This window comes from Avibacterium sp. 21-594 (assembly GCF_026226815.1).
Taxonomy (GTDB): Bacteria; Pseudomonadota; Gammaproteobacteria; order Enterobacterales; family Pasteurellaceae; genus Avibacterium; species Avibacterium avium.
The window spans coordinates 2,281,825-2,337,010 of record NZ_JAKKOC010000001.1; the positions used below are offsets into that span (position 1 = coordinate 2,281,825).

Below are 55,186 nucleotides of genomic sequence, written 5' to 3' on the forward strand. Positions count from 1 at the left end.
CCTTATGCCAGCAATATTTATTAGCTTTCGCTTTCGTCCCCCCATTTATCCGCGCAATCTTACTCCCGAAATACAAACTTTCCGTTAAACAAGTCGGAATGGCAGAAATGGCAGTATCCTTGCTGTTTTTTGTGATGTTGGTGTGGGGGAGTTGGGCCTCTTAAGAAAGAGAAGAAATTAAAGAGCGGTGTTTTTTTTCAATTTTTTATCAATGGCATAGCAGGAATATTCCCGCTATGCCTTTATTTTTGACTGATTAACTCAACGCCGCACCACTGAGATCAATGAAGAATCCTGCGATAGTAGCGCTCATTAGGTTGGCGAGTGTGCCGGCGATGACGGCTTTTAAGCCGAGGCGTGCGATGTCGGAGCGGCGGGTTGGTGCCATACTGCCAATTCCGCCAATGAGTACGGCAATCGCGCTGAAGTTAGCGAAGCCACATAAAGCAAAAGTGATAATGGCTTTGGTTTTATCGCTAAGTTGTACAGCCGCGTCAGGTTGTAAATATTGGGCGAACTCTAAATAGCCGACAAATTCATTTACGGCTAATTTCATTCCGATCATTTGTCCTGCAATTTCAGCATCTTGCCAAGGCACGCCGATGATGAACGCGATAGGTTGGAATAAATAGCCGAGTAGGCTCTGTAAGGTGAGATCGCCATAGCCAAACCAGCCACCGATTCCGCCGATTAAGCCATTTAATAAGGCGATAGAGGCGATAAAGGCGATCAACATACCGCCCACATTGATGGCAAGCGTGACCCCTGACGCCGCACCGTTGGCGAGCGCTTCAACGATATTATTTGGTTTTTCGGTTTTGACGTTTTCTTCTAAGGTATCGCTGAATTTTTCTGTTTGTGGATACATCAATTTGGCGAACAATAAGCCTGCGGGAGCCGCCATAAATGACGCGGCGATTAAGTAGGTGAGTGGCACACCCATACCGGCATAGCCTGCTAATACAGAACCTGCGATGGAAGCCGTTCCACCTACCATTACAGTAAATAATTCAGATTCGGTCATTCGGCTAATAAAAGGCTTAACCACAAGTGGTGCTTCGGTTTGTCCAACAAAAATATTGGCAGCCGCAGACATTGATTCTGCCTTTGATGTACCTAGTGCTTTTTGCAAGCCTCCGCCGATAATTTTAATTACCCATTGCATTACGCCGATGTAATACAGCACGGAAATTAAGGCTGAGAAAAAGACGATAATTGGTAGGACTTTGAAAGCAAAAATAAAGCCTACATTGCTTGGATCGGCAAGGTTACCAAAAAGAAAGGCGATCCCTTCGTTACCATAATTTATCACTTTGCTTACGCCTTCAGCGGTGCTAAGCAGGGCATTTCTTCCCGCGGGTACATACAAAATCAGCGCAGCAAAGCCGATTTGAATGGCTAAGGCACCAAAAATAGTTCGGAAATTAATGGCTTTGCGGTTGTTGGAAAACAGCAAGCCAATGCCAAGCAGGACGAAAACCCCGACAATACTGATAATGAGATCCATAGTTACGCTCCTTGATGAATGAATTTAGGTAATTGTGGTAATTTTTTGTATTCCGCATTGTTTAGCAAATGCTGCCAGTGCCTGAGTTTCTTCCATAGTGGGAATAAAAGGGGTTAAACCCGTTTCATCTCTTGCCCCTTTGCTATGCACTCGAATAATTTTGAATAACACCTCGGGATAATCTCGTAGCAGTTGTGCCGCTTTTTCCACTAAGTGATAGGCGTCAAAAAAATCTTTGATAAAAACCAACCGCACTTCTTCAATCTTATTGTGCGGTAATAATTTAGCGAGATTCTGCCAATTTCGGGTGAGGTTTTCTGTTTTGATATGCTGCGTTGTGGGGATAATTTGAGTTGGCACTTTGCCTTGCTGATTGCGGCGTTCAAAACAGAGTGTCTGTAAGCCTAAGCCATCACCTTTGAGATCAAAGAGAAATTTATCGGTTACGGCAATTAAGGATTGCGTGCTGTCATAATCAAAAAATCCGCTGCTATCAAGATAACAAGTTAGACCCTGCTGACGAAGTGCGGTGAAAAGTGGTACTAATTTTTTATGATGAATGGTGGGTTCGCCGCCAGAAACGGTGATGCCGCGAATAAACGGCACGGCGTTCATTACCTGCTCATACAAATATTGCAAGCTGACCAATTTGGCTTCGCTATTTTTTCTTGGAATAGTTTCTGGGTTATGGCAATAAAGACAGTTTAGCTTACAACCTTGCAGAAAAATGCTGGTGCGGTTGCCTTGTCCCTCTACATTGGAAAAGGGAATAATCCGATGTAGAGGAACATAAATTTCAGAAAGCGGAGCTGGCTTAGTCATTATGAATTGGCGCTTACGTTTTCTTCATCGCGCAATTGGCGATCAAAGACATTGGCGCAATCGTCTGTGCCAGAGCCATACCAAGTGGTATCGCGTAATACCGCTTCGCCTTTGCGATAACGCTCAACCTCGCTTTTCTTCACTAAATAGCCTGTTACGCGAATGAGATCGGTATTTTTCAGGTAAGTTGTAATGTAGCGATAGCCTTGTGCAAAAGCGCCGTCAATAATATCCACTACCGCATCTAAATGATCAGTATAGGTTTGATCGAAAGCAAAGAGATCCCCTGTACCAGAAGGGAAGTATTTATGGAATGGGGCAGATTGTTTTAGATGCGCTAATAATGTCGGTTCTTCACCTACGCGAATACGGTGTGCTGGTGTATTCATCTTATCTTCTTCGTGGTTGCTCGCCCCCACTTGCGCGTGTAGTAAATAACGGTTATTGGTACGCTCCACATAAAGCCCTTTGTGCGCGTTATTGACTTCTTCCAATTTATCCATAATGAGTGTGGCGATCTCATCACCACGTTGACTTTGTCCGAAGGTTTCATTAATACCTTCTTGTTGTAAAAGATGATTTACCGCATCGGCTAATCCCACAATGGCGATCATACTGGTAAAGTTTTCACGTTTAATAAATTCTTCTTGCGCTAAGAAACTGCTTTCAAAGAAATTGCTTTCTTCGATCAAAAATTTATGCCGTTTATCCATTGTGGAAAGGGCGAGTTTTGCCACTTTAGGCAATAATTCATTCACCATTTCATCAACATTTGAGCAAGCACGTCCGATAGTACCTAATCTTAAGCGAGTGAGGGTATAAGCACCGCCACATTCGGGCAGCGCATTGTAACAACTGGCGATACCATATTGTTCTCCCAGATCTTCAATATAATAAGGATCATTGGCAAAAGACGGTTTTGACACCAATAAACAGGCTTTAGCAGCAAGTTCTGCAAATTCACGCGAGGTTTTTTGCTTATCATAGCGAATAGTCATATTTGGCGTGGTGTTTTCTAGCTCAATGACCGCCTGTAAAATTAAACGCCCAGCTTTAGTGTCATAAGGGCCAATATTGGCGTGACAGAAAGAATCTGCAATGGTTTTATCAATATGGTTTAAGAAACGTTTAATTTTGATGTAATCCTGCTTCTCGTCAGTAATGAAAGGATCGAGCAATTCATCTAAGCGTCCAATATAAACGGGATAAGTGGTAATGGACGGAACGTGGGAATAGAGAATGAGCAAGCCATCTAGCGCTTCATCAAGATCTTTTGGTGGTGGCAAGTCAAGGAATTTACAGCCTTTTTGAATATAAACATTATAGTCAGGCAAAATATAACGCGGACGATAAATGGCATAGCCTTCACATAAATCACAAATCATATGATTTTGAATGTATTCCCATTCTTCTTCGGTGTAACCTAATAAATCAATGGGGTTAAATAATCGCTCAGCAATATTGCCTAAGCTCATTAATTTTTGATGATAGGTTAGATTTTTTGCTTTAACCACATCGAGAATATCTTGTAGTGAGGCTTTCATTGTTTGCTCCTTTATTCATAAAAGATCGGTAAGAAGCCCAATCCTACCGAAGTTAGCTCGATCTTGCTGTGATTTAGATCACATTTTAGGCAAATTGAAACTATATTTATGGCCTTATTTTAAACCGCAATATACTCCAACTTCACTTCCCCTAAATAGCCTAATAATTCTTCGGCCATTTGTTTGTAGGAGAGTTTTACTGGGTGTTCTACCATCACTACGCGGGTGATGTTTTCTACTTCGTTACCGCTTAGTAGAAGATAATTGATGGCCACTTGTAGGGCGGGGAGGCTTGGGTTGAAGGCGGCGTTTTCGGCGTAGCTGCCTTGGAAAACTTGTTTATCTTGTAATTCTACCGCAACCCCACAGAAACTTTGGGTGTAAGGTGCGTGGGATTGGTTTGCGGCTTCAAGTGCGGTGTGAATTAATGGATCTTTTGTGGTTAATTGTAAACCATTGGTTTTTTCGTCAAATAAACGATAAGGAATGGCTAAATCTGCAGGGCCAAAAGCATCAGGCAAATAGCTATGTAGTAGATTGTTTTGGCTATGCGGCAGATGAATATGCAAGCTGTCTGCACTATTTAATTCGTTCATAAATTGACGACAATGGCCGCACGGGGTGTAATTCACCGTGATGTCGGTGAGCTTTTTCTCTTTGCGCATCCAAGCATGAGAAATGGCACTTTGTTCTGCGTGAATAGTTTGTTGAATATTGGTGGCGCAGAATTCTTGATTTCCGCCAAAGTAGAAATTGCCACTTTCGCCAATGGCCACCGCACCCACGTTAAATTGTGAGATGGTTGGATTGGCATAGGTTGCGCTCACGGGTAACAACAATAAAGAAAGGGTTTTAGGATCTAATTGATGTTTTTGGCATAAATGCTGTACGGCAAAGTGCGGTAGAAATCCTTGAAAATGTTGTTCGGCAAAAATATGCCAAAGATCTTGTGCCAAATTTTGATTTTCTAATTGGGCTAAGGCGTGTTGTAAACGGTGAGAAATATGTTGTTCAATACGGCTCATTTTATCCTCTCTACTCTCTATAATACGGAGATCATTTTTTTCATCATAAAGCAGAAAAAATAAAAAAGCTTGCGTTAAAGTTAAAATTTGTGAGCAATATCAAAAATTTAGCGAGAGAAAAGAGAAAAAATAGGCGAACCTGATGATTCGCCTATAAGCATATTTAGGTTTTATTGATTTGGCTCAATCACTTCAATTTCTGCGCCACTATGCAAGCCCCTTGGCAGCTGGCTGCCTTTGCGTCCACGTTCAGCACGGAAGCGTTGTAAATCTTCCGCTTTAAGGGTGATTTTGCGTTTGCCTGAATGGAATACCAAGTTCGCTTGTTCGGAAATCAACAATAAGCGAACCAATAATTCGCTGCGATCTTTCGCGTTCGCTGCGGGGATCGAAATGATTTTGTTGCCTTTTCCTTTGGATAATTCAGGCAAATCTTGCACTGGGAAAATCAACATTCTGCCCGCAGAAGTGAGTGCCACGAGCAAGTTTTTATTTTCTTGTAAACTTAATGGTGGCAAGACTTGGGCGTTTTCTGGTAGGGAAATCAAGGCCTTACCTGCTTTGTTACGCGCCACTAAATCGCTAAATTGGCAAATAAATCCATAGCCTGCGTCCGATGCCATTAATAATTTTTGCTCATCATTTTCCATTAACACTTGGGAAACCGTAGCCCCTGCTGGTAAGGAAAGTTTGCCAGTGAGTGGTTCGCCTTGTGAGCGTGCGGAAGGCAAGGATAGCGGTTCTACCGCATAGCTGCGTCCTGTGCTATCAAGGAATACCACAGGCTGATTGCTTTTTCCGCAGGCGTGCGCCAGATAGCCATCACCTGCTTTGTAGCTTAGCCCTTGCGGATCAATGTCGTGGCCTTTGGCACAACGCACCCAGCCCATTTGCGATAAAATCACGGTAACAGGTTCTGCTGGGATCATTTCGTTTTCAGCCATTGCTTTGGCTTCCGCACGCTCTACGATTGGTGAAAGGCGAGGGCTAGCAAAGGTTTTCGCATCTTGCTGAATTTCTTTTTTGATGAGCGTATTTAAACGGCGCTCAGATCCCAAAATTTGCTCTAAATTCAACCGCTCTTGTTCTAATTTATCTTGCTCCGCTTGCAGTTCGTGCTCTTCCAATTTGGCTAATTGGCGTAAGCGCAAGTTTAAAATGGCCTCGGCTTGTTCCTCACTTAAATTAAAGCGTGCCATTAATTCCTGCTTTGGTTTGTCTTCGTTACGAATAATGGCGATCACTTCATCAATATTTAGAAATGCAATCATCAAACCTTGCAAAATATGCAGTCGGTTCAGCACTTTATCTAAGCGATGTTGTAAGCGTCTGGTTACCGTGGTGCGACGGAAAGTCAGCCATTCGGTGAGAATTTGCAGCAGATTTTTTACCGCTGGCTTGTTGTCCAAGCCAATCATATTCATATTCACACGATAGCTTTTTTCTAAATCCGTGGTAGCAAATAAATGTGCCATTAGGGCATCGGTATCCACGCGGTTGGAACGTGGCACTAGCACGATACGGATTGGGTTATTGTGATCCGCTTCGTCACGAATATCTTCTACCATCGGCAGTTTTTTCGCATTCATTTGTTCCGCGATTTGGCTGATGATTTTTGATGGCGAGGCTTGGTGGGGCAGTGCGCTAATGATGATTTCGCCATCTTCTTTTTTCCATACCGCACGCATTTTGATTGAGCCACGCCCTTGCTCGTAAATTTTACGAATATCTTCTTTGCTCGAAATAATTTCTGCTTCCGTTGGATAATCAGGCCCTTGCAGCACACTCATTACATCATCTAAATTGGCTTTTGGGTTATCCAACAGCATTACCGCCGCATCGGCTACTTCATTGAGATTGTGCGGGGGAATATCTGTTGCCATTCCCACGGCAATCCCCGTTGTGCCATTAAGTAAAATATGCGGTAGGCGGGCAGGTAAATATTCTGGCTCTTCTAGTGTGCCGTCAAAATTGGGCTGAAATTCCACCGTGCCTTGCCCAAGCTCACTGAGCAAAATTTCTGAAATTTTGGCTAAACGCGATTCCGTATAACGCATTGCCGCAAAGGATTTCGGATCATCAGGCGCCCCCCAGTTTCCTTGTCCATCAATAAGCGGATAACGATAAGAGAAAGGTTGCGCCATTAGCACCATAGCTTCGTAACAAGCAGTATCTCCGTGCGGGTGGAATTTACCTAATACGTCCCCCACGGTACGCGCCGATTTTTTATATTTCGCCGTGGCATTGAGCCCTAATTCCGACATTGCATAGACGATACGGCGCTGCACGGGTTTTAATCCATCACCAATAAAGGGCAATGCACGATCCATAATCACATACATTGAATAATTCAAATAGGCACTTTCGGTGAAGTTTTGCAGTGGCATTTGCTCAATGCCTTCGTAATTAATTTCTGCCATAAATTTGTTTTTCTCTTATATTCGTTAAAATTAAAGTGCGGTGGTTTTTTACGCGATTTTTAATGTTGAAACCCTGTGGACACGTCCGCATCAGGATTGCGCTTGGTGTAAGGCTCATCTTTTAATTTTCCACTGAAAATCTGTGGATTTTCCTCCCCACTTACCATTAACACGCCTTTCGCGCCTTTTTCGGTACGGAAAATGGAATGATCCACGAAAGGATAAGGGCCGGGTACAGGAATGGTGGTTTCAGCCATCATCGCGCCGCCAGCAGGAATTAAAGTGGTTTGTACATTGTGATTTTGCAATGAACCACCTTCCACATACACTGTATCAAAAGGCTTGCCGATCAAATGGAAAGAGGACACCTTATTTGGCCCTGCATTGCCGACATAAAAACGTAATTTCTCGCCCACTTTGGCTTTTAAGGAATTATCACCGAGCATTGAGCCATAATGGCCGTTAAAGACCACATAGTCAGGCAATTCATAGCTCGCTTTTTGCATACTAAAAACTTGCAAGCCTGCTTCGCCAAATTCCCCTTGGGTATAAAATTCGTTCTGTACAATATAAAATTCTTTATCCACTGGCGGTAAGCCTTCTTTTGGCTCAACCAACATTAAACCGAACATTCCCTTGCCGATGTGAGTCGGCGCACCAGGCATTGCGGCGCAGTGATAAAGATAAAGCCCCGGTGATAGCACTTTGAACTGATAGATACTGGTATGCCCTGGTGCGGTGTTGCTCGCCAGTGCCGTGCCTTCAGGGGCGGCGGAAGAGTGGAAATCAATGCTGTGCGGCAGTTTGGAATTGATTGGGTTGGATAAATGCACTTCCACCGTATCCCCCTCGCGCACACGAATAAACGGCGCAGGGGTTGAACCGTTGTATGTCCAATATTTGAATTGCACTTTTGGCATAATTTCCATAATTTTTTCCAGCGCTTCCAGTTTTACCACTACACGAGCAGGATAATCGCGCGTAATGGGCGCTGGCACATTTGGCGCGGTGGTGAGTTCTGCTTCAATCACGGGAAGATCAGAAATTTTCACATTTTGCACCGCACTTTTATTTTCAGACAAATTGGTATTTTCAGTTACATTAGTATTTTCCGCCGTATTCGTATTTTCAACCGCGTTGGACTTGGTTGAATGTTGTTCTGTGGCGATAACATTGCCGCTTAAAAGTGCGGTGAAAATTAAGGCTAAAAAGGTCTTTTTCATTGGTGTTTCCTTGCTTATTTGGTGGTGAGCTTATACGCTCAAATCCACTTGGTCGCCTTTGGCTTGTAACCACATTTTGCGATCTTCAGAACGTTTTTTCGCCAACAGCATATCCATTAATTCAAAGGTTTCTGTTTCACTTTGTTCATTTTCTTGATCAAAGGTGAGCTGCACCAAACGGCGCGTATTGGGATCCATTGTGGTTTCACGCAACTGGCTTGGGTTCATTTCGCCTAACCCTTTGAAGCGCTGCACATTGATTTTGCCTTTTTTATTTTTTAGGCGATCTAAAATGCCTTCTTTTTCCCCTTCATCAAGGGCGTAATAGACTTCATTGCCAATGTCGATACGATAAAGCGGCGGCATTGCCACATAAACGTGTCCTTCCGCCACCAGTTTTGGGAAGTGGCGTAAGAATAGGGCGCAGAGTAGGGTGGCAATGTGCAAACCGTCAGAATCCGCATCAGCAAGAATACAAACCTTGCCGTAACGCAACTGGGAAAGATCGCTATTGTCAGGATCGATCCCCAATGCCACAGCAATGTCGTGGACTTCTTGCGAGCCAAGCACCTGATCGGCGGACACTTCCCAAGTATTTAGAATTTTTCCGCGCAATGGCAAAATGGCTTGATATTCACGGTCGCGCGCTTGTTTGGCCGATCCCCCTGCGGAATCCCCTTCGACTAAGAATAATTCGGTCAGTGCTAAATCTTGTGAGCTGCAATCGGCAAGTTTCCCCGGCAGGGCAGGGCCGCTCACTTGTTTTTTACGCACGATTTTTTTCGCCGCACGCAAACGGCGTTCTGCTGAGCTAATCGCCATTTTCGCCAGTTCTTCGGCTTCTTGCACGTTTTGGTTGAGCCATAAGCTAAAGGCATCTTTCACCACGCCGCTGACGAACACCGCGCTTTGGCGGGAAGATAAACGCTCTTTGGTTTGCCCAGCAAATTGTGGATCTTGCATTTTGATCGAAAGTACATAAGCACAGCGATCCCAAATATCATCGGCGGTAAGTTTCACGCCGCGCGGTAGTAAATTGCGGAATTCGCAAAACTCACGCATTGCATCGAGCAAGCCTTGGCGTAAGCCATTAACGTGCGTTCCCCCTTGGATAGTGGGAATTAAATTCACATAGCTTTCGCCGAGCAAATCGCCCCCTTCAGGCAACCAAATTAATGCCCAGCTGGCGGTTTCTTTTTCGGTTTCAAAATTGCCCACAAAAGGGGAGGCTGGCAAGGTGGTGTAGCCCTCCACGCTTTCTGTTAAGTAATCAGATAAGCCGTCTTGATAGAGCCAAACATCTTCTGTGCTGTTGATTTTATCAATAAAACGAATTTCTAAGCCTGAACACAGCACCGCTTTGGCACGCAATAAATGGCGTAAACGGCTGACGGAAAAATTAGGGCTGTCGAAATATTTCGGGTTTGGTTTGAAATGCACGGTTGTGCCAGTAGTACGGCGGCCGCAAGTGCCGATGACTTCCAATTCTTGCACTTTCGCCCCATTTTCAAAGGCGATTTTATACACTTGTCCGTTACGCTTAATTTGAATATCCACGCGTTCAGAGAGCGCATTCACCACAGAAATCCCCACGCCGTGCAAACCGCCAGAGAACGTATAGTTTTTATTGGAGAATTTTCCCCCTGCGTGCAATTTGGTAAGAATCACTTCCACCCCTGAAATGCCCTCGGTGGGGTGAATATCCACCGGCATTCCTCGTCCGTTATCAATCACTTCAAGGGATTGATCTTTATGCAGAATGACTTCAATTTTGGTGGCGTGGCCAGCTAGCGCTTCGTCCACGCTGTTATCGATCACTTCTTGCCCTAAATGGTTTGGACGAGTGGTATCGGTGTACATACCGGGGCGCAGCTGAACTGGCTCAAGATCTTTTAAAACGGTAATTTCATTGGCGGAATAATTTGTTGTCATTGGGAAAACCTAATTTCAAATCAAAAATTGGCGAAAGTGTAGCAAAAAAACGACCTGTATAAAATACCAGTGGGTGAAATTAAAGTGCGGTCGTTTTTTTGTAAATTTTATTCGTTACCTAAAATGCCTAAATTCCAGTTTATGGCTTCTTTAGGGCGTTTGTCTTGCAACAAGAAACGCTGGTTGGCTTTTGCTTGCGGTTGCACCACCGAGCCAGACGGCGTTGAGAAGGCGATGCCGCCTTTTAACAGTTGCTGCATTGATCCTGTGTTAATGGATAAACCAGTGAAGCCAAGCTCCATTCCATAACCTGATGAGATCCAGAATTCTGAATTTTGGCGCACAAGGGCTTTGTGTTTATTGGCAATCACAATATGCACTAACACGCGGTCGCCAAGGCTGTTAAGCTCTAAATTGCGAATTGTCCCCACTTCAACACCACGGTACAACACAGGTGATCCCACTGTGATATTCATTGCGTTTTTGGTTTCTAAAATGAGTGGGAAACCATCGCCATATTTGTTGGTGGTTGGCACAGATTGCGCAAGGCGGAATTGACTGCGCGCTTTGCCACTGCCAGCTTCCACATCAATATAAGGTTGTAAAAGGCTATCTAAATTCTCAATACCACCTGCGGAAATTTGCGGTGAAATCAGGCGGAATTTGCTGTTTTCTTTGGCAATGATTGCCATATATTTTGGGTTAATTAACGCCGTGGCGATAATTTTGCGATCGGCGGAAAGTTCAATGCTATCCACTTCGCCAATATTTAAGCCCATATAACGCAATGGCATTCCTTTACTTAAATTGGTAGCATCTGCGGCGGTGAGCTTAATCACTTGTCCTGCAGATTTGGCTCGCATTTCATTTGGGTAAAGAATTTTGTTACCTGAGCCACTGTTATCAAAACTAATTGCGCCTTTTAAGGTGCGAGCAATAGGTGCGGCTTGAATGCTAATGCCTTTCGGTGTGATGTCCACCTGTGCGGCACTTTCCACCCAGAACAGACTTTTGCTGGTGAGCAAATCGCGATGTTTCGGATAGATAAATACGTCCACGTCAAAATGATCTTTTTTCGGGCGGATAGCCAGAATTTTGCCCACTTCATATTGGCGATAAAGTACCAGAGAACCTTTATCAATGCTTGGTAGCTGTGAAGTGGTTAAGGTGATGGTTGGGGTGAGATTATTACTCACGATCCCTGCTTCAGCATTACTGAGATCACTGTATAACGGGAAGCTTTCAGGCAATTTACCCGATTGATGACCCGCCACAATGCGAATGCCACCTTGTAGCCATTTTTCAGGGCTTGCCGCTTGCATTTTCACGCCGTCAGTGCCGATGCTCACTTCAAAGTTTGACGCAGCAATAAAGAGTGTATCAGGGTGAATTAAATGACGATATTGCCCAGCAATCGCCACTTTAAAACGCACAGATTCTTGTTCGATCCGCTGATTTACAATTTCACCAATAGGGAAATTATTGTAGTAAATTTGCTGCCCTTCGCTGATGTTATAAGTTTCAGGCGCGGTTAAGGTTAAAACTAAGGTATCAGGCTGTTTGAGCAACAGTTCATTTTCTTTAATTACGCTAAATTCAGTTTGTTTTTCGCCCGCGCCGCTGATGACATCAAAATATTCGCCACGCAATAATTTTTGCGTGTCGCTCAGTTCGCTCAAATTAAATTTTGTGTTGCGTAGCACGATTTCAGTGTTGGTTTTAAACAGATTTTCAGCGCTTGGATCAATGAGTAATTTGCCTTGCAAAATTTCTTCATTATTTTCTACCGCACTTAATTCTGAAAGCAAACCAATTTGTGCATCTTGTGAATACACCGCAGTTTTGCCTGCGCGTAATCCCGCAATATTCGGCACGGTAACATTGATTTCAATACCGCGTTTGGCCGCCTGTAAATTAGCATATAAACGATAGCGTTCGTTGCTTTCCGCCTTTGGACTATTTTGCGGTGAATCAAATGCCACAGCGCCTTGTACCACGGAATTTAGGCTATCCATTTGCACATTAATACCAGAAAGCCCAACACTGGCGTTAATACCGCTAATGTTCCAGAAATGGCTGTCTTTTTTTACGAATTGGGTATAAGGCTTATCGATCACCACATCAATTTCAATTTTCTTCTGATCTTTGGTGAAGCGGTAATCATAAATTTTCCCAACAGGCATTTTTTTGAAATAGACAGACGCGCCGATAGAGATCGAACCTAGATCATCGGCAAGTAAATGAATGAGCAAATCACCTTCAGTAACTTGAGCAATTGGGCCTTCATCTTCTGCAATAAATTCATCTTGCGACTCACCATCCCCTGGTTGCAGGGTGATGTAGTTGCCCGAAACCAGCGCATCAATGCCAGAAATCCCTGCTAGTGAAGCACTTGGACGAACGAGCCAAAACTTGGTGTTTTCACGCAACACGGTTTTGGCTTCAGGATAAATACTGGCTTCCACTTCCACTTTTTTCAGGTCGTCAGTGAAATTTACTTTTTTCACCACACCAATTTGCAAGCCTTGGTAACGAATTTGCGTTTTCCCTGCCACTAAACCATCACCATTATCAAAGGTGATTTTAATGCTAATGCCTTGTTCTTGCACAATTTGAAAGAACAAAATCGCACCAATACATAAGGCAACAAAGGGTAACAACCAAAATGGTGAAATCCGTTTGTTTTTATGAATAGCGGCTTTTACCGCGTTGTAATTATCCTGAATGGACGGCGTTTTGTTGTTGTCTGTCATAAATTTTCCAAAGTAAACGACTGTCGAATTGCGAAGCTGAAATCATAGTTAAGAACACTGCAGCCCCAAAATAAAAGGCAGCAGGGCCTACGGAAAAATTGATGATTTGTCCGCGTGCAACCAAGGACATCATCAATGCGAGTACGAACAAATCTAACATCGACCAACGACCGACAAAATGCACAATATGGAATAAGCGCATTTGCCATTTTATGGATTGGCGAAGGTTGAAATGTACACAAATTAATAAATAAAGCAAAATAAAAATTTTGCTAATAGGAATAAAAATACTGGCGGTAAATACCACAAATGCCACGAAATAACTGCCCATTTCAACAAAGGTAATCACGCCAGACATCAGGGTATCGGCGCTCGGCGCGCCATTGACATAAACCACCGACATCGGTAGTAAATTAGCAGGGAAAAGCATAATAATGCCCGCAATCAAGGTTGCCCAAGTGCGTTGTAGTTTAATGTTTACTCGCACTTCTAAGAGCGTTAAACAGCGTGGACAACGCGTTCGATGTTTGCTGTCTTGATAAGGCTCGGTAAACGTGTAATGGCACTCCAAACAGACACAAGGCGGTTCATCAGGCATTTCAGCCAAAAGTCTATCTTGTGGATAAAAATCATTCCACAGCGCATTCAGATTGAGCTTAATAAATAGAAGCGTGGTTAAAAGTGCGGTGAAAATAAAGGCAATTAAATAAACATCAAGGCTAAGGGTGGCGTATTCTCGCACCTTAAACATTGTTACGCCCAGTGCGACCAAATACACATCAAACATTACCCAAGGTTTAATATACCCCAGCGCGAGCAAGATATTACGCGGTTTAATGCCAAGCAGTTGTGAAAGACGGAGTAAAATCACCAAAATTGCAAAGGAAATAGGCATAAACACAGCACAGAGAAAAATGAGAAATGCCGTATAAGGATAGCCTTCCGTTGCCATTTTCCACACCCCTTGCCAAACCGAAGCGTCCACCCGCGTGCCCAATAAGTCAATGCTTAATAAAGGATAATTCAAGGCAAAAGGCATCAAAATTAAAATGGATAGGGCTATCATCGCGCAGCGATGTAAACTCCAACGGCTGCCTGAACACAGCACCTCATCACAGCGAGGACATTCCGCGTATTGGTTCGCCTCCAACGTTGGCACAGACACCGTGGCATCGCAATGGGTGCAACGGGCAATATGCTGTTTGGCGTAATGTGTCGTTTTTAACGGTGTTGTCATCGCGTAAAGTTCTGCTAATTTTTCTCTAAAAGAAATTCAAAAGCGCTATTTTATATGGATTTGCGTGCTTTTCAAAGTGCGGTGGTTTTTTACGGAAAATTTATCACAAAAAGTACCGCACTTTGTTTGATTGACAAAATTTGTGGTGGACATTAACCTGACAACATTGCTATTACGATAAAATGCCTAAATACACTTTTACTTAGCGGAGCGATCTATCTCTTTTTAGTTGGTGGGCGTTTGTTCAGAGAAAAAGCAAAGGGAGAAAAATAATGGAAATGACATTTGGACTTGTTGTTTTTGCCTTAATTGGTTTAGTTGTCGCCTTAACTGCAACTTATTTAACAAAACACTAATTTAACAAAACACAAAGTTTTATTTTTTAAAGCCTGCGATGCAGGCTTTTTCATTATAAGTTATTCTATCGAATGCTGATTTATACAGATTTTCACATATCTCAACAGTAACTCCCGTATAAACCCGATCAAAAAATTGCCATTTCTTGCCAATTTAAGCTAAAATGTGCAACGTTTTTCTATTTAAAATTAATGGTATGTGAGATTACACAATGACAGAAGTTCAGAAATTAACCAATAATAAAGAAATTATCGCTTATTTAGCGGAAAAGTTTCCGCGCTGTTTTTTCCTTGAGGGTGAGGCAAAACCGTTAAAAGTCGGGATTTTCCAAGATTTAGCCGAAGCCCTTGCAGATGATGAAAAAGTAAGTAAAACCCAATTGCGTCAAGCTCTGCGATTATATACAGCAGGCTGGCGTTATTTATACGCTTGTAAAGAAGGGGCTGAGCGCGTTGATTTACAAGGCAATCCAGCAGGCGTATTAGAGAAAGAACACGCAGAGCACGCTGCACAGAAATTAGCTGAAAGCAAAGCGAAAGTGGCAGAAAAACGTGCAGCAGAGCGTGCGGCAAACCCGAAAGTGAATAAAAAGCCTGCGCGTCCAAATGCGAAGAAATTTGTAGCGAAAAAACCACAAAATAAACCTAATCTTGTTGCTGTTGATTTAGCAACATTACAAGCTGGAACAAAAGTTAAGGTAAAAGCAGGCAATAGTGCAAAAACTGCTGTTGTGCTTGAAGTAGTAAAAGACAATGTGCGTGTTCAGTTAGAAAATGGTTTAACCATTGCGGTAACTGCTGACCGTTTATTTGTTTAGTTTTACACGCCAGTTTTGCTTTAATTAGGAAAGTTGAATGAAATTTTATCAAAGCAAGAGCAAGTTAGCCTTAGTGCTTGGCGCTTTATTTTTATCTAGTCAGCTAAGTTTGGCCGTTGCGCCGACACTGAAAAGTGCTGATATTGTATTGCCCTCATACAATGAAAACCATCAGTTAGCGACTAAGCGTGTAACGGCACGTTTAACTAATTCTCACTATCAGAAATTTCAACTGGATAATGAATTTTCGCAAAAAATCTTTGATCGTTATCTAAGAAGTTTAGATTATTCTCGTAATACCTTTTTGGCTTCAGATGTTGCACAAATGCGCGAAAAGTATGCAAGTAAAATTGGTGAAGAGCTCAATGAAGGCAAGTTAGATATTGCTTTTGATATGTATGATGAAATGATGAAAAGACGTTATGAACGTTATAAATATGCACTTTCATTATTAGATAAAGAGCCGAATTTAAGCCAAGATGATCAAATTGAGATTGACCGTGAAAAAGCGCCTTGGCCTAAAACTGAAGCCGAACTCAATAAGTTGTGGGAACAACGCGTTAAGAACGATGTGATCGGTTTGAAGTTAAAAGATAAAAAATGGCCAGAAATTAAAAAAACGTTAATTAAGCGTTATAACTTAGCTATTCGCCGCTTAACTCAAACTAAAGCAGAAGATGTGACTCAGGCTTATCTTAATGCACTTGCGCGTGAAATTGATCCGCATACCAGCTACCTTGCGCCAAGAACAGCGAAAAGTTTCAATGAGAGTATGAACCTTTCCTTAGAAGGCATTGGGGCGACATTACAATCAGAAGAAACTGGTGAAACGGTGGTTAAGTCTTTGGTAAAAGGCGCACCAGCAGATCGTAGTAAACGCATTAAAGCGGGTGATAAAATCGTTGGTGTTGGTCAAGCGAAAGGCCCGATTGTTGATGTGGTCGGTTGGCGTTTAGATGACGTTATTGACAAGATCAAAGGCAAAAAAGGTACAAAAGTGCGGTTAGAAATTGAGCCAGAAAAAGGCGGTAAAAATCGCATTGTTACCTTAATTCGAGATCGTGTTCGCTTAGAAGATCAGGCGGCTAAACTTACCGTAGAAAAAGTGGACGGCAAACAAATTGCAGTGATCAAAATTCCTAGCTTTTACATTGGCTTAACAGATGATGTAAGAAAACTCTTGAAAGAAATGGAAAGTAAAAAAGCACAGGGGGTGATTATTGATTTGCGTGAAAATGGCGGTGGCGCATTAGGCGAGGCTGTTGAGCTAAGTGGCTTATTTATTAGTGATGGTCCTGTTGTTCAAGTGCGCGATGCCTATCAGCGCATTCGTATCCACGAAGATCCTGATATGGAACAAGTTTATAAAGGCCCATTATTGGTGATGATTGACCGATTCAGTGCTTCTGCTTCTGAAATTTTTGCCGCAGCGGTTCAGGATTACAATCGAGGAATTGTGATTGGGCAAAATAGCTTTGGTAAAGGTACGGTTCAGCGTAGTAATTCACTGAATTTTGTGTACGATCTCAGTGATAATCCGCTTGGCTTGATTCAATATACTATTCAGAAGTTTTATCGTATTAATGGCGGAAGCACTCAGTTAAAAGGGGTTAAGCCAGATATTACTTTTCCTTCTTTAATTGATATGAAAGAATATGGTGAAGAAAAAGAAGACAATGCTTTACCTTGGGATAAAATTCCCCCTGCAAGTTATTCTGAGCAAGGAAAAGCAAGGGAAGCGGTTGCCAAACTAGAACCTGCACATATTGCTAGAATGGCGAAAGATCCTGAGTTCATCGTATTAAATGAGAATCTGAAAACCCTTGAAGAGCGCCGTGAGCGTAAATTCTTATCATTGAATTATGAAAAGCGAAAAGCAGAAAATGATAAAGATGATGCTAAACGGTTAAAAGATCTCAATGAACGTTTTAAACGTGAAGGTAAAAAGCCAATCAAAAATTTAGATGATTTGCCGAAAGATTACGAAGCACCTGATTTTGCTTTGAAAGAAGCGGAGTATATGGCTGCTGATCTTGTTTCTTTCTATGCTGAAAAGGCAAATGGTGACGCGGCAAAAAGGGTAGAAAAACCGTAAAAAATTTTACCGCACTTTGATGTCATTAAGCATAAAAGTGCGGTTATATTATTGTTAGGATTGAATTTTATTGCCTAATATTCAGCGTGGTATGATTGCCACATAAGTTTAGCTAATTACAATAATAAACTTTCAATTTAAGGACTCAAATATGTTAAAAACGACTTCATTTAAGTTAGCCAAAGTAGCAACTTTATTGACGTCTTATGCTTATGTTGGAACGGTGCTTGCGGCACAAACACAAGCAGCGCCAGTGGTTTCTGCAACACCAATGACACAATCCAGTGTCGTTAAAAAGGTGAAATTAACCAATGAACAATTGCTTCTTGAAAAACAAGCCATTGCGGATAAATTAGTTGCTGAGCGTAAAGCAGAAGATGAGCGTCTTAACGCAGAGCAACAAGAGCGTTCTGAACAACGTTTGACAGATATTATTGGCACACAGCCGTTACAGTTTAAGTCTGCCGTAGCGAAAATTTATACGCAAAATGATTATGTTTTATTATGGGAAGATAAAAAGGCAGAAAAGCAGTTTTTGCGTGATTATGCAGCATTAGTGGCAAGTGGTGTTTCACGTCAATCAGCACAGAATTTAGATCGTATTTATAAAAGTGAGAACCAAGATCCTTTAGTGCATGATATTTTATTAACTGACGCTTTCTTAGATTACCTTTTTTACAGTAAAAATGCGTTAAATTTTGCACAGCGCTGGTTTTATAGCTCAAATAGTTATAAAGCAAGTGAACCGAAAGAACAAGATATCCAAGCTTGGTTAAGTGCGGTGAAAAATAATCAAAATTCTGCTTTTATTAGCCAACTTTCTGGCAAAAACCATCTATATCGCCAAACCTTACATCAATTAGAAGCGTTAATAGTATCAGGTAATGCTGATCGGAAGCAGATTTATAAATTAGCCATTAATACACAGCGATTGAGAATTTTGCCTGAATTTACTAATGGTATTTTCGTAAATATCCCAAGTTATCAGCTTAATTATTATCGCGATGGCAAGGTGGTATTAAATTCTAGGGTTATTGTTGGTAAACAAGCACGTAAAACCCCTGTGATGTATAGCAAATTGAGTAATGTTGTAATTAACCCACCTTGGACACCGACAACACGTTTAATTAATGAAGATTTAGTGCCGAAAATTAAACGTGATCCAGGCTATGTTGCACGTCATGGTTATACCATTACCGATGGTTCAGGACGCACGATTGATCCACATTCCATTAACTGGGCAGCGATTGGAAGTAAATTCCCTTATCGTATCCGTCAAGCGCCAGGGGATAGTGCATTAGGGAATTATAAATTTAATATGCCAAGTAGTGATGCAATTTATTTGCACGATACACCAAACCACAGCTTATTTGGCAAAAAAGATCGTGCGTTAAGTTCTGGTTGTATTCGTGTACAACAATCTGATCAGTTAGCGACAATTTTATTGAAAGAGGCAGGTTGGTCAGAAGACAGAAAACGTAAAGTATTAAGTAGTAAGAAAACGACTTCAGCCAATATTCGTTCAAGTAATCCAGTTTATTTATATTATGTAACGGCTTGGATTGATGGCGGTAAAACTTATACGTTGCCTGATATTTATGGCTATGATTCCATGCCAAATCTTAGCTATATAAACTGGAATGCAGTAAGAAAATATATTATGTAAGGGGAATTTCATCTTTTGACTAAATTTTATTGAACTAATTCAATATTATTTAGTCAGAATAAAAGATGATAAATTTAAAGTAAGTAATGTGTATGACTGGAATTGATAAAAATCGTAGAAAATGGCTATCTTTAGGTGGAATTGCCTTAGGGGTTTCACTTTTACCGAATGCCGTCTTAGCTGCACTTTCAACGCCAAAGCCAGGTCTTTTGCGTTTTAGAAATATTAACACTGGCGATACATTTAGTGGCGAATTTAACATTGCACGCGGATTTTCGGCCAGCAACTTAAAGAAGTTGGATTATTTATTACGCGATAAACGTAATAATAAAGTGCATAAAATGGATCCAAGACTTTTCCATAAATTTTATCAAATTCAAAAAAATTTAGGTTTACGCAATACTGAAATTCAAATTATCTGTGGTTACCGCTCCCCGACAAGCAATGCGGCAATGCATCGTAAAAGTCGTGGTGTAGCGAGTAACAGCTACCATATGCGTGGTCAAGCCATTGATTTCCGTATTGATGGCGTACCCCTTGCTAGAGTAAAACGTGCTGCTGAAAGTTTAAATAACGGTGGTGTGGGTTATTATCCAAGAAGTAATTTTATTCATATTGATACAGGCCCAGTGCGTACTTGGCGTGGTAGCTAATCATTATTCTAATCATCATAAAACCGCAAGTGATTGCGGTTTTATTGTTTTAAACAGCATATATAAAAGGAAATAAAATGAATATTGAAATTATCCCTGTTACCCCTTTTCAACAAAATTGCTCATTAATTTGGGATAATGAGAAAAATGCAGCAATTATTGATCCGGGTGGTGAAGCAGAGAAATTAATTAAGCGCATTGAAGAGCTAGGCTTAAATTTAAAGTTAATTTTACTTACCCACGGACATTTGGATCATATTGGGGCCGCGGAAAAATTAAAGCATCATTTTGGTGTTGAGATTTTGGGCGCACAGGAAGCGGATAAATATTGGTTTGAAGGGCTTCCGCAGCAGGCAGAGCGCTTTGGATTGCTATTTGAATTAAAGGCATTTTTACCTGATCGTTGGCTTAATGAAGGTGATGTGATTGAAGTGGGTGATTTTACCTTTGATGTGTTACATCTTCCAGGACATAGCCCAGGCCATATTGGTTTTATTGAAAAGACTAAAAATGTAGCCTTTACTGGTGATGTATTGTTCCAAAATTCAGTAGGAAGAACAGATTTACCGGGTGGCGATCATCAAACATTATTAGATACGATTAAACAGAAATTATATCCACTTCCCGATGAAATGGTGATTATCCCAGGACACGGTGCTTATACTACCATTGGACAGGAAAAGAAAAGCAATCCTTTCTTAGCCAATTTATAAGGGGAAAATAAAAACGAGCTGGTAAAGATTCCAGCTTGTTTTTTAGTTAAAAAATCACGGAAAATAGACCGCACTTATTTTCTTTATTCCCCTTCATTTGGAAACATAAACGGATTTAAACCACTGCGCGCAAGGCCTTTTTCTTCCATTTCAATATCAAGATAGATGCTTGCCAGATCATCGGCAATGGCTTCCACATAAGGATCTTTTTCTTGATACATCATTTTCAGATAGCTATGGCAATCGCCGCAGCTTTCGGCTTTCACAGGTGCCGATTCACTGTCGATTGACCAATAATCCAATTTCCCTGTGTGATTGCAGTTGGTACATTTGCTACGCACCACATTCCATTCACTTTCGCAAAGAGAGCAATGCACATAACGCAAGCCCTGTTCTGAGCCAAAATGGACTACGCTGGCTGTCGGCGGCGCGCTGCAAACAGGGCAAAGATGAAGGTGTTCACCGCTTTCCATTTTACTATTTTGCGGTAATTGTTGAGCAAGCTGAATCCAATAAAGGGAAAGTGCCGCCCAAATAAATAAGGCTTTGTCGCTGCTGACTTCAGAAAATTGTTGCGCAAGCAGTTTATCGGCAAATTGCTCAAGCTCGCTGTCAGAAGCTTTTTCTAAATTCTCAATGGTGGCTTGTACGCTTTCATTGCCGTTATTTTTCATTTTATTGAGTAAGGCGCGCAGCAAATCTCGCCATTGGGGATCGCGCTGCCATTTTGTGATGTCAAGGGGAGCGCTGGTTTCCGTGCTGATTTCAATTTCTTGCGTAACAGGTTGTTCATTCAGTAGTGCGAGCTGGCAATCAACAATATTGGCGGCAAAGTTAAGGTAATCTGCCATTGGGTGATTTTGCGCTAAAGAACGTAGGCGTTCGGCGCGGCGTTGGTAAAGATTTTTCGGGTTGGAAAATAAAAGAATAGGGTGATGAAAAGAGCTGGCAGCTTGTACAATTTCATCTTTTGGTAGGATTTTTATACTCATAATTTTTCATTAACGTTCATCAATAAAGAAAGTGCGGTGTAAATTTGCAAAATTTTGCAAAAAACCACCGCACTTTACCATTGCTAATTATTTAGCGTGCTTTTCTTTCGCTTTTTCTGCGGCTTCCTTTTCAAGTTCTGGCAGAATGTCTTCACGGAACCAGCGTGGGTGATGTTTTTTCGCCCAGCGTACCGTTACCCAACCTTCAACCATTCCACGAATAGAACCTTTCACCCAGAATGCCATATACATATGTACCATAATACCAGTAAAGAGCATAAAGGCACTAGCTGAGTGCAGCAAAATGGCAATGCGGATAACAGGAATTGGGAAATTATGGGAGAAATATTGTCGCCACATAATAATTCCTGTTGCTAATAGGGTAACCATTGCAAGGATTAAAGTCCAGAATAGCATTTTTTGCCCTAAATTATATTTTCCGTTGTCTGAAACGGCGTGTTCGTTGCCTTTTAAGACTTCTTTAATATTTTTTAGCCATACCCAGTCATTTTTCTCAGGAATGTTGTAAGGCCAGTAAATCAAGCAAAGATTGATAAAGGCAATAAACATTATTATCCCAGTGAATGGGTGGATAAAACGGGCAATTCTTGGGTTACCTAAGATTTCCGTTAGCCAAGCAAAATCAGGGAAGAAGAATGCAAGCCCTGATAAGCCTGTGGTGAAGAAACAGATTACAAGTAACCAGTGACTTAAACGCGCAGGCAATTTGTGGCGAACAACTCGTTGATCGTTGCTGATCTTAACTTTACTCATTTTCGCCTCCTTTATGTGCTTGTTCGTCTTCTGGCACGACTTCTTCGTGTTCTTCTAGATCTTCCGTATTTGGCCCAACTGCAAGATAGTGCGCAATTTCAGAAAGCACTAAGCCTCCCATTGCCACCGCTGCAACTGGTTTCAATACGTCTTTCCATAATTTCACGGTCACGTCAATTTGTGGATCTTTCGGTAAGCCTGAGTAAAGCTCTGGCTTGTCAGCGTGATGTAACACATACATAACGTGTGTGCCGCCCACGCCTTCTGGATCATAAAGCCCAGCATTTTCATAACCACGGGATTTGAGATCCGCAATGCGAGTTTCCGCATAGTGTTTCATTTCTTCTTTTGTACCAAAATGAATTGCGCCTGTTGGACAGGTTTTCACACAAGCGGGTTCTTGACCCACAGTAACGCGATCAACACAAAGCGTACATTTGTACACTCGGTTATCTTCAGGGTTCATTCTTGGAATGTTGAATGGACAACCTGCGATACAGTAACCACAACCGATACATTTATCCGATTGGAAATCAACGATGCCGTTTGCATACTGAATAATCGCACCTGGTGATGGGCAAGATTTTAAACAGCCCGGCTCACTACAGTGCATACAGCCATCTTTACGGATCAGCCATTCTAGACGGTCATTTTCTTCAACTTCATTGAATTTCATCACCGTCCAAGCTTTGGCATTGAGATCAATCGGGTTATCGTATGAGCCGATACATTTTTCCGGCTCGGCACGAATATCATTCCATTCTGAACAAGCCACTTGGCAGGCTTTACAGCCGATACAAGTGGTTACGTCAATCAGTTTTGCCACTTCAAGCTGATGATCTCGCGCTTGCGGTGGGGGTGTTAATCCCGATGTTGCAGAGGCTTTAATAATATCTTGCGATTGAATAGTTCCCATATTATGCCCCCACTTTCTCAATATTTACCAACATACATTTTGATTCCGGTGTTTGTGTATTTGCATCACCTGCGCGAATGGTAAGGTTATTGGCAAAGAAACCTTGTTTACCAATACCGCCAAAGCCCCAGTGAATTGGGATACCTACGGTATGCACGGCTTTGCCATCGGCAGTGAGTGGGCGAATACGTTTAGTTACCACGGCTACGGCTTTAATATAACCACGTTTTGAGGTAACTTTGACATAATCACCATTATTGATGCCTTTCTCTTTTGCAAGTGCTTCGCCAATTTCAACAAATTGTTCTGGCTGGGCAATCACATTGAGTAACACATTTTTCGTCCAGAAGTGGAAATGTTCTGTTAGACGATAAGTTGTACCCACATAAGGGAATTCTTCCGAAGTACCAATGTCTGCTTTATCGCTTTCCAAAATACGCGCTACAGGGTTTGATACTACATTTGGGTGTAGTGGGTTTGTGCCAATTGGTGTTTCAATTGGTTCGTAATGCTCTGGGAACGGGCCATCAGCCATACGTTCACGCACGAATAAACCACTTACCCCTTCTGGTTGCATAATAAATGGTAGGGTAGGACTATTTGGTGGCGCTGTACCGAAGTCTGCCACGTCCACATAATTCCAGTTTTTGCCATTCCATTTAATTAACTGGCGTTTTGGATTCCAAGGTTTACCAGATAAATCCGCACTTGCACGGTTATAGATAATACGGCGGTTCATCGGCCACGCAAAGCCCCAACCTAAGGTGTTACCTAAGTTAGACGGATCAGCGTTATCGCGATTCGCCATTTGGTTACCTTTTTGTGTCCATTGACCAGTATAAATCCAGCAAGCACCTGAAGTGCTACCATCAGCACGCATTTGTGCGAAACTTGAAAGTAGCTCGCCTTTTTTCAAGATCACATTGCCGTTGGCATCAAGGAGATCTTGTAAAGCATAGCCGTTCATTTCTTTCGCCACTTCTTCTGCTTTTGGCTCAAGCGGATTGTCATAGTTCCAGCTCATCGCTTCAAGGCTATCCAGTGATACGCCACCTTCTTTATGATAAAGCTCGATTAATGCCGCTCTTAATTCAGAAAGAATTTCACCATCGCTTTTCGCTTCAAATGGGGCATCAACGGCTTTCCAGTGCCATTGTAACCAACGACCAGAGTTAGCGATTGAACCGTGTTCTTCCACGAAACAAGTGGTTGGTAAGCGGAATACTTCGGTTTGAATTTCTTCTGTTTTCACATCATTAAATTCACCGTAGTTTTTCCAGAATTCCGAGGTATCCGTAATTAACGGATCCATAATCACCAAGTATTTCAAATTACTTAAGGCTTTGATGATTTTGCCTGAATTTGGATAAGAGGCAACAGGGTTCATTCCTTGGCAGAAATAACCATTTACGCGACCTTGATACATTTCATCAATGTAGCGCATTTGATCCATACCGCCTTTCGGCAATTTCGGTAAATAATGGTAGCCGAACTCATTTTCAGCCGTGGCTTTTTCACCAAAGAAGGTTTTCAGCATACTTACCATAAATTTCGGCGTATTTTGCCAGTAGTTTACCTGATCTTTCATCATTGTTTTTGGCGTAATACGGTTTAGGAAGTTTTCTAAACTGGTATCTGCTTCGGTTGGCAATGGAATATAACCCGGCAACATATGTGGGAATAAACCTAAATCTGTAATCCCTTGTACATTTGAGTGTCCACGCAACGCATTTACACCACCGCCAGAAACCCCGATATTACCGAGTAATAACTGGATCATCGCCATCGTACGAATATTTTGTGAACCCACAGTATGTTGAGTCCAACCTAATGCGTACATAAAGGTTGCAGCTTTATCAGGTGCAGAGGTTTTGGCAATTTCTTCACAGAATTGTAAGAAACTTTTTTGTGGTGTACCCGTGATACGTTCTACCATTTCAGGGGTATAACGAGAAACGTGATCTTTTAACAGATTAATCACGCAACGAGGGTGTTGTAAGGTCAGATCACGAATAGGCTGGCCTTCCGCATCAAACTGATAACGCCAAGTTGAACGATCATATTTGCGTGTTTCAGGATCATAACCTGAGAACAAGCCGTCTTCAAACTTGAAGTTCTCATCAACGAGGAATGCCGCATTCGTATAATGTCTAACGTATTCGTGTTGGATTTGATCTTTTTCTAATAAATAACGAATAACGCCAGATAAAAAGGCAATATCTGTCCCAGAACGCAATGGCATATAAATATCTGCAACTGAAGCCGTACGGTTAAAGCGTGGATCAACCACCATTAACTTCGCACCATTTTGTTTTTTCGCTTCAATCGCCCAACGGAACCCAACAGGGTGAGCTTCCGCTGCGTTACCGCCCATTACGATTACTAAATCAGCATTTTTAATATCAACCCAGTGGTTGGTCATCGCACCGCGACCAAATGATGGAGCAAGACTTGCTACCGTTGGTCCGTGTCAGATACTCGCTTGGTTGTCGGTATAAATCATACCGAGTGAGCGCACAAATTTTTGCGTTAAGATACCCGTTTCATTACTACAAGCAGAGCCTGCTAAGAAACCTGATGTCATCCAACGATTCACAGGCGTGCCATTTTCATTGTTTAACACAAAGTTGGCATCGCGGTCTGCTTTCATATGTTTTGCGATACGCTCAATGGCTTCTTCCCAAGAAATACGTTTCCACTCGCTTGAACCTGCTTCACGCACTTCAGGGTATTTCACACGGCGTGGGCTATTTACATAATCCAATGCGCCTGCCCCTTTCGGACAAAGCGCCCCACGGCTAACTGGATGATCGGGGTCCCCTTCAATGTGATAAAGTTTACCCACGCTATTTTTTGCGCCATCACCTAAGCTGTATAACAACATACCACAGCCTACGGCACAATAGGTGCAGGTATTACGGGTTTCTTTACCGCGTAATAACTTGTATTCGCGAGGAGCTGCTAAAGCTGTTGCTGGAGCAAAGCCCAACATCGCCGCAGACGTCCCTGCCATACCACCTGCACAGATCTTAAAGAATTTTCTTCTTGTGACCTGCATAGAGATACTCCTTAACCAACAAAATTGTTGTGTTATTGTGTAGTAGTAGAATTTGTCGATATTCGTTTGGGTACTGAATTTGCCTAAATTTATATTTTATACATCAATGAAATTCAGTACTGTATAGTTTATTGCAAATTGTATTACAATTAACAAAATACATACAATGCTAAGGATACGCCTTTTTACGGGCAAAATCCATAAATAATCTTGATTAAGAAGGGGAAAGGCTTGAGCTGGATCACAAAATCGCCAATTATTTTTTTCAAAAAATTAACAAATAGCCAACAAAAGGGAAACGATTTTTTGCTCGAAGAACGAGAAGATAATCTCGCCGTAGAAACCCCCGTAGCCCTAGTTTATAACGGCATTAGCCACACTGTAATGATGTGTTCCCCACAAGACTTGGAAGATTTTGCCCTTGGCTTTTCTTTAACCGAAGGCATTATCGAAAAACCCGCAGATATTTATGGTATTGATGTGGAAGAAACCTGCAATGGAATCGAAGTACAGATAGAAATGGCTACTCGCTGTTTTGTTGCTCTAAAAGAACGCCGCCGCACTTTAGCGGGAAGAACGGGTTGCGGCATTTGTGGCACAGAACAGCTTGATCAAATCCACAAAAACTTGCCTATTTTGCCCCGCACTTCTGTTTTGGATATTTCTCTTCTTGACGATTGCCTGAAAAAATTACATTCGGCTCAACAGCTTGGACAACAAACCGGTTCAACCCACGCCGCCGCCTTTTTTGATTTACAAGGAAACTTGCTTGCTATTCGAGAGGATGTTGGCCGCCATGTAGCCCTTGATAAACTCTTGGGCTGGCACGCCAAACAACCAACGCAACAAGGTTTTGTGCTAATTTCTAGCCGAGCGAGCTATGAAATGGTACAGAAAGTCGTAAGCGCTGGCATTGAATGTTTAGTTGCCATCTCCGCCGCCACCGCCCTTGCAGTGCAACAAGCCAAACAAAGTCAACTTACCTTAATTGGCTTCGCTAGAGAGAACAGAGCAACGATTTACACCGGAAAAGAGCGGTTGAATTTTGCTAAGGATTTGTAGTCACTATCAATTATTTTCCATTATAAGGAGGAATTATGTTGAAATTGATTTTGTTTATGTTTTCTCCATTTATAGCTATTTCTGTATGGTTTGTATTTGACGCAATAGGCTGGGTAAATGTTGGCATTGTATTTTCCTTGGCGATTGCTTTTGGCCTAATTAGCATAATTAGAGAGAATAAAACAAAAACGCTTAGTGCAGAAGAACGGCGTTATAATGAATATATCGAGAGCCTAAATAAAGAAATTCAGCGCCCGATTATTCAAGCCCGTTTAGCTAAGTTAGAAAATAAAGCAAATGAAGTTGAAAATGTAATTAAAGGAAAAGCAACCTTTACCGATAAAGATGGTAATAGTAAAGATTTAGACATAAACATTCATATAAAAATGTAATAGCTAATAAAATCTAATTAGATAAATCTATGGGTTGCCTTGGTGGTTTAATGGTTCTCCATAGTTTTTGTAACATGCTATTTAGTCAGATAGTAACACATTAAGCAGCGTGTTACTAAACGTGTAACAAAAATCCGCGCTTTAATTCAATTAGCTACGATTAGTTGCGATAGGTAAAATAGGCTAAACCCTTGAAATTATAGGCATTAAAAAAGCCTTTCGAGTGGTTACGAAAGGCTTAGTTAAGTGTTTTGGTGCCTGAGCGAGACTTGAAATTAATTTTAATTTATGAGCCTCTCCCACAATTTGTGTAAATGCCTGTTTCTGAGATAATACATTAGATACAGGTATTTTATTATGAACGAAAAACAACTCCACGCCTTGGCAGCAGAATTTGCCAAACACCTCAAAACGCCGGAAGACCTTAATCAGTTTTCTCGAATGCTCAAAAAAATCACGGTCGAAGCAGCCCTAAACGCGGAACTGACTGACCACCTTGGTTATGAAAAACATCAGCCACGAAAAGGCAAAAATGCGCGTAACGGCTATACGTCCAAAACTGTGATGTGTGATGAGGGTGAAATGGAAATTGATACCCCTCGTGACCGTGAGGGCACCTTTGAACCGCAGCTTATCAAGAAAAACCAAACCCGAATTACCGGAATGGACGAGCAGATTATCGCCTTATATGCCAAAGGCTTAAGCAATCAAGAAATCGTCGAAATGTTCAAAGAACTCTATGATGCTGATGTGTCAACGAGCTTGATTTCTCGCGTGACAGATTCGGTTAAAGAGCGCGTCTTGGAATGGCAAAATCGCCCGCTTGATGCGGTGTATCCGATTGTTTATTTGGATTGCATCGTGGTCAAAGTGCGTCAAGACGGGCGGATTATCAACAAGTCCGTCTTTGTGGCGTTGGGTGTGAATTTGGAGGGGCATAAAGAATTACTCGGACTCTGGATTGCCGAAAACGAAGGCGCGAAGTTCTGGGCAAACGTGCTAACAGAGCTGCAAAATCGCGGTTTAAAAGACATTTTAATTGCGTGTGTGGACGGTTTAAAAGGCTTTCCTGACGCCATTAATGCCGTTTATCCCCAAACCAAGATTCAGCTTTGCATTGTGCATTTGGTGCGTAATAGTTTGAAATATGTGTCATGGAAAGATTACAAGGCGGTGACTGCGGATTTAAAACAGGTGTATCAAGCCCCGACGGAGATGCAAGCACGCGAGAATTTGACCGCACTTTCGCAAAAATGGCAGGAAAAATACCCGCTTGTAGCGAGAGGTTGGGAGGAGAATTGGGCGAATATCGCGACATTTTTTGATTATCCGTCGGATATTCGCAAAGCGATTTATACCACCAATGCGGTGGAGTCACTCAATAGCGTGATTCGGCGAGTCATTAAAAAACGCAATGTATTCCCGACGGATGAGTCGGTGTTCAAGGTAATATGGCTGGCGATGAAAGATGCGTCAAAGAAATGGACAATGCCGATTCAAAACTGGAAACAGGCAATGAATCGTTTTATGATTGATTTTGGTGATCGCCTCGACGATCACCGTTAAGTTGAAATGGGTGTTTACACAGAATTTGGGATAGGGTCTAATTTATTGATATATAATGATATTCTTACGTCTGTTTGATTTCTTGTTACTATCCTTGTTACTAAAAACAAAAATCACACAAAATTCATTGATTGCTTCAGATATTCTATTCTTACTTTTTATTAAATCAAATATATTTTTTTATAACTGTGTTCACCGTGTTCACCTTTTAAAATTTTAAAGAAAAAATACTTATATATTAATATCTTATATTATCTTTTTAGGGTGAACACCGGTGTTCACCTGTGTTCACCCGTGTTCACCCTTTAAAAATCTTGTTTTCTCTTCTTTTGTTTGGTTAAAAAATAATCATTTAAACTTTATTAACTTTTCGTAACTTATCGTATCTAATCGCCTAAAAAATAAGCTATTTACTTTCCTAAATATCTGTTTATCTTGTGATATGGGCTAATTGTAGCCTTCTTAATTAAGAAGAAATTTGAGGCAAAAAATGAATATTCATAATGATATTAGGAAAGAGGTGCTTTCCCTTTTGGAAAATAATCTAGAGGGGATTAGCCGTTATTCTAATGGAGTTCCTAGAATTGCGGATTTAGATGCGGATTTGCCTCTGGTAGCTGTATTTATTGATGATGCGAATGCAGATCAAAGTGTAATAGGCTATCAGGAATGGCACGCTGGTTTAAATATTGTTTCTTACTTGCCTTTTGAGGTCGGTGAAGCTGGCCTAGATGCACTTTCTGAAAAAATTTATAACCTTATCTTAAAGCACGCTTTTGAAAATCTTTCAATAAAATTTGCTCGTAGTTATGACTATGATTTTGATACCACCAGCAATGTATGGATTTCTTCAGCTATTGCTTTTGATATTACATATAAATTTGAACAAATTAATAATTTTGAGGAATAAAAACTATGTTTAAAAAGTTATTAGAACTTCGCCAACAAAAAGCACAACACGCGGCAGAAATGCGCGCTTTGTTGGAAAAGGCAGAAAAAGAAAATCGTTCACTGAACGAAGAAGAAATCGGTCAGTTTGATAAGCTGAAAGAGTTAGTTAAACAGATGTCTGATGAAATCGCCCGCTATGAAGCGGTGGCCGATGAAGAACGCAGTCAAAAAGGTGAGCCAGTAGAAACCCGCAATAAAGCCCAATTTACCAATGATGAATTACGTCATTACATTAAAACGGGTGAATTGCGTTCTAATCTTTCCACTACGGCAAATGATGATGGCGGCTATTCCGTGATCCCACAATTAGACAAAGAAGTGATGAAACGCTTAACAGATGATAGCGTAATGCGTCAGATTGCTAATGTGGTGCGTTTGCCTGTTGGTGCGAAAGAATATAAGAAATTGGTTTCTGCTGGCGGTGCGGTAGTGAACCACGGTGAAGAAGGTCAAGCGCGCACAGGCACGAACACCCCGAAATTAAATGAAGTTACTATCGCATTAAATCCAATCTATGCTTACCCGAAAACAACCCAAGAGATTTTAGATTTTTCTTCTATTGATGTGTTGGGCTGGCTGACTGAAGAAATTAGTGAGAGCTTCACCGAGACGGAAGAAGTTGATTTAACTTCTGGTGATGGCGACAAGAAAGCAAAAGGGCTATTAGCTTATACCCGTTCTACGGCGAATGATAAAGCCCGCACTTTTGGCGAGTTGCAGAAGTTAGAAGTAACCAGTGCAGACAAAATCACGGCTGATGCGCTAATTGATTTATTCTACACCTTGCATAGCAAATACCGTAAAAATGCGGTTTGGGTAATGAGTTCAAGCATTGCGGCCACATTGCAGAAATTGAAAAATAAAAATGGTGATTTTATTTGGCGTGATGGTTTAACTGTTGATGCACCAAGTACTTTATTGGGTCGCCCTGTTTATTATTTGGAAACAATGCCAACAGGTGGCGCAAATCAGGCAGTGCTTGCTTTTGGTGATTTTAAACGAGGTTATTATATAGTGGATCACGAAACAGGCGTACGTACTCGCCCAGACAATATCACCGAACCGGGCTTTTATAAAGTTCACACGGATAAATATTTGGGCGGTGGCGTGGTGGATAGTAACGCCATCAAGTTTATTGAAACAACAGCATAACCAATCAGAGGGGCATTCAGCCCCTTTTTTGTCAGTAGGTAGATTATGAATAAAGATTTTGAAATCCGTTCATCTGATATTCAAGCGCAAGATAAAAAGCTGGTTGGCTATGTGGTGCAATGGAATAGCCCAAGTGAATTAATCTGGGGGGATTTTGTTGAACAGTTCGCACCGAATGCTTTTGCAGCGAGTTTAGCCAGTGGCCAAGATGTGCGGGCGTTATTTGAACACGATCACACTAAGCTACTTGGGCGAACCAGTGCCGGCACGTTGAAACTGGAAGAAGATGCCGTTGGATTGCGCTTTGAGCTTACTCCGCCAGACACCACGTTAGGGCGTGATTTATTAGTTAGTGTAGAACGTGGCGATATTTCAGGAATGTCTTTTGGCTTTTATGCCAAGGCGGAAGCGTGGGATTTTGAAGCCACGCCGTGCTTGAGAACGGTCAATAGTGCGGAATTAGTGGAAATCACTGTAACCAGCATTCCCGCTTATCCTGAAAGCAATGTGCAGATTGCCAGCCGTTCAATGGCGCAAGCCAAAGCAAAAATGCAACAAAAAAGCGCCGCACTTTTATCTTATTGGGCTGATTTAGCGGGGTTATAAGATGTGGCCATTTAAACGCAAGACAGAACAACGTAGCCAGCCTTTGGGAATTGATGAGTTGATTTCCTATTTGGGCGTATCAAATACGTCAGCGGGTGAATTTGTTAGCCCACAGACAGCGGAAGCCTTGCCTGCAGTAATGAATGCCGTTACCGTGATTGCGGAAGCGGTGGCGTCAATGCCGTGCTATTTGTATCAATTAAAGCAAGATGGGCGTGAGCGTGTTTTCGATCACCCTGTTGATTATTTATTGAATGAAATGCCGAACCGCAATCAAACGCCGTATCAATTCAAATATACCCTAATGCGCCATTGTTTACTAAATGGGAATGCTTATGCCGTGATTGAGTGGAATAAGCAGGGTGAGCCAGTCAGCCTTACGCCTTATCAGCCTAGTGCAGTGAATATTTTACGCACCCCAAAAGGTGAGCATATTTATCAAATCACCGATTTAGAGGGCAAGACAAAGAACTATTTGCAAGATGAAGTGTTGCATTTACGCCATTCTTCACTTGACGGCTTTATGGGGCGTTCTCCTATTGCTATTTGTCGTGAAACCGTTGGCTTAGGCATTGCGCAACAGAAACACGGTGCGGCAGTAATGAAAAACGGTTTAATGGCAAGCGGACTTATCACAACGGCAGAATGGCTAGATGAAGCCAAAGGGCAAAAAGCCTTAAAAGCCCTAGAGCGTTACAAAGGGGCAAAAAATGCGGGTAAAACACCGGTGCTTGAAGGCTCAATGGAATATAAGCAGTTAGGAATGACGAACCAAGATGCGGAATGGTTAGCAAGCCGTACGTTTACGATTTCCGATATTGCGCGCATTTACAATATCAGCCCAATCTTTTTGCAAGATTATTCCAATAGTAGCTATTCCAATTTTAGCGAAGCAAGCCGTGCATTTTTGTCGCAAACCTTGCGCCCGTGGCTGACTAACTTTGAACAACAGTTAAAAGATGCGCTGATGGTGGACGTTAGCCGCCAAAGCAAGCAACGTTATTTAATTGAATTTGATACCAGTGATTTATTGCGAACCAGTCAAAACGATCGCTTCAATAGTTACGACACGGCCATTAAAGCCGGCATTATGAACCCTAATGAAGTGCGCAGACGTGAGGGGCTTTCGCCTTATGTTGGCGGTGATGAATTTAGCCAAGCGTGGAAACAGACTGTAGAAGTGAAAAAAGGTGGTAACAATGGCGAGAATGATTAGAGCCGGGAAATATAACAAAGTGATCACCTTGCAAGCGCGCAATCACGAGAAAGAAAAGCAGTTCAATCCTTATGGTGGCAATAAAACATTTTGGGAAGATGTGGCAACGGTGCGGGCAAGTATTGAACCCTTGCAAGGGCGCGAATATTTTAGTGGACCATTTCAATTAGGTGAAAATATTATCCGCGTGCGCATTCGTTATTTGCCCAATGTAACAAGAAAAATGCGGGTGAAATATGGTGATCAACATTGGGATATTTATTCAGTAATCGACAGCAAGGACGAACACAGAGAACTACAGTTAATGTGTAAGGAAGGGGAAGCTTATGGCGAGCGTTGATCTTGTTATTTCGCTAGAGGAAATCAAAGCACACTTGAACATAATGGAAGATTTTGATCTTGATGATGACTTGTTAGAACGTTATGCCGTGGTATCAATCGAAGTGGCACAACGTCATATAGGGAAAACTTTTGCGGAAGAAGAAAGCGCAACCACAATCCCTTTTTATCCCACAATCAAAGTGGGCTGCTTGATGTATATTGCGCACCTTTACACTAACAGGGAAATCACCACGGATATTAATCAAACGATTGTGCCAATGACAATCAAATCCCTGTGGGAAGTGTACCGCGAACCCTGTATCTATTAAGGTGATGTTATGCCTTATCAACCTTTAAAGCGTTGTTCTTTCCCTGGTTGTCGTAATCGCGTGAAATCTGGCAGATGTGAAGAACACCAGACCAAACCAAAGGACAATCGCCCAAGCAGTAGCGCAAGAGGCTACGATCACAAATGGAGCAAATACCGCACGCAATACTTAAAGCATAACCCTTTATGTGTGATGTGCTTAGCAAAGGGACTACATACACCCGCGACAGTGATAGACCATATCAAGCCCGTAGAGAATGGACAGGCTGATCCGCTCTTCTGGGTAGCAAGCAACCATCAAGCCTTATGCCGTGATTGCCATAGCTACAAGACAAGAGTAATAGACAAGCGAGGATTTGGGGCGAAGAAGTAAGTTGTGGTGATATAACCACAATGCAAATCTGCATTCTGATAACCATAACTATTTCAACCGTGGGCATATGCCCACAGTTCATTCAGTTGTTGCCATATGGTAACAACTAAACCAGCTCAAAATTGGTCTCGTTGATTAAATTGGACGAAATCCAGAAATGGATTTTGCGAAGCTCAATTTTGAGCTTTGTTTTAAAAACAATGAGATAGACAGGGTAGGGGGAGTTTTCAAAAGAAAAGCCGAAAGCCGTAGAACCGCCCGCCCCCTCAAATTTTTATGCGCAGTGATTTTTTTGAAAATAAGGAAAACAATGAATAAACGAAAAAGCTATAAAGCACCTGAATTTTTAGATGAGATCGCTAAATCACAATGGAAAGCACGCATTAAGCAACTTTCAGAACGTGGCGATATTAAACCTGAAGATTTAACCAACCTTGAAATTTATTGCGAAAACTACGCAATTTGGCGTCATTCTGTGGCAGATTTAGCGAAAAATGGCTTCATTATTGTTAATTCTCAAGGCACGCAATCACGCAACCCCGCACTTTCTGCAAAATCAGATGCGGAAAAAGTGATGATTAAAATGTCTTCCTTGCTAGGTTTCGATCCTGTTAGTCGTCGTAAAAATCCAGTGGAAACGGAAGAAACGGACGCCATTGATGAAATCTTGGTGATGTAAATGCCGTGGCGTCGTTATGCTGAGCAAGTGCAGAACGGGGAAATTATCGCTTGCCAGAAAATCAAACAAGCCGTAGCCCGTTATTTTGCGGATTTAAGCAACCCTGATTATTTCTTTGATGAAAGTGCGGTGCAAAAATTTCTCGCTTTTTCTCGCTTATGCCCACACGTAAAAGGGCATTTAAGAGGACAGCCGATAGAATTATCTGATTGGCAAATCTTTCTTTTTGCTAATCTATTGGGCTTTAAACGCAAAGATACAGGCTTGCGTAAATACCGTTCCGCTTATGTACAAGTGGCAAGGAAAAATGCGAAATCTACCGTTGCGGCCGTATTGTCGAATTGGTTTCTGATTATGGAAAAAGGGCAACAAGACATTTACACTGCGGCCGTAAGCCGTGATCAGGCGCGTATTGTTTTTGATGACGCACGCCAAATGTGCTTGCTTTCTACACCATTGAAAAAGCGGATCAGCATTCTACAGCATAAACTGATCAACCCCAAGAACAATAGCTTAATGCGCCCACTGGCAGCGAAATCTAGCACCATTGAAGGAACTAACCCAAGCCTTGCTATTGTTGATGAATATCACCTACACGCAGATAACAGCGTTTATAGCGCCTTAGATCTTGGGCAAGGTGCAAGACCAGAAGGGCTATTATTTGCCATCACCACCGCAGGCAGTAACACCATTTCAGCGTGCAAACAGCATTATGACTATTGCGCCCAAATTCTGGCAGGCAATGAACAGAATGACAGCTTGTTTATTCTGATTTTTGAATTGGACGACGAAAGCGAAATTGACCAGCCCGAAAATTGGATCAAAGCTAACCCCAATATTAATAAATCCATTCCGCAACTTGATTTTGAGAACACCATTAAAAAAGCCCGTGGCATACCGTCCGAATGGGTGGAAATGCTCACTAAACGCTTTAATGTTTGGTGCCAAGGACAAACACCGTGGCTAAGTGAAGGCAGTTGGGCGCAGTGCAAGCGTGATTACAGCGAACAAGATTTACTTCACCAAGATTGCTATATGGGCTTGGATCTCTCTTCAACCAACGATTTAACCAGTATTTGCTACACCTTCCCACAAGAAAAGAAAGTGCGGTTGATAACGCGCCATTATCTGCCCGAATATCAGCTTAACAATGTGGCCAACAAAAACCGCGCTATCTATCGCCAATGGGTGCGCCAAGGTTGGCTAAGAGTAACAGAGGGGGATTGTATCGATTATGACAAAATCCGTGATGATATTTTAAAAGATGCCGAACAATTCAACATCAAAATGATTGGCTTTGATGTTTGGAATGCCACACACCTAAGAACCCAGCTACAAGCGGCAGGGCTAGAAGTTGAAGCCTTCCCACAAACCTATCAACGCTTTAGCCCCGTGGCAAAATCAACGGAAGTCTTAATCAATCGTCAAGTGATAGAACACAACGGCGACCCAGTGCTTGCTTGGGCATTGTCTAACGTCGTAATGGAAACCGACGCAAACGCCAATATCAAGCCGAATAAGAAAAAGGCAGCCAATAAAATTGACCCAGCGATCGCCTTCTTGATGTCTTTTGGCACTTATCAACTTGAATATGGTGATGTGATTTTTGAACTATCCAACGAACATCAACAGGCATTAGAACAATTTAACGGAATAGATTTATAGATGAACAATGAATTAATTTACCTGCTGATTTATAGCGGCGCAATGTATTATTTCTTTTATTATTGGAGTAAATAGAATGGGAAATTTTAGCAAAGAAATTGAAAAGTTTATGCGTAAAGCAAAAAATGCCTTAAATAATGAGAACGGCAAAGCAATGCGGAAAGGATTAAATGCAGGGGCAAAGGTTTATAAAGATATTGTTAAGCCGATTATTCCCGTATTAAGTAAAAGCACGGATTTCCGCAGAAAGAACACCTTAAAAAATAACTTAAGACATAAAACAACGATTGCCAGAGATAAAGAAAGCGGAAAGGCTATCATCAGGATCAGACGAACAAAAGGGCGAAAAATGGCAAGCATTCACGCTAATACGAGAGATAAAACAGATCCGTTCTACTGGTTTCTTGTTGATCGCGGAACAAGCAAAATGAGAGGGGCAAACTTTATGGAACAAGGAAAGAGATTAGGTGAAAAGCGTGCGTTAGAAGCAGCGAAAAATAAATACTTTGAAGAAATGAAAAAGTTTATGCGCTAGATAGGAGTACGCCCTCAATTCTGAGGGCGTTTTAGGTTGGGACACCTATACCGTATTGCCTATTTGTCATTGCAAATCTACGGGCGTTATTTCTTTCCAAAAATAACGAAGTTATTATATCATACCCACTCAATAAATAAACTCACCGCAATCAATCGCCATTCAACTTTTAGCGATAAATTGCATTCAATCAAACGCGCCTAGGCTGATCACCGAAAACAAGCCCCCTTAGCTTGCTGGCGTGTTTCCATTCATAAAGGAAAATGCGAAAGGGGCATTTATGACTGATTTTGCAAAAATAAATGAAGAACTTGGTGAAAAATACTTGCTTGAATATTTAATTGGCGTATGTAAAAAAGCATATGCTACTAATGGGCGTTTAATATCTTTTGATCGCGTCTTAGAAAACCAATTAAATTTTGAAAAGAAATTTATGCGCGAAATTTATATGGGGGAAGCGATTGAAAATAATACTTTTATTCCATTTGAAAAACGAAGCATTAGTGAATTAATGGCAGAAATGCTAGATAAATGTTTAGAATTTATCAATTCAAAAAATAATAACGATCTAAAAATTACAGATGAGCAATTCATTAGAGAGATTTTTTCATATTCTATGAATGCCATTATGGAGTTCAATCAATTAAAAGAAGAAGCAAGTGTTTACGCGAAAGTAGATAGAAAAATAAAAGGGAAATCACCAAAAGCCAAGAAAAATGACCAAATCAAAGCCGAAGAATGGGCTAAGGATGTGTGGGCAAATCACCCCAAAACAACGATCGAGCAAATGGCAATAGATATAAAAGATAAATTAGATCTTACTCAAAGCATTGATACGATTAAACGCTGGATTAGACCGCTTAAACCTAAAATATAATCTCTTTTAGGTTACAAAAGTAACTTATCGCATTATATAAGTTACTTTTAACATTACATAAGCAACTTATGTTATTTGAGCAAATTCAAAAATCCCTTCTAATACCCCTCGTAACGTTACGAACCCGATAAATAGTTCAACAAACGAGAGGTATTTTTTTATGAACCAATCACAAACCCAATCTAAAAAACTCATTTCAGGCAAAGAAGTTACTGCCTTTATTGGCTTTGGCCGCACGAAATTGAATGAGCTAGTTAAAGCAAATCAATTCCCACAGCCGATCCGCTTTTCACAAAATTTTATCCGCTGGGACTTAGATGAAGTGAATGCCTGGATTGAAGAACAGAAATCAGCACGTTCTGGCAACCAAACCGAAATTGGTTTGGTTGAATAACGATGATCAATATAAAGGGAAATATGAGCACGCAAGGCGCAGACAGAGCAAAGCAAACCGTATCAAGTGGCATTAAATTCTTTTTATGTTGTGGTGGCTTAGCACTATTAGCGGTTGCCTGTGCTTTTGGTTATCACCTAATTAAATAAAACGCAGGCAAGAAAAAACGCCACAAGGATCACCCTAGCGGCGTTATTTCCCACTTCAAGGATCGCCCTAGAAGTGAATGCATTAACCATCACGTCAATTTTACAGAAAAGAACTCGATACAGCTCACTGCCGTATATCTTTCTGAACTAAACTCAAAGGATATTCTATGAATTTAATTCAAAATAATTTTATCAAATGTGAAAATAATTCACAATTAAAAAACTTTACAACCGCCATAAATTTATCGTATTTTAATACCGCACTTTCAAACAGTGCCGAGCCTGAGAACTCGAACGATAAAACATTGGCGTATAGTAACACGCCTATTAATGCGTGTTTTTTTATGCGTAGCACAAACACACCCAAAGAAAGCGTTATGCAAATTTGCACAACGGCATTTCTCTCTATGGTGGCGTGTTATGGGAAAGGTTTCGCCCTTTGCTGTGTTCCAATGTTCGCAGTTTCTCAGCCCGTAACACGTTACCGCCCAAGCCTGAGAACTTTAGCGGTAACTTCTAGAATAATTAACATTGGAGTTACAGCAATGATCTATCTATTCAAAGCCGTAAGCCGTTCAGACTTACGCAATACCAAAAAACATCTTTCCTCTTTCCCTCGCTATACCGTACGCATAAATGCCGACAGTATCGATCAAGCCACCGCACAAGTTGCCCCATTTTTTGTGATCTTGGGGGTGAAAAATGCGTAATCTCTCTATTACCCCAAATATCAAACAAGAATTTATGTTAGCGCGCTTTTCTGAACTGGAAGCCCTGATTTACTTATTAAAAAGCCACATAGAAAGCCAATACAGCCAGAGCGATTTAACGCTAGTGAATGGTTTTAATTTACTGGCAGAAGGTGCATTAATGGATTTATATCAAGCGATCACCCTTGAGCAAGAACAAACAGACAACAAAGCGGAGGTGAGTAATGACTAAACCAAACAAAACCACACAAGATCAACATTATTTGCAAGCACAATCCCGCTTATGGGAAGCCTACACTATTATTTTAATGGCAAGTAATGCGAATGAAATGGATATTACTGATATGCAAACCGCTTTGCGTGGTGCATTGGTATTAATGGATCAAGGTCTAGAGCATTTAGGGGAGGTATAGAGATGAGTAAGCCAACCTTAACAATTAGCCATTTCCCACAATGGAAACGCCAAGGCGAGCTAATCAAACAAGCTAACCGTAAATGCTTTGAGAATTTCCCTGATGATTTCCACCATAAAATTCAAATGAAAAAGGAAAGTCAAGCTCTGCTAGAGGGGCTTGCACAAGGGCGAGAATTGCTACTTGAGCTAATTAATAATCAAGAACTGAACACCACTCAGCAAGCGAAGAATAAAGCCTTTAAGCGTTCAACCAAGTTTTTAATTGGGCTTCTAATGACCGTAGTGGCGGACGTGGAAAAGCTAGAAATAGAACGAATGGAAAGCGAGAAATTGGCGGAGGGCAACAAATGAAAAAATTCATTAAAAATGCACCGCACTTAAAAGAGCCGTGGAATAAACACGCCTTTGACTTGCTTGTTTTGGTTGGTTCTCGCGCTTGGCAAGCGTGGGACAAAGGAGCAGGCATAGAATGGCGTAATATCGCTGATGGTTTGCAAATTTCACCTTTTAAAACTGCAGGGGGAGAAATCCCCCGCTATGAGCAAAAGCCCGTGATTTTAGGGGATAATCAGTTAGCCGAGTTGACTAGTTGGCATATTGCGACCGATGAACAGCGTTCAATAAAACTCATTCAATGCGGAGAACTTTCTCAAGAAAAAATCACCGCACTTTGCTTACACCTTGCCACCACCACAAAAGCCGAAATTGTAGAATTAGTGGATAGTGTAACCTTAACCTTGAATGAAAATTTAAGCGGTTATATTCAACGCCTGCGAGAACAAGGCGAAGAAGCAGAAACCGCGAAAATTATCGCACAGGCAAGCGAAGTTGATGCGGTAACAGTGAAAGATAAATCAGCAACGAGCGAAAAATCTCGTGCGTTCAAGCAGTGGTTAGGATTGGATTTAGCTTTACAACGTGGCAGCCGTGAAATCTATGCCTATAATGGCAGTATTTGGGAAGCATTGGACGATGAAACGCTAGAAGAAAAAGCCGTAGAATTTTTTGAGGCAAATCAACTTTTATATAGTGATGTGACTGTTTTAAGGCTGATCAACACCTTAAAAATGCAATTACCTAAAATGCTTGATCCAGCTTCTACATTGATTTATTTCAAAAATGGCACGTTAAACCGCAATGATTTAACCTTTGAGCATATTAAACGTGAAAATTTTGTCATTTCTCACCTTGATTGCGATTACACGGGCAAGCCCGAGCTAACACCACACTTTGATAACTGGCTGGAATTTGTGGCCAACGGCAATGAGCAGAAGAAAACCAATATTCTTGCGGGGCTTTATGCCATTTTAACTAACCGCTACGATTGGCAACTATTTCTTGAAGTAACAGGCGATGGGGGAAGTGGTAAATCTGTTTTTGCCAAAATCGCTACAATGCTAGTGGGCAACAATAGCACTAGCCAAGGACGTTTAGAGGATATGGACGACCCAAGGGGGCGAGAGAATTTTATCAATAAAAATCTGATCATCAGCTCTGAACAATCTCGCTATGGCGGTGATGGTTCTGGATTAAAGAGCATTACAGGGGGCGATCCCGTTAGTATCAACCCGAAATATAGAAAACCCTTTGATGCGGTTATTCAAGCAATTGTGATGATAGTCAATAACGAAGCCACTCGATTTACAGAACGTTGCGGGGGGATTGATAGACGGCGTGTTATTTATCACTTTGATCGCGTTGTGCCTAATGAACAAAGAGATCCGCAACTATTATCAAAGATTGAGCAAGAAATTAGTGGCGTGGTTTATCAGCTTATCCAACGATTTAAAGACCCAATGGACGCAAAACGGGCTTTATATAATCAGCAGACAAGCCAAGAGGCACTAGAAATCAAAGCACAAACCGATCATATCACGGAATTTTGTGGGTATTTCATTACTAGCGAAAAATGCGACGGGCTTTTTATTGGCAATGCAAGAATGATTGGACGAGAAACAACGCACCTTTATCCCGCCTATTTAGGTTTTACGAGCGCTTTAGATATAAATTCATTAAATCTGAATAATTTTTCAAGTTCGCTCAAGCAAGGATTGAAACAACACGGCAATCAATTTGACTATTTAAAGCGAAAAACAAAATCAGGCTATCAAACTAACGTACATCATAAAGACATAGAGGAATTTATAAAAACCTATTTAAAATAAATACTTATAAACAATTAAAGGGCGTAAATGCCCTTTTTTTGTTGGGTGCATAGGTGAACACTTGGTGAATATGGGTGTTCACCCTTTAACTAATTGAAATATAATAGAAAAAAAGGAAAAATGGCGAGGTGAACACCCTTTTGAAAAAAAACTTTCTTCGATTAAAATTTCTTTTCACACGCTTCAACATAATCGCCCCAAATTTGCATAACTATTTTTCTTTGCTCAAGGTAATCAGAACGGTTATAAGCACGCCTAACTTGATCTTTAATGCCGTGAGAAAGACAAGCCTCAATGACATCAGGCGAAATCATCGGCTCATACTCATTCAGATAAGTGCTACCAATTGAGCGCAATCCGTGGCCCGTTAGTTTATTTTTGTAACCTAAATCAACAAGGGCTTTATTCACGGTTTGGCTATTCATTGGCTTGTTTGGCGTTCTTGCACTTTGAAAAACATATTGCGCATTGCCAGTAAATTCTTGCATTACATTCAGCACCTGCTGGGCTTGGGTAGAAAGTGGCACTGTATGCGCTTTTCTGGTTTTCATTTTTTCTGCGGGGATAGCCCACAACGATTTAGCCAAATCAATTTCAGCCCATTCTGCGCTACTGGCTTCAATTGGCCGCGTCATTGTTAAAAGCTGGAATTTGATTAAGCAGCGAGTAAATAGCGTCATCTTTGAATTTTGTAGCTTATAAAGCAGCTCTGGCAATTCTTCAGGGCGAATAGTAGGATTATGCTCATTCTTGCCAAAATTAAACACCGCATTAACGTTAGCGCAAGGATTAAAAGGCAATAAGCCATAGTTCACGGCATAATTTAAAATCTCGTTTATTAAGCGAATAGTGCGCTTTAGTGTATCGCCTTTGCCTTGGTGGCTTAATGGCTCAAGGGATTTAATCACCACATTAGGCAGCACTTCAGCAATGGGCAAATGTCCGAGCAAAGGGAAAACATAAGTTTCCAAGCGTCGCCAATTCTTCTTCAAGGTGATAGGCTCAATTTCTAATGCTTTTTTCTCTTTCCACTTTTCAGCTACAGACAAAAAACTGTTCTCTATTTGATCATTGATAGCCTGTTCTTCTTCCTTGGCTTTCTCTTGCGGATCGATACCTTGAGCAAGTAGCGCTCGAAATTCTTCACGCTTAGCGCGAGCCTGGGCTAGGGTAATGCTTGGATAAACTCCAATCGTAAAAGTAGTTCTCTTTTTCGTAACTGGATGATAATAATTAAATAGCCAAGCCTTAGCGCCAGTAGGCTTAACTCTTAAAATAAGCCCGTTACCGTCGGTTAAGTTATACTCTTTATTTTTGATTTTAGCCTTATCTATTTCTGTGTTCGTGAGTGGCTTCGTGATGCGTGGCATAAGCATTCCTCGTAGTTGTAGTAACAAGATTTTTTGGGAAATATTTTAAAGTGTAGCATCTTGTTACTAAACTTGTTACTAAAATCCGCGCCTTAACTCAATTAGCTACGATTAGTTGCGATAGGTGAAATGCGATAAACCCTTGAAATTACAGGCATTAAAAAAGCCTTTCGAGTGGTTGCGAAAGGCTTAGTTAAGTGTTTTGGTGCTCTGAGCGAGACTTGAACTCGCACGTCCTATGGACACTACCCCCTCAAGATAGCGTGTCTACCAATTCCACCATCAGAGCAAAATTCGGTTTAAATTATTGTGGGATATCTGAGTTTTGTTTTTCTTCTACTTTTGGTTGCTGTTCTTGAATTTTTTCAGCAACTTGTGAAAGATTATCAAATTTCCCTGTTTCAACGTTATTTCTGTGAGAATTAATATTCGCAATAGCAATACTTACAACGAAGAAAACAATCGCTAAAATAGCGGTGGTTTTAGTTAAAAAATTACCTGCACCACTTGCACCAAATACTGTACCCGATGCACCGCCACCGAATGATGCGCCTGCATTTGCACCTTTACCTTGTTGGATTAAAATAAAACCAATAAGGACAACGGAAACCACTAAGTAGATAATTAACAGTGCTTGATACATTATTTCTTCTCTTGTTCTTGAATAGCAAATTTAACGCGCGAATATTAGCGAATATTACAATGACACGCAAGGGATTTTCAGCAAAAAATGGTTAGTTGTTTTAATTGTAAGCAAATTTTTCTGTTTTGCTGAAAAGTGCAGCGAAAAATTTACGATTTTTTTACCGCACTTTTGCGTTTGTAACCTTTGTTAGCTGTCTTGGTGGCCATTTGTCTTGAAAGTATGCCGAGCTGTCGTAATGCATCAAAATTGGTATAACTGAGCATTTCAGGCAGGGATTGCACCAATTCGTGCATAAATTGATGATAACTCAGCGCTTTTTGGCTAATGCTGTTGAGCTGTGCTTCCCAGTGGGCGGTCATATCTGGTAGTGTGGCGATGTCAGGCAGGGCTTGAATTAAAATTCGTCCTGTTTCGGTGCTATGAATATGACGCCCTTTTTTATAAACAAAACCACGCTTAAATAGCAGTTCAATAATGCTGGCACGCGTGGCTTCTGTACCTAAACCATCGGTTTCGCGTAAGATTTTTTTTAACGCTTTATCTTGTACAAAACGCGCGATCCCAGTCATAGCGGAAAGCAGTGTCGCATCTGAAAAGGGTTTTGGCGGTTGCGTTTTTTTACTCAGAATTTCGCCTTTTTCACAGAATAATTCTTGCCCTTTTTTTACTTCAGGCAGCAAGGGTTCAGCGTTATTTTGCTCATCATTTTCTTTGCCCCACAGTTCTTTCCAGCCTGCCGCTTGTAAATTGCTCGCTGCCGCAACAAATTTCCCCCCTGAAATATTTAAGGTGATTTTACAACGGCGGTATTCCGCATCTGCGCAGAATTGGGCGAGATATTGACGCGCGATAAGCTGATAAATATTGCGTTCCATTTGCGTCAGATTGACAGGCCGATTTTTTGCTGTTGGGATAATTGCGTGGTGCGCTTCCACCTTTTTATCATTCCAGCAACGGTTTCGCTGTTCAGGATTGATAATAGTCGGTAACGGCTGATAATCGGGCGCGTGAATGGAAATGGCATTCATCACTTTATGGCGTTCAGCGAAATGTTCTTCGGGCAAATAACGGCAATCGGAACGCGGGTAAGTAATCAAGCGGTGCGTTTCATATAAGCGCTGGCAAGTATCCAACACTTCTTGCGCTGAAAGCCCGTAGCGTTTTGCCGCATCAATTTGCAAGGCGGAAAGGGAATAAGGCAAGGGCGCGGTTTCTTTTTCGCGTTTGTCTTGATAATCCGTTACCGTTGCAGGCTGGCCTGTAATGCGCTTCACCACATTTTCCGCTAAGGCGCGGGAAAGCACACGGCCGTCTTCATCTTGATAATCTTCGCACGCTTTACTTGGCTGCCAAAGTGCGGTGAATTTTTGCGGAATTTCTTCCTTGGTTTGCACAAAAGCCTGCACTTCAAAATAATCTTTCGGCTGGAAATTTTCAATTTCTAGATCACGGCGAACGATTAAGCCCAGCACAGGCGTTTGCACGCGTCCTACCGAAAGCACGCCACGATAGCCCACATTCTGTCCACGCTTAGTGTAAGAACGCGTCATATTGATACCATACAGCCAATCCGCTCTGGTGCGCGCCAGCGCAGAGGTGGCAAGAGGGATAAAGTTTTGATTCGATTGTAATTTTTTTACCGCTTTTTGTACCGCACTTGGGTTTAAATCGCTAATTAAGCAGCGTTGAATTTGGGCTTTTTTCTCAGCAGAAAGATTGGCGTAGCTAAACACTTCGTCCACCAATAATTGCCCTTCACGATCAGGGTCGCCTGCATTGATAAGTTGATCGGCTTGATGAATCAGCTTTATTACCGTATCTAGCTGTTTTTTCACTGATTTTTTGGGGATAAGCAGCCATTTTTGCGGCACGATAGGTAAATCTTCCACGCGCCAAGTTTTGAATTTGGGATCGTAAGCGTCAGGTTCGGCTTGTTCTAACAGATGACCAACGCACCAAGTGACACAATCATTTTCACCACAGCGAATAAAACCATCACCGCGCTGATGAGGTTTGGGTAACACATCAGCAATGGCGCGGGCAAGGCTAGGTTTCTCGGCTATAAATAATCGCATAGGGGACAACATCAATCATCTAAAACAAAGTTCGGCATTCTAACACAGATTTGATTATTCCCAATTTATTAATTTTTCGTTAGAATGTCGCCACTTATTAACATTGAGGATAAAAATTATGTTTGGAAAAGGTGGCTTAGGCAGCTTGATGAAACAAGCTCAACAAATGCAAGATCGTATGCAAAAAATGCAAGAAGAAATTGCACAGTTGGAAGTAACAGGCGAATCAGGCGCAGGCTTGGTAAAAATCACCGTGAATGGCGCGCATAATTGTCGCCGCATTGAAATCGATCCTTCGCTAATGGAAGACGATAAAGAAATGCTCGAAGATCTTATCGCGGCGGCATTCAATGATGCGGTTCGTCGTGCAGAAGAATTGCAAAAAGAAAAAATGGCATCTGTTACCGCAGGAATGTCATTACCCCCTGGCTTTAAAATGCCATTCTAAATTTTCCCTAATTTTGCACCGCACTTCGTTTCTTATTAAAAATCAAAGTGCGGTGTGTTTTTTGTTTATTTTTAGGCAAAACAATGCAAACAAGCCCATTATTAGAAAATCTTATTGACGCATTACGTTGTTTACCTGGTGTTGGCCCGAAATCTGCACAACGAATGGCGTATCATTTATTGCAACGAGATCGCAGTGGTGGAATGGATCTCGCCCGTGCATTAACCGCCGCAATGTCGCAAATTGGCCATTGCGAACAGTGCCGAACCTTTACGGAAGAAGAAGTTTGCACCATTTGCAATAATCCACGCCGTCAAAACACAGGCTTGCTTTGTGTGGTAGAGCAGCCTTCCGACATTCAAGCCATTGAACAAACAGGGCAATTTTCAGGACGTTATTTTGTCTTAATGGGGCATCTTTCCCCGTTAGACGGCATTGGCCCAAGAGAAATCGGCTTAGATTTACTAAACAAACGCCTACAAAATGAAGCCTTTCGTGAAGTGATCCTTGCCACCAACCCAACGGTAGAAGGTGAAGCAACCGCCAATTACATCGCAGAACTTTGTATGCAACAAAATATTAAAGTAACCCGCATTGCGCACGGTATTCCTGTCGGCGGCGAGTTAGAAACCGTGGATAGCAACACCCTCGGGCATTCTTTCTCAGGGCGGAGAGAGATTCAGTATTAGGAAAATAGATATTTTTATCTACGATGCCCAAGAAAAATAACAGAAAAAGCACCGCACTTTAAAAATAATGCCCTTATAATAGGGCATCATTTTTATGTCTTAATTTTTATTCTTTAGCACTTTAATAGCAGCATAAAAAATCACAATCAAAAAGAAATAGAAAATATTTCCTGAGTTATGGCTAAAGAAACTTTGTGAAAAATTATAAAACATTGTAGATATAACGTGAATGATCCCCAAACTAGAAAGGCATAATAGTTCTGGATTATCTGTTTTTAAGTTGCTAATAAAAAAGCGTAAAGGAACAATAAAAACAAATAATAAGGCTATAAGTCCAATTAGCCCTTTTTTTACTGTATCATCAATAAATTGATTGTGGTTATGCACGAAACTTGCTGCATATTCACTAATAATGCCTTCTTTTGCAAGTTCTTGTTTTTTGTCGTAAATACCTTGTTTGCCCCAACCTAAAATAGGTTTTTCTTGAATCGCAATCCAAGAGGCTTTCCACATATCGAAACGTGCACCAACAGAAGTAGAAGTGTTTTCGCTACTCACATATTGCGTAATATCTGCTTTAGCCGCATTGATGCGATCAATAATGCCTCCCGTGTTGGTGAGAGAAACAATAACAACAAATGTTGAAATTGCAGAAAATAGGATAGGAAAGAAATATTTAGGCAGTTTTTTGCGATAAATATATAAGGTGAAAGCCAGTATAAATGGTACACCAATCCAGCCACCACGAGCTGTGGATAAAATGCTTCCTAACATTCCCATTAATGCGCAGAATAATATGAATAGGGCAAATTTCTTATTTTTATTTGTCCAAAAATATAGACTAATACAAATTGAAAAAACACCTAAGCTCATAGCCATATCACCACCTTGAATATGCATAACATTACTATATGCTTGTTCATACCCAAGATAAAAACGCTGAATAAGTGCAATAACTCCAGCTAATAAGGCAGAGAAAGGAATAACTTTTATTAAAATATGAAAGCTAAGTTTGTAATTAACTAATAATGGAATGATTGGTAAGAATAGCAAAATGCGACTAGGATTATCTAATTCGTTTAATTTTCCGTGATGGAATAATACAGAAAATGCAAGTGTTGCAAAGTAGAAAAGATAACTGAACGCTAATGTCTTTTGTTCGTTATTAAATTTAAAGATATTTTTTCTTTCTTTACTTGTTATAAAAAGAATCAGTGCTGCTAAAATGAGTAAGGCGGGAGCAATGTTATAGCTACGCTTAAAAAGAAAGATGGATAAAAAATAAATTGAAACAGCAGTGTTTACAAATAAATAACCAAAAGAATAACGTTTATTAAGCATAAATCATAACCCAAATGAAAAATTCTGGGTTTAAGTATGCGTGAAAATGGTTAAGATTGCTAGTGCTGCGGTAAAAATTAGGCTGACGTTGTGTCAGCCTTAAGTTTATCTCAAAAACGCAGGAATATTTTTCTCATATTCTGCAATGGCGTTTTCGTGTTGGAGGGTGAGTCCGATGTTGTCTAAGCCATTTAATAGGCAGTGGCGGCGGAATTCGTCTAGTTCAAAGGGGTAGACTTTTTCACCTACGGTTACGGTCATTTTTTCTAAGTCTACATCAATGCTCGCCCCTTGATTTGCCCACACCCATTGGAAGATTTCTTCGATTTCTTCTTCGCTTAAACGGATGGGTAACATATGGTTGTTCAAGCTGTTGTTATAGAAAATATCCGCAAAACTTGGGGCGATCATCACTTTGAAACCATAATCTGCCAATGCCCAAGGGGCGTGTTCGCGAGATGAGCCGCAGCCAAGATTTTTGCGTGCCAATAAAATGCTTGCCCCTTGATATTGCGGGTAGTTCAGCACAAAATCAGGATTAGGCTGCGTGCCTGCTGCATCGAGATAACGCCATTCGTGGAATAAATGCTTGCCAAACCCTACGCGGGTGATAGCTTGTAAAAATTGTTTTGGGATAATGGCATCGGTATCTACATTTGCCACATCTAAAGGCACAACAATGCCTGAATGCTGTTTAAAGCCTGCCATAATTTCTCCTTAAAGTAATTCCACTTGACGAATATCAACAAATTTGCCGAACACTGCCGCCGCCGCCGCCATTGCGGGGCTAACTAAGTGTGTGCGTCCGTTACGCCCTTGACGCCCCTCAAAGTTACGGTTGCTGGTGGAAGCACAACGTTCCCATTCGCCTAATTGGTCATCATTCATTCCTAAACACATTGAACAACCGGGGTTACGCCATTCAGCCCCTGCTTCAATAAAGATTTTATCTAAGCCCTCTTTTTCGGCCTGTTCTTTAACAAGACCCGATCCTGGAACAACCAACACGCGTTTTACGTTATCGGCAACTTTACGCCCTTTCATCACTGCGGCGGCAGCACGTAAGTCTTCAATACGCGAGTTAGTGCAAGAGCCGATAAAAACTTGATCAACAGGGATTTGAGTTAAATCCGCATTAGCTTCTAACCCAATATAAGCTAAGGCTTTTTCGGCAGAGGCGCGTACCACTGGATCATTCATTTCAGCGGGATTTGGTACGGTTTGATCAATGCCGATTACTTGCCCCGGGTTCGTTCCCCAAGTTACCTGTGGTGAAATATCTTTCGCGTCTAATACGATTACCGTATCAAATTCTGCGCCCTCATCGGTTTTCAAGGTTTTCCAATAAGCCACCGCATCGTCCCAATCTTTGCCTTTCGGCGCATAAGGGCGGCCTTTCAAGTATTCAAAAGTCGTTTCATCTGGCGCGATTAATCCTGCTTTTGCGCCAAGTTCAATGGCCATATTGCAGACGGTCATTCTTCCTTCCATAGAAAGATCACGAATGGCTTCACCGCAAAATTCTACAACGTGTCCTGTGCCACCTGCCATTGTGGTTTTGCCGATAATGGCAAGCACAATGTCTTTTGCCGTAATTCCTGGGGCTACTTTGCCACGCACTTCAATTTTCATATTTTTAGCACGGTTTTGTTTTAAGGTTTGGGTAGCAAGAACGTGTTCCACTTCTGATGTACCAATCCCAAACGCTAATGCGCCAAATGCCCCATGCGTTGCAGTGTGGGAATCCCCACAGACGATAGTCATTCCTGGTAAGGTTAAACCTTGCTCTGGCCCCATAACGTGAACGATACCTTGTTGCTTGGTGTTCATATCGAACAATTCAATTCCTGTATTGGCACAGTTTTTGGCAAGTTCTAATACTTGGATTTTGGCTTGTCCCTCTAATTTATTCACATCACGCACTTGTGTTGAAATGCTGTGATCCATTGTGCCGAAAGTTTTACCCACTTGACGCACTTGGCGATTGGCAACACGCAATCCGTCAAAGGCTTGCGGGCTGGTTACTTCGTGAATTAAATGGCGATTGATGTATAAAATCGGCGTTTCGCCTGCTGATTCGTAAACGATGTGGGCATCGAATAATTTGTCGTATAGGGTTTTTTTCATATTTATTACTCGTTTTGTGAACCTACTTTTTTGCTTGTGCAAAAAAGTAGGCAAAAAAGCACACCCTGCTGTTTTGCTTTTCCTCGCTTAGAATGAATTTTCTTAACGGAAAATTTAGAACTCGGCACTTTGTGCCTCAGACAAACTAAATGTTCCTAAAAATTCATTCACACTCGGGCAAAACAGAAGGGAACCCGAAGGTGCGCTATTCTTATTTTGGTTAAATTAAAAGAGAGTGAGTATCTCATTTCTCCCCCTCATATATAGAGGGGGCTAGGGGGAGATTTTTAAATCTCAGCCACAATAAGATCCCCCATTTCTTCTGTTGAAACAGGCGCGCTTTCATCTGCAAGATCTGCGGTGCGGTAGCCATTTTCTAGCACTTTTTTCACCGCACTTTCTATTGCGGTGGCGGCGTCATTGAGATCAAAGCTATAACGCAACATCATCGCAGCTGAAAGAATTTGTGCTATTGGGTTGGCGATGCCTTTGCCGGCGATGTCAGGGGCTGAGCCGCCTGCGGGTTCGTATAAACCGAAACCTTGTTCGTTTAGACTGGCGGAAGGAAGCATTCCCATTGATCCCGTGATCATTGCACACTCATCAGAAATAATGTCGCCGAAAATATTTGAGCAGAGCAACACATCAAAAAATTCAGGTTGTTTGATTAATTGCATTGTAGCGTTATCAATATAGATATGATCCAATCTTACTTCAGGATAGCCTTTTGCCACTTCTTCCACCACATCACGCCATAGGGTAGAGCTGATCAACACGTTGGCTTTATCCACTGAAGTAACGTGTTTAGTGCGTTTCATTGCGGTTTCAAAGGCCACTTTGGCGATACGCTCAATTTCATAGCGGTGATAGATTTCCGTATCATAGGCTTTTTCGTTTTTCCCTTCGCCCTCACGGCCTTTAGGCTGACCGAAATAGATCCCGCCGGTTAATTCACGCACCGTTACCATATCAAAGCCTTTTGCCGCAATATCTGCACGCAATGGGCAGAATTTTTCTAAGCCTTTGTATAGGGTTGCAGGGCGTAAGTTGCAAAATAGAGCAAAGTGTTTACGCAACGGTAATAACGCGCCACGTTCAGGTTGTTGATTTGGTGGTAAGTTTTCCCATTTAGGCCCTCCCACTGAACCAAATAAAATCGCATCGCTTTCTTCGCAGCCTTTTAAAGTTTCTGCTGGCAATGGCGTGCCGTGTTTATCAATGGCGATACCGCCCACATCAAAATGGCGAAAGTTAAGTTGAAAACCGTATTTTTGCTGTACAGCATCAAGCACTTTAAGGGCTTCAGCCATAATTTCTGGGCCAATGCCATCGCCACTTAATACGGCAACATTATAATTTTTCATCACATCACTCCTTAATTGATTGCATTTTTGCTTAATTTTAAATTTTCTACTTTATGCGAGCGGTAGATCGCATTAATGGCGTGGATAAGCGCACGCGCTGAAGATTCCACAATATCCGTTGCCAAGCCCACACCGTGGAAACGGCGTCCTTTATGTTCTACCACAATATCCACTTGACCGAGCGCTTCTGCGCCTTCCCCTTTCGCGGTTAAGTTATAGTTCAACATTTTTAAATCAATATTGGTGATTTTCAAGATAGCATTAAATACTGCGTCCACAGGGCCATTACCGCCGCTGGATACTTGGCTTAATTTATCACCGTCTAGCTCCACTTGCACAAAGGCGGAAGCAGGCAAATGGCTGATCATTTGTGAAGTAATTACGTCTAAGGTTAAGCGATCTTCATCGCCTTGCTGCATATCAATAAAAGCAAGGGCTTCTAAGTCATAATCGAACACTTGACCTTTTTTATCTGCAAGTTTTAAGAAAGCTTCGTATAATTTATCCAAATCATATTCATTTTCTTGATAACCCATTGAATCCATATGATTTTTCACCGCGGCACGGCCAGAGCGAGCAGTCAAATTCAATTTTTCTTTCTTCAAGCCAATGGTTTCTGGCGACATAATTTCATAGGTGTTTTTATTTTTCACCATACCGTCTTGGTGAATACCCGAAGAATGGGCGAAAGCATTCGAGCCGACAATGGCTTTATTTGGCTGAATTGGCATATTGCATAATTGGCTAACCATTTGGCTGACGCGGTGAATTTCCTGCGTATTAATGCGCGTATCCACGCCAAACAAGGCTTGACGTGTTTTAATCGCCATTACCACTTCTTCCAACGCCGTGTTACCCGCACGCTCACCGATGCCATTTACCGTACATTCAATTTGTCGCGCGCCATTTTGCACCGCAGTTAAAGAATTTGCCGTTGCCATACCCAAATCATTGTGGCAATGCACAGAAATCACCGCTTTATCAATATTCGGCACACGGTTCATTACATTGGCGATAATATTGCCGTATTCCATCGGCAAGCAATAACCCACGGTATCAGGAATATTCACTGTGGTCGCCCCAGCTTGAATTGCAGCTTCCACAATACGACAAATATTATCGATACCCGTACGCCCTGCATCTTCGCAAGAAAACTCCACATCATCGGTATAACGGCGCGCACGTTTTACGGCGTTAATCGCCATTTCTACCACATCATCAAACGTGCGGCGTAATTTAGCTTCAACGTGCAAGGCGGAAGTGGCAATGAAAGTATGAATACGAAAGGCTTCTGCCACTTTTAATGCTTCTGCCGCCACATCAATATCTTTATCTACTGCGCGCGATAAGGCACAAACTCGGCTATTTTTAATGTTTTCTGCAATAGTGCGGACGGATTCAAAATCCCCCGCGGAAGACACAGGAAAACCCACTTCCATTACGTCCACGCCAAGACGCTCAAGGGCAAAAGCGATTTGTAATTTTTCTTTTACTGTCAAACTGGCTTTCAACGCTTGTTCACCATCGCGTAAGGTGGTGTCAAAGATAATCACTTGATCTTGCATAATCTGTCCTTTCATTTTGAAGATATAAAAAAACCCGCCTAAAAAGTGCGGGTCAAATTTGGGAAGTTTTTACTTTGGTGTTTTTCATCCACAAGCTAGCCGCACAAAAACTGTGAGAGAAGCAGGTGGAGTGAGAGCAAAACACGAGTAAACATAAAACATAATCCTTCTTGAAAACGAGTTTTATCTTACTCGTTAAAAAGAAACTGTCAAACAAAATTTTAGCATTTTTATCCAAAGTAAACGATTTACAAGAATTTGAATTAGATTAATACACTGTTATTTTGAGAATAAAAAGATAAATATTTTGGTTTGGTCAAAAAGTTTACTTTTTTATACCGCACTTTTTTAGAAATGGCGTGGATAAAATTTATTTTACTCGATCTTTCAAATTGCAGGGTATCTATCAAAAACAAACAAAAATAATTTATAATGGTATTGATAACTAATATCATTTAGATTATTATGCTTTTGAGTTTACTCTCGTACATATCTGTATTAACCCTAAATGGAAGGAATAACAATGTCTAAGAAATTTACCTTAACTTTTATTAGTTTAGCCATTGCGCATACTTTTGCAGCTGGCTCAGCCTTGGCAAATGAAGATGTTTTAGATGAAATTCTTGTCTCTGAACACCAAGGTAAGAAAATCGAAACGAATGTTGTCACATTGAGTGAAATGAATGAAAGCACCGCAACGGATATTCGTTCTTTGTTATCTAAAGAACCTTCCATTGATATCGGGGCAGGAAACGGAACATCACAATTTTTGACTTTGCGTGGAATGGGGCAAAATTCTGTTGACATCAAGGTTGATAATGCTTATTCAGATAGCCAAATACTTTATCACCAAGGCCGTTTTATTATAGATCCGTCATTGCTTAAAAGTATTTCTGTACAAAAAGGGGCAGGTTCTGCCAGTGCAGGGATTGGTGCAACGAATGGGGCGATTATTACCAAAACTGTTGATGCGTTAGATCTTTTAGGGAATAGTGAACGGAATTTTGGGGCTAAAATTAGTACCGGCTATTCAACCAATGATGGATATACTTATGGCTCAACACTTTTTGGTAAATTTGGACATTTTGATGGCTTAGTATCTTATACCAGAGTAAACGATCACGATTATCAACCGGGTAAAGGTTATACTAACTATAATGGTGGAAAAACCGTGCCTTACAGCGGATTAGATAAACGTAGCTATTTAATCAAATTAGGCGCAACCTTTGATAACCACCGTTTTGTACTTAGCCACTTGCAAGATCAACATCGTGGCGTGCGAGCGGTAAGAGAAGAATTTACCGTGGGAACAAACCCGCGCTTAAGTTTGGCTCGCCAAGCACCTGCCTACCGCGAAACCACCCTACAAAATACCAATTTTGAATGGACAGCGAAAAATTTGGGCTTTGTGAGCGAATTAACTGCAAATGCTTATTTAATGAAAAATAAACGTTATTCTGCAGATGATAGCGGTTGTGGCTATTGCGGAAATATTGAAGGA

The 55,186-nt window shown here is 41.4% G+C and carries 51 protein-coding genes and 1 tRNA gene (1 of these 52 cut by a window edge); 30 read left to right on the plus strand and 22 right to left on the minus strand.

What is annotated here, in order from left to right; all coding sequences use genetic code 11:
• Nucleotides 1-164, plus strand: partial view of a YwiC-like family protein gene (locus L5B76_RS10990; protein ID WP_265755452.1) — the final stretch only. It extends 559 nt beyond the left edge of the window; 164 of the gene's 723 nt are visible here — the last part of the coding sequence; its start codon lies beyond the left edge, outside the window; the stop codon is at nt 162-164.
• A 92-nt stretch (nt 165-256) separates the two neighbouring features.
• On the opposite strand, the gene L5B76_RS10995 is transcribed toward L5B76_RS10990, so the two are convergent.
• The 9 genes from L5B76_RS10995 to L5B76_RS11035 form a co-directional block, all read right to left on the minus strand.
• Nucleotides 257-1,507: a NupC/NupG family nucleoside CNT transporter gene (locus L5B76_RS10995; RefSeq protein WP_103853004.1), complete on the minus strand. Its 1,251-nt coding sequence runs from the start codon at nt 1,505-1,507 to the stop codon at nt 257-259.
• A 24-nt stretch (nt 1,508-1,531) separates the two neighbouring features.
• A complete protein-coding gene (locus L5B76_RS11000) occupies nt 1,532-2,329 on the minus strand; it encodes a 4Fe-4S cluster-binding domain-containing protein (protein WP_265755453.1) in 798 nt (265 codons plus the stop codon).
• Nucleotides 2,329-3,873 (minus strand): YjjI family glycine radical enzyme, encoded by a 1,545-nt coding sequence (locus L5B76_RS11005; RefSeq protein ID WP_265755454.1) that lies wholly within the window; start codon nt 3,871-3,873, stop codon nt 2,329-2,331. The genes L5B76_RS11000 and L5B76_RS11005 overlap by 1 nt, the downstream gene beginning before the upstream one ends.
• Before the next feature lie 119 nt (nt 3,874-3,992).
• Nucleotides 3,993-4,898, minus strand: a complete 906-nt coding sequence (gene cdd, locus L5B76_RS11010; RefSeq protein WP_103853001.1) for a cytidine deaminase — start codon at nt 4,896-4,898, stop codon at nt 3,993-3,995.
• 170 nt (nt 4,899-5,068) lie between these two features.
• Nucleotides 5,069-7,318 (minus strand): DNA topoisomerase IV subunit A, encoded by a 2,250-nt coding sequence (parC, locus tag L5B76_RS11015; RefSeq protein WP_265755455.1) that lies wholly within the window; start codon nt 7,316-7,318, stop codon nt 5,069-5,071.
• 59 nt (nt 7,319-7,377) lie between these two features.
• Nucleotides 7,378-8,541, minus strand: a complete 1,164-nt coding sequence (gene nirK, locus L5B76_RS11020) for a copper-containing nitrite reductase (RefSeq protein WP_265755456.1) — start codon at nt 8,539-8,541, stop codon at nt 7,378-7,380.
• Between the two features lie 30 nt (nt 8,542-8,571).
• A complete protein-coding gene (gene parE / locus L5B76_RS11025) occupies nt 8,572-10,473 on the minus strand; it encodes a DNA topoisomerase IV subunit B (protein ID WP_265755457.1) in 1,902 nt (633 codons plus the stop codon).
• A gap of 107 nt (nt 10,474-10,580) precedes the next feature.
• Nucleotides 10,581-13,226: a PqiB family protein gene (locus L5B76_RS11030; protein ID WP_265755458.1), complete on the minus strand. Its 2,646-nt coding sequence runs from the start codon at nt 13,224-13,226 to the stop codon at nt 10,581-10,583.
• A complete protein-coding gene (locus tag L5B76_RS11035) occupies nt 13,189-14,463 on the minus strand; it encodes a paraquat-inducible protein A (RefSeq protein WP_265755459.1) in 1,275 nt (424 codons plus the stop codon). The genes L5B76_RS11030 and L5B76_RS11035 overlap by 38 nt, the downstream gene beginning before the upstream one ends.
• A 568-nt stretch (nt 14,464-15,031) precedes the next feature.
• On the opposite strand from L5B76_RS11035, the gene proQ reads away from it, so the two are divergent.
• From proQ to L5B76_RS11060, 5 genes are all read left to right on the plus strand, one after another.
• Nucleotides 15,032-15,637: an RNA chaperone ProQ gene (gene proQ, locus L5B76_RS11040; RefSeq protein WP_265755460.1), complete on the plus strand. Its 606-nt coding sequence runs from the start codon at nt 15,032-15,034 to the stop codon at nt 15,635-15,637.
• Nucleotides 15,638-15,674: 37 nt separating this feature from the next.
• The gene (gene prc / locus L5B76_RS11045) at nt 15,675-17,732 is read left to right on the plus strand and encodes a carboxy terminal-processing peptidase (protein WP_265755461.1); all 2,058 of its coding nucleotides are present in this window, start codon (nt 15,675-15,677) and stop codon (nt 17,730-17,732) included.
• A gap of 151 nt (nt 17,733-17,883) precedes the next feature.
• On the plus strand, nt 17,884-19,398 hold the full coding sequence (locus L5B76_RS11050) for a L,D-transpeptidase family protein (protein WP_265755462.1): 1,515 nt from the start codon (nt 17,884-17,886) through the stop codon (nt 19,396-19,398).
• Between the two features lie 92 nt (nt 19,399-19,490).
• On the plus strand, nt 19,491-20,051 hold the full coding sequence (locus tag L5B76_RS11055) for a YcbK family protein (protein WP_265755463.1): 561 nt from the start codon (nt 19,491-19,493) through the stop codon (nt 20,049-20,051).
• Nucleotides 20,052-20,128: 77 nt separating this feature from the next.
• Nucleotides 20,129-20,764, plus strand: a complete 636-nt coding sequence (locus L5B76_RS11060; RefSeq protein WP_265755464.1) for an MBL fold metallo-hydrolase — start codon at nt 20,129-20,131, stop codon at nt 20,762-20,764.
• A gap of 83 nt (nt 20,765-20,847) precedes the next feature.
• Here L5B76_RS11060 and fdhE read toward each other — a convergent pair whose 3' ends face one another.
• From fdhE to fdnG, 4 genes are all read right to left on the minus strand, one after another.
• Nucleotides 20,848-21,756, minus strand: a complete 909-nt coding sequence (gene fdhE / locus L5B76_RS11065; RefSeq protein WP_265755465.1) for a formate dehydrogenase accessory protein FdhE — start codon at nt 21,754-21,756, stop codon at nt 20,848-20,850.
• A gap of 87 nt (nt 21,757-21,843) precedes the next feature.
• A complete protein-coding gene (locus tag L5B76_RS11070; protein WP_265755466.1) occupies nt 21,844-22,530 on the minus strand; it encodes a formate dehydrogenase subunit gamma in 687 nt (228 codons plus the stop codon).
• Nucleotides 22,523-23,446, minus strand: a complete 924-nt coding sequence (gene fdxH, locus L5B76_RS11075; protein ID WP_103853121.1) for a formate dehydrogenase subunit beta — start codon at nt 23,444-23,446, stop codon at nt 22,523-22,525. The genes L5B76_RS11070 and fdxH overlap by 8 nt, the downstream gene beginning before the upstream one ends.
• A 1-nt stretch (nt 23,447) precedes the next feature.
• Complete coding sequence (gene fdnG, locus L5B76_RS11080) at nt 23,448-26,504, minus strand: formate dehydrogenase-N subunit alpha (RefSeq protein WP_146256877.1); 3,057 nt, start codon at nt 26,502-26,504, stop codon at nt 23,448-23,450.
• Between the two features lie 231 nt (nt 26,505-26,735).
• Between fdnG and fdhD the strand changes: the two genes are divergently transcribed.
• The 21 genes from fdhD (at nt 26,736) to L5B76_RS11185 (ending at nt 42,060) form a co-directional block, all read left to right on the plus strand.
• The gene (fdhD, locus tag L5B76_RS11085; RefSeq protein WP_265755467.1) at nt 26,736-27,566 is read left to right on the plus strand and encodes a formate dehydrogenase accessory sulfurtransferase FdhD; all 831 of its coding nucleotides are present in this window, start codon (nt 26,736-26,738) and stop codon (nt 27,564-27,566) included.
• A gap of 35 nt (nt 27,567-27,601) precedes the next feature.
• Nucleotides 27,602-27,958, plus strand: coding sequence for a hypothetical protein (locus L5B76_RS11090; protein WP_265755468.1), 357 nt, complete (start codon nt 27,602-27,604; stop codon nt 27,956-27,958).
• A 357-nt stretch (nt 27,959-28,315) separates the two neighbouring features.
• The gene (locus L5B76_RS11095; protein WP_013745008.1) at nt 28,316-29,524 is read left to right on the plus strand and encodes an IS256 family transposase; all 1,209 of its coding nucleotides are present in this window, start codon (nt 28,316-28,318) and stop codon (nt 29,522-29,524) included.
• A 490-nt stretch (nt 29,525-30,014) separates the two neighbouring features.
• Complete coding sequence (gene gpU, locus L5B76_RS11100) at nt 30,015-30,434, plus strand: phage tail terminator protein (protein WP_265755469.1); 420 nt, start codon at nt 30,015-30,017, stop codon at nt 30,432-30,434.
• A gap of 5 nt (nt 30,435-30,439) precedes the next feature.
• A complete protein-coding gene (locus L5B76_RS11105; protein ID WP_265755470.1) occupies nt 30,440-31,627 on the plus strand; it encodes a phage major capsid protein in 1,188 nt (395 codons plus the stop codon).
• 45 nt (nt 31,628-31,672) lie between these two features.
• The gene (locus tag L5B76_RS11110; RefSeq protein WP_265755471.1) at nt 31,673-32,233 is read left to right on the plus strand and encodes an HK97 family phage prohead protease; all 561 of its coding nucleotides are present in this window, start codon (nt 31,673-31,675) and stop codon (nt 32,231-32,233) included.
• 1 nt (nt 32,234) lies between these two features.
• Nucleotides 32,235-33,449 (plus strand): phage portal protein, encoded by a 1,215-nt coding sequence (locus L5B76_RS11115; protein WP_265755472.1) that lies wholly within the window; start codon nt 32,235-32,237, stop codon nt 33,447-33,449.
• Nucleotides 33,433-33,789 carry a phage head closure protein gene (locus L5B76_RS11120; RefSeq protein WP_265755473.1) on the plus strand — a complete coding sequence of 119 codons (357 nt, stop codon included), beginning with the start codon at nt 33,433-33,435 and terminating at the stop codon, nt 33,787-33,789. Before L5B76_RS11115 ends, L5B76_RS11120 begins: the two co-directional genes overlap by 17 nt.
• A complete protein-coding gene (locus L5B76_RS11125; RefSeq protein ID WP_265755474.1) occupies nt 33,776-34,099 on the plus strand; it encodes a head-tail connector protein in 324 nt (107 codons plus the stop codon). Before L5B76_RS11120 ends, L5B76_RS11125 begins: the two co-directional genes overlap by 14 nt.
• A 9-nt stretch (nt 34,100-34,108) precedes the next feature.
• A complete protein-coding gene (locus L5B76_RS11130; RefSeq protein WP_065232357.1) occupies nt 34,109-34,471 on the plus strand; it encodes an HNH endonuclease in 363 nt (120 codons plus the stop codon).
• 310 nt (nt 34,472-34,781) lie between these two features.
• The gene (locus L5B76_RS11135; protein ID WP_039083359.1) at nt 34,782-35,150 is read left to right on the plus strand and encodes a phage terminase small subunit P27 family; all 369 of its coding nucleotides are present in this window, start codon (nt 34,782-34,784) and stop codon (nt 35,148-35,150) included.
• A complete protein-coding gene (locus L5B76_RS11140; RefSeq protein WP_265755475.1) occupies nt 35,151-36,815 on the plus strand; it encodes a terminase large subunit in 1,665 nt (554 codons plus the stop codon).
• Nucleotides 36,816-36,891: 76 nt separating this feature from the next.
• Nucleotides 36,892-37,350, plus strand: coding sequence for an HK97-gp10 family putative phage morphogenesis protein (locus L5B76_RS11145; protein ID WP_265755476.1), 459 nt, complete (start codon nt 36,892-36,894; stop codon nt 37,348-37,350).
• 280 nt (nt 37,351-37,630) lie between these two features.
• Nucleotides 37,631-38,227, plus strand: a complete 597-nt coding sequence (locus tag L5B76_RS11150) for a hypothetical protein (RefSeq protein ID WP_265755477.1) — start codon at nt 37,631-37,633, stop codon at nt 38,225-38,227.
• A gap of 160 nt (nt 38,228-38,387) precedes the next feature.
• Complete coding sequence (locus tag L5B76_RS11155) at nt 38,388-38,621, plus strand: helix-turn-helix transcriptional regulator (protein ID WP_265755478.1); 234 nt, start codon at nt 38,388-38,390, stop codon at nt 38,619-38,621.
• Nucleotides 38,622-38,644: 23 nt separating this feature from the next.
• A complete protein-coding gene (locus L5B76_RS11160; protein ID WP_265755479.1) occupies nt 38,645-38,770 on the plus strand; it encodes a hypothetical protein in 126 nt (41 codons plus the stop codon).
• Nucleotides 38,771-39,147: 377 nt separating this feature from the next.
• Nucleotides 39,148-39,480: a host cell division inhibitor Icd-like protein gene (locus L5B76_RS11655; RefSeq protein WP_442780782.1), complete on the plus strand. Its 333-nt coding sequence runs from the start codon at nt 39,148-39,150 to the stop codon at nt 39,478-39,480.
• Entirely contained in the window at nt 39,473-39,712 is a 240-nt protein-coding gene (locus L5B76_RS11170) for a hypothetical protein (protein WP_265755481.1), read from the plus strand. The genes L5B76_RS11655 and L5B76_RS11170 overlap by 8 nt, the downstream gene beginning before the upstream one ends.
• Nucleotides 39,705-39,893, plus strand: a complete 189-nt coding sequence (locus L5B76_RS11175) for a hypothetical protein (protein WP_265755482.1) — start codon at nt 39,705-39,707, stop codon at nt 39,891-39,893. Before L5B76_RS11170 ends, L5B76_RS11175 begins: the two co-directional genes overlap by 8 nt.
• A 2-nt stretch (nt 39,894-39,895) precedes the next feature.
• A complete protein-coding gene (locus L5B76_RS11180; protein ID WP_265755483.1) occupies nt 39,896-40,246 on the plus strand; it encodes a hypothetical protein in 351 nt (116 codons plus the stop codon).
• Nucleotides 40,243-42,060 (plus strand): DNA primase family protein, encoded by a 1,818-nt coding sequence (locus L5B76_RS11185; RefSeq protein WP_265755484.1) that lies wholly within the window; start codon nt 40,243-40,245, stop codon nt 42,058-42,060. Before L5B76_RS11180 ends, L5B76_RS11185 begins: the two co-directional genes overlap by 4 nt.
• A gap of 161 nt (nt 42,061-42,221) precedes the next feature.
• Here L5B76_RS11185 and L5B76_RS11190 read toward each other — a convergent pair whose 3' ends face one another.
• The 4 genes from L5B76_RS11190 to L5B76_RS11205 all read right to left on the minus strand — a co-directional run bounded on the left by L5B76_RS11190 (nt 42,222) and on the right by L5B76_RS11205 (nt 46,151).
• Entirely contained in the window at nt 42,222-43,430 is a 1,209-nt protein-coding gene (locus L5B76_RS11190) for an integrase arm-type DNA-binding domain-containing protein (protein WP_265755485.1), read from the minus strand.
• 203 nt (nt 43,431-43,633) lie between these two features.
• Nucleotides 43,634-43,719 (minus strand) — tRNA-Leu (locus L5B76_RS11195).
• 15 nt (nt 43,720-43,734) lie between these two features.
• Nucleotides 43,735-44,073 (minus strand): preprotein translocase subunit SecG, encoded by a 339-nt coding sequence (gene secG / locus L5B76_RS11200; protein ID WP_115249482.1) that lies wholly within the window; start codon nt 44,071-44,073, stop codon nt 43,735-43,737.
• A gap of 149 nt (nt 44,074-44,222) precedes the next feature.
• On the minus strand, nt 44,223-46,151 hold the full coding sequence (locus tag L5B76_RS11205; RefSeq protein ID WP_265755486.1) for a DNA topoisomerase III: 1,929 nt from the start codon (nt 46,149-46,151) through the stop codon (nt 44,223-44,225).
• 118 nt (nt 46,152-46,269) lie between these two features.
• Here L5B76_RS11205 and L5B76_RS11210 point away from each other — a divergent pair, with 118 nt between their 5' ends.
• The gene (locus L5B76_RS11210; protein WP_265755487.1) at nt 46,270-46,599 is read left to right on the plus strand and encodes a YbaB/EbfC family nucleoid-associated protein; all 330 of its coding nucleotides are present in this window, start codon (nt 46,270-46,272) and stop codon (nt 46,597-46,599) included.
• Nucleotides 46,600-46,682: 83 nt separating this feature from the next.
• Nucleotides 46,683-47,288, plus strand: coding sequence for a recombination mediator RecR (gene recR, locus L5B76_RS11215; protein WP_265755488.1), 606 nt, complete (start codon nt 46,683-46,685; stop codon nt 47,286-47,288).
• Nucleotides 47,289-47,387: 99 nt separating this feature from the next.
• Here recR and L5B76_RS11220 read toward each other — a convergent pair whose 3' ends face one another.
• The 5 genes from L5B76_RS11220 to leuA all read right to left on the minus strand — a co-directional run bounded on the left by L5B76_RS11220 (nt 47,388) and on the right by leuA (nt 53,685).
• Nucleotides 47,388-48,629: an O-antigen ligase family protein gene (locus L5B76_RS11220; protein ID WP_115249483.1), complete on the minus strand. Its 1,242-nt coding sequence runs from the start codon at nt 48,627-48,629 to the stop codon at nt 47,388-47,390.
• Nucleotides 48,630-48,734: 105 nt separating this feature from the next.
• Nucleotides 48,735-49,337, minus strand: a complete 603-nt coding sequence (leuD, locus tag L5B76_RS11225; RefSeq protein WP_115249484.1) for a 3-isopropylmalate dehydratase small subunit — start codon at nt 49,335-49,337, stop codon at nt 48,735-48,737.
• A 9-nt stretch (nt 49,338-49,346) separates the two neighbouring features.
• Nucleotides 49,347-50,756: a 3-isopropylmalate dehydratase large subunit gene (gene leuC, locus L5B76_RS11230; RefSeq protein WP_265755489.1), complete on the minus strand. Its 1,410-nt coding sequence runs from the start codon at nt 50,754-50,756 to the stop codon at nt 49,347-49,349.
• A 287-nt stretch (nt 50,757-51,043) separates the two neighbouring features.
• Nucleotides 51,044-52,120: a 3-isopropylmalate dehydrogenase gene (leuB, locus tag L5B76_RS11235; RefSeq protein ID WP_265755490.1), complete on the minus strand. Its 1,077-nt coding sequence runs from the start codon at nt 52,118-52,120 to the stop codon at nt 51,044-51,046.
• An 11-nt stretch (nt 52,121-52,131) separates the two neighbouring features.
• The gene (gene leuA / locus L5B76_RS11240) at nt 52,132-53,685 is read right to left on the minus strand and encodes a 2-isopropylmalate synthase (RefSeq protein WP_265755491.1); all 1,554 of its coding nucleotides are present in this window, start codon (nt 53,683-53,685) and stop codon (nt 52,132-52,134) included.
• 523 nt (nt 53,686-54,208) lie between these two features.
• On the opposite strand from leuA, the gene L5B76_RS11245 reads away from it, so the two are divergent.
• On the plus strand, nt 54,209-55,186 hold a 978-nt coding region (locus L5B76_RS11245), incomplete at its 3' end, for a TonB-dependent receptor plug domain-containing protein (RefSeq protein WP_265755492.1).

Excerpts from the sequence above, each read along its gene's own strand:
- L5B76_RS10995 (WP_103853004.1), bottom strand. The coding sequence starts at position 1,507 with ATGGATCTCATTATCAGTATTGTCGGGGTTTTCGTCCTGCTTGGCATT.
- L5B76_RS11000 (WP_265755453.1), bottom strand. The coding sequence starts at position 2,329 with ATGACTAAGCCAGCTCCGCTTTCTGAAATTTATGTTCCTCTACATCGG.
- L5B76_RS11005 (WP_265755454.1), bottom strand. The coding sequence starts at position 3,873 with ATGAAAGCCTCACTACAAGATATTCTCGATGTGGTTAAAGCAAAAAAT.
- cdd (WP_103853001.1), bottom strand. The coding sequence starts at position 4,898 with ATGAGCCGTATTGAACAACATATTTCTCACCGTTTACAACACGCCTTA.
- parC (WP_265755455.1), bottom strand. The coding sequence starts at position 7,318 with ATGGCAGAAATTAATTACGAAGGCATTGAGCAAATGCCACTGCAAAAC.
- nirK (WP_265755456.1), bottom strand. The coding sequence starts at position 8,541 with ATGAAAAAGACCTTTTTAGCCTTAATTTTCACCGCACTTTTAAGCGGC.
- parE (WP_265755457.1), bottom strand. The coding sequence starts at position 10,473 with ATGACAACAAATTATTCCGCCAATGAAATTACCGTTTTAAAAGATCTT.
- L5B76_RS11030 (WP_265755458.1), bottom strand. The coding sequence starts at position 13,226 with ATGACAGACAACAACAAAACGCCGTCCATTCAGGATAATTACAACGCG.
- L5B76_RS11035 (WP_265755459.1), bottom strand. The coding sequence starts at position 14,463 with ATGACAACACCGTTAAAAACGACACATTACGCCAAACAGCATATTGCC.
- proQ (WP_265755460.1), top strand. The coding sequence starts at position 15,032 with ATGACAGAAGTTCAGAAATTAACCAATAATAAAGAAATTATCGCTTAT.
- prc (WP_265755461.1), top strand. The coding sequence starts at position 15,675 with ATGAAATTTTATCAAAGCAAGAGCAAGTTAGCCTTAGTGCTTGGCGCT.
- L5B76_RS11050 (WP_265755462.1), top strand. The coding sequence starts at position 17,884 with ATGTTAAAAACGACTTCATTTAAGTTAGCCAAAGTAGCAACTTTATTG.
- L5B76_RS11055 (WP_265755463.1), top strand. The coding sequence starts at position 19,491 with ATGACTGGAATTGATAAAAATCGTAGAAAATGGCTATCTTTAGGTGGA.
- L5B76_RS11060 (WP_265755464.1), top strand. The coding sequence starts at position 20,129 with ATGAATATTGAAATTATCCCTGTTACCCCTTTTCAACAAAATTGCTCA.
- fdhE (WP_265755465.1), bottom strand. The coding sequence starts at position 21,756 with ATGAGTATAAAAATCCTACCAAAAGATGAAATTGTACAAGCTGCCAGC.
- L5B76_RS11070 (WP_265755466.1), bottom strand. The coding sequence starts at position 22,530 with ATGAGTAAAGTTAAGATCAGCAACGATCAACGAGTTGTTCGCCACAAA.
- fdxH (WP_103853121.1), bottom strand. The coding sequence starts at position 23,446 with ATGGGAACTATTCAATCGCAAGATATTATTAAAGCCTCTGCAACATCG.
- L5B76_RS11090 (WP_265755468.1), top strand. The coding sequence starts at position 27,602 with ATGTTGAAATTGATTTTGTTTATGTTTTCTCCATTTATAGCTATTTCT.
- L5B76_RS11095 (WP_013745008.1), top strand. The coding sequence starts at position 28,316 with ATGAACGAAAAACAACTCCACGCCTTGGCAGCAGAATTTGCCAAACAC.
- gpU (WP_265755469.1), top strand. The coding sequence starts at position 30,015 with ATGAATATTCATAATGATATTAGGAAAGAGGTGCTTTCCCTTTTGGAA.
- L5B76_RS11105 (WP_265755470.1), top strand. The coding sequence starts at position 30,440 with ATGTTTAAAAAGTTATTAGAACTTCGCCAACAAAAAGCACAACACGCG.
- L5B76_RS11110 (WP_265755471.1), top strand. The coding sequence starts at position 31,673 with ATGAATAAAGATTTTGAAATCCGTTCATCTGATATTCAAGCGCAAGAT.
- L5B76_RS11115 (WP_265755472.1), top strand. The coding sequence starts at position 32,235 with ATGTGGCCATTTAAACGCAAGACAGAACAACGTAGCCAGCCTTTGGGA.
- L5B76_RS11120 (WP_265755473.1), top strand. The coding sequence starts at position 33,433 with ATGGCGAGAATGATTAGAGCCGGGAAATATAACAAAGTGATCACCTTG.
- L5B76_RS11125 (WP_265755474.1), top strand. The coding sequence starts at position 33,776 with ATGGCGAGCGTTGATCTTGTTATTTCGCTAGAGGAAATCAAAGCACAC.
- L5B76_RS11130 (WP_065232357.1), top strand. The coding sequence starts at position 34,109 with ATGCCTTATCAACCTTTAAAGCGTTGTTCTTTCCCTGGTTGTCGTAAT.
- L5B76_RS11135 (WP_039083359.1), top strand. The coding sequence starts at position 34,782 with ATGAATAAACGAAAAAGCTATAAAGCACCTGAATTTTTAGATGAGATC.
- L5B76_RS11140 (WP_265755475.1), top strand. The coding sequence starts at position 35,151 with ATGCCGTGGCGTCGTTATGCTGAGCAAGTGCAGAACGGGGAAATTATC.
- L5B76_RS11145 (WP_265755476.1), top strand. The coding sequence starts at position 36,892 with ATGGGAAATTTTAGCAAAGAAATTGAAAAGTTTATGCGTAAAGCAAAA.
- L5B76_RS11150 (WP_265755477.1), top strand. The coding sequence starts at position 37,631 with ATGACTGATTTTGCAAAAATAAATGAAGAACTTGGTGAAAAATACTTG.
- L5B76_RS11155 (WP_265755478.1), top strand. The coding sequence starts at position 38,388 with ATGAACCAATCACAAACCCAATCTAAAAAACTCATTTCAGGCAAAGAA.
- L5B76_RS11160 (WP_265755479.1), top strand. The coding sequence starts at position 38,645 with ATGAGCACGCAAGGCGCAGACAGAGCAAAGCAAACCGTATCAAGTGGC.
- L5B76_RS11655 (WP_442780782.1), top strand. The coding sequence starts at position 39,148 with ATGCAAATTTGCACAACGGCATTTCTCTCTATGGTGGCGTGTTATGGG.
- L5B76_RS11170 (WP_265755481.1), top strand. The coding sequence starts at position 39,473 with ATGCGTAATCTCTCTATTACCCCAAATATCAAACAAGAATTTATGTTA.
- L5B76_RS11175 (WP_265755482.1), top strand. The coding sequence starts at position 39,705 with ATGACTAAACCAAACAAAACCACACAAGATCAACATTATTTGCAAGCA.
- L5B76_RS11180 (WP_265755483.1), top strand. The coding sequence starts at position 39,896 with ATGAGTAAGCCAACCTTAACAATTAGCCATTTCCCACAATGGAAACGC.
- L5B76_RS11185 (WP_265755484.1), top strand. The coding sequence starts at position 40,243 with ATGAAAAAATTCATTAAAAATGCACCGCACTTAAAAGAGCCGTGGAAT.
- L5B76_RS11190 (WP_265755485.1), bottom strand. The coding sequence starts at position 43,430 with ATGCCACGCATCACGAAGCCACTCACGAACACAGAAATAGATAAGGCT.
- secG (WP_115249482.1), bottom strand. The coding sequence starts at position 44,073 with ATGTATCAAGCACTGTTAATTATCTACTTAGTGGTTTCCGTTGTCCTT.
- L5B76_RS11205 (WP_265755486.1), bottom strand. The coding sequence starts at position 46,151 with ATGCGATTATTTATAGCCGAGAAACCTAGCCTTGCCCGCGCCATTGCT.
- L5B76_RS11210 (WP_265755487.1), top strand. The coding sequence starts at position 46,270 with ATGTTTGGAAAAGGTGGCTTAGGCAGCTTGATGAAACAAGCTCAACAA.
- recR (WP_265755488.1), top strand. The coding sequence starts at position 46,683 with ATGCAAACAAGCCCATTATTAGAAAATCTTATTGACGCATTACGTTGT.
- L5B76_RS11220 (WP_115249483.1), bottom strand. The coding sequence starts at position 48,629 with ATGCTTAATAAACGTTATTCTTTTGGTTATTTATTTGTAAACACTGCT.
- leuD (WP_115249484.1), bottom strand. The coding sequence starts at position 49,337 with ATGGCAGGCTTTAAACAGCATTCAGGCATTGTTGTGCCTTTAGATGTG.
- leuC (WP_265755489.1), bottom strand. The coding sequence starts at position 50,756 with ATGAAAAAAACCCTATACGACAAATTATTCGATGCCCACATCGTTTAC.
- leuB (WP_265755490.1), bottom strand. The coding sequence starts at position 52,120 with ATGAAAAATTATAATGTTGCCGTATTAAGTGGCGATGGCATTGGCCCA.
- leuA (WP_265755491.1), bottom strand. The coding sequence starts at position 53,685 with ATGCAAGATCAAGTGATTATCTTTGACACCACCTTACGCGATGGTGAA.